Source organism: Bradyrhizobium sp. AUGA SZCCT0283, from assembly GCF_018130385.1.
GTDB lineage: Bacteria > Pseudomonadota > Alphaproteobacteria > Rhizobiales > Xanthobacteraceae > Bradyrhizobium.
This window is the reverse complement of sequence record NZ_JAFCLU010000017.1, coordinates 1-57671: the sequence shown is the minus strand read 5'-3', so window position 1 is coordinate 57671 and position 57671 is coordinate 1. Positions and strand designations below refer to the sequence as shown.

The window sequence follows — 57671 nt, the reverse complement described above, 5'->3', positions numbered from 1 at the left end:
TGTCCTCCCGATCGCACTCGTTGGACTGGCTGTGGTCGGGACTGCGTGGGCCAGCGGGGTCCCATGGTCCGACCGGCTGCACGCGCTTGAAAAAGTGCTGAAACTGCTTTGGCTGTTGCCGTTTTTTTTGCATTTTCAGCGGACGTCTCACGCAACATCAGTGTTCGTCGCTTTTGTGGCTTCCAATTTGGTGCTTCTTGCGTTTTCGTATCTGGTGTTTTTGTGGCCAGAGGTCGGCGCCGCAATCGGAGCGAAGGAGTCCGGCGTGCCGCTCAAGAACTACATCGACCAAAGTCAGGCCTTTGCCTTCATCGCCGTGGTCTTCCTAGGATTGGCAGCTGAACCTCTCCGCACCCGGCAACGAGGCAAAGCGATCGCCCTCGTTGCCGTCTCGGCCGCCTTCTTCGCAAATCTTGCCTTCGTCAATATCGCGAGAACAGCATTGCTTTACATACCCGCCATGCTAGGCGTGCTTTTAGTGCGTAATGCACGAGGATGGCTGTCATTGTTCCTATTTGCAGGAATATGCATACTCACTGCTTGGCTATTGGCGATGTCCCCGAACCTTCAATCGAAGGTATCACGCCTTCTGAAGGAAACGGATGCCTTTCAAGCCAATGCCATAACCGTCGATGGATACCCGGCCGGAGGTGCAGAGCGGCTTGAGTTCTGGCGCAAGTCGATTGACTTTGTCCGCTCTGCGCCAATCTTTGGCCACGGCACAGGTTCGACCAAGGGATTGTTCTCCGCTGAAGCTGCCGGAAAGACCGGGATCATGGCGAAAGTGGTCGACAATCCGCATAACCAGACTCTGGCCGTAACAATCCAGTGGGGCGCGGTCGGATGCATTCTGCTCTACGCAATCTGGGGAGTACATTTGTGGCTCTTCCGAGATGGACTCGAAGTATCGAGCGTAAGTCCGTTTGCGTGGATCGGCCTTGTCGCTGTCGTGCAGAATATCGTGAGTTCTCTGGTTAACTCGCATCTATTTGATTTTTATCAAGGGTGGCTCTACCTTTTAGCAGTCGGCATTGCAGGTGGCCAGCTGCAGCGCGAGAAACTCGATACAGAACATCGAGAGCTTCAAACGCCAGATGCTCAATGAACTGCCCAACCGTGTTCTTCGGTCTCGAAGATGCGTGGCATCAAGATCCCAGCCCCGGGCGCTGACTACAATATCCGGGAGCCACGCTCCGGTCACGATACCTTACGCTGGCCGGTTATGCGGGCCACAGCCTTCCATGCGGACAGCGTCCCGTTCAACAATCGTCCTGCAGCTAATCGTTGAAAGCCTCGACGGAGGTTGTTCTACATGGGTTTGCCCGACCCGATGTAGCATCACACGACGCGGGCCCAAATCGGTGCATTTCATGAACGCGCTAATGGTGACTTCGTGCCGGAAATAACAATATGCTCTTGCCGTGCTGTACGATTGCGAGCCCGCCGGCTCGCAAGGGCATTTGTCCGTTTGGGACCGCCGGTTGGGGCCGACGGGTCTCAGCGCGCGGACGCGGTTCACAACAAAAAGGGAGGGCGAACTCGCGCTGATCCGTGTGACCTCGGCTTGTACTTCTCGGCAGAACTACGGATATGATCGATTCACGATCGTACCTATGGGGATCACAACCGCAACAAACCGGGATCCTTTGAAAACCAAACCTAGTCCAAAAAAGCTCACCGACCGGCTCAGCTGCGGTTCGGATTTTGTTCACCACCGAGATGTGGATTAGTACCCGCGATTCTATTGCCGACGGCTCCGATAGGGGTGCACGTTGCAGGTGGTGTTGTAGTTGTGGCCGCGCCGTTCGTGTTGATGCAACTAGCGCGATCATGTTGCCGGACAACCTACCTGTGCGGATTCGAAACTGTGTCAAGCGGTCCATGCTATTCGCGGCACGAGTCTAAACCGAAGCATGACGGTCAGGTATCGGGCGGAAAGTAGAACCGGAGAACCAACCGCAGTATGATGCACAGGGCGGCAAGGATAGCGAGACCCCAAAGCAAAGTGTCCATATTGGCCCGTTTGATAAAGATATGGCAATGCAACGTTTATGAAGCCGGCGTATGGTCAACCAATGATGTTCCGACATCCAGGTAAGTGGTCATGCGCATGCGTCATTATAACTGAACCGCCAGTACCCGAGCACGACGCGGACGTGAACCTTCCATGTGGACCAGCGTCTCTTTCAATAGCCCGTCCCCGGAGCCGACCGTCTCTCGACGAAGGCGTTCTGCAGGGGCTTGCCCGAAACGATGTAATTGTCATGCGACGCGGCTCTAAGGCTCTAATCGGTCTATGTCAGGAACTCCTTGCTGGTAACCTCATTGCCGTCATCGCTAACCACACAAAATACCAGCTCATCCATTTCCCGCCCCCCTGCTCGAGGCGCGGAGACTACAACTGGATTAAGGCTGTGGGGTTTACCCTCCAGGAGGCACCGGTGCGTGGACGCTACTGCACCATATCCAAGGCAAACAAATCATGGCAGTCGTGCAAGCTCGCTTCTGGAAAATGTTTCGCAGTCGGCACTGACATTGGCTTCCAGGGTTTGAGATGCCCTGCCTTGTTTGGCCTCGAGCCTAAACAGACACTCGTATTGCCGCTTCACGATCGCGCTTGTCGCCGTTTGCAAATACCTTTGACGGCCCGCCTTTCCGAACCTCGTGATCAGATCAGCCTCTTGGAGAAATCGCTTGATGGCTAATTTGAGATCTTCGACCGAGTCCGGCCGGACTACGAAACCTTCGATACCGTCTCGGATAAAGTCTTCGCATCCAGGCACACGCGCAACAATTGTGGGCCGACCGCAAGCCGCCGCCTCCAGCAAAGCACGCGGCAGCCCTTCGCCACCCCGACTTGGAAAGAGTCCGACATGATGCTCGTGCCAAACCGGCGCCACGTCTTTGACGTGCCCCCGATAATGCACTCCCGCCATTGAATTCCACTTAGCTATCGTCGCTTCGTCAACTGAGCGCGGATTTGCTGGGTCGGGGCCGCCGTAGATGTCTAGCGAAACGTTATAGCCCGCCTTCACCAGAGCCGACACTGCTTCGACGGCAAGGTCCACTCCTTTTGACCACACAAGACGGCTCACCGTCGCAAGTCGCAGAGGCGAGAGCAGCGGTTCCGGTTTTGGTTGAAATTCGGCGGGATCAACCCCAGCTCCCATAAGTATGATGTGTCGAGCTCTCCTCGTAGGAGGAATACCGATTCGGGTGGCGTCAGAGTGGTTTTCGAAAATGAACCAAGCTCTTGAAGATCGGTTGAGACATCTCATCAGGAAGTAAAAGATCGATCGACAGAACTTCCCTTTTTTATTTTCGAGGAGTTCGATGAGACCAAGTCCGGTCACCACAAACACGAGCCGCTTGGCGCGAAGCGCCGGAAACGCTATGGCGAGCGCGATTACTGAGCGTAAAGAATATCCGACAACGATATCTGGGTTGACGCTACGCAATGTTGAAGCAAGCCAAAGAACCTTGCTCGCTAAGGCCCAAGCAGAGTCGCCCCTCTGGACCAGAGGAGTGGTTATAACTTCGACGCCGCTAAAGCATTCGCGAGCATCCGCGTCAGGCGGCTCCGGAAGTAACGCCACTATCGTCGCTCGAATCTCTAGCGCCGCTTCTATTGCCGGAGCAAAATGCCGAAAAAAGAAGCCCGTGTCATTTGCTAGAAAAACGATTCGAGGCGACCGCGTTGACACGCAGTTACTTCCCCCCCTGCCCACCTGCCCACCTTCCGAGTACCTCAGCACCACTCTGAATGGGCATAGTTAGGCCCGTCGGCTCTGCGACGTCAACCCCTTAGTTGCAATTGTGGGTGTCCACTCGTGTCTGGATCGACACAGGGAAAGTGCTTGACTGCTGCAATTCTGATGCGCACACGTCCGCTCGCTTTATCGGATTTCGCGAGGCGGCAAGCTGACTTCGAGGATTGCGTTCAAGTTCTCTAGCAACGAGAGCGCTCGAGGTGGAAGCCGCGCAAGACGCGCGTAGGCTCCATAACGCCAACTAACCCAAGGGTTGGCTGCGAGGCGTCTTCTCTCGTCTCGATCGTATTCTTGGAATGCCGTGTTGACGAGCTCAGTTACCTCGAAGTGGTTACTTTTAGGAGCACTCTCCAAGGACGCAACCCAGCGCTCGAATTGAGCCGATGACTTGGCCCATGAAGGCCATCGAGCGGAGGTCGCTTTAGCTCCTTCCTTGAGTGAACGAAGCAGTCTCCCATCGCGGATTATAGAAGAAATTGCGTCGAGTGCTCCTGCCCGATCGCGCATGGGCACAACAATCGCATTTTCCATGTGTCGAATATATTCGTCATGGCCAGATACATCTAAAACAATTGCCGTGCCACCACAGTGGAACATCTCTAAAGGCGGCCCAAACATTCCTTCTACCGTACTCAGCTTCACCAACACGTCGCACGACCGGTAAACCCGCGCTGCTACATCGATGGGAACCTGTGAAAAAATGCGTCGAACGCCAGGCACCCAGTCTATTGGCGACCCGGTCAGCAGCCAGACATCTTTCGCGCCAGCTCTGCGTGCCAGAGAAATCGCAAGAGCAGTATTTTTGAATGAGACGCGAAAGTGCCCCTCAACTAAAATTCGAGGAGAGCCTTCCGTCCGCTCTTCGATCGGCGCAACATCTTGCGAATAGATATCTTTGCGAATGCCGTTTCGGACGAGGGATGCGCTCTGTCCGAAATCGCTTGCCAGGTGGTCCTTAATCCAACGCGCTTCAGTCACGAAGTTAATTGGCAAAAGATACGTTGCGTCTATCAAGCGACGTAACGGGCCCTCATCAATTGGGTAGAATCTCGATTCAATCGATTGAACAAAGTAGGCGTAGCGCGCCGCATTGAAACTTGGAAGTGCTAGGGCGGTTTTCCACCAAGTCGCAATAACCACGTCAAATTCGTGCCTGCGCGCCTGCTCAATGCCTATGCAATTCAATGACCGGGCAGCATCATGCCACGATATGGTATCAACAGAGAACGGCTCTTGCGCCGCAATGGTAACGTGATGTCCGCATGCCGCAAGATGCGCGGCGTGTTGAAAGATGACGTACGTGCCCCCGCTGATCGCTAACGATCCGGCCAAGAAACAAATTTTCATTTGATGAGCTTCAAATTTTCATTTGATTGGATGCGAATGGAACCACTATTTTCTGAAGCTCATCTGCTGAATCCTGTAGCAGCGATATAGGAAACTCATTCCTGGCAGCGCTTGTTGGCGAATGGCGAGCCAGGGCCAAAAGCCTGCTTCGCCAAGCTGGCGGCGACTTACCAATTGCCACGTATACTTGAACCTTTCGGCTAGGCCCATTTTTCTATCCCGGACAAATCTCGATTCTTGGAACACTCCAAAATTCTCGAAATGTGAAGTTGATTCCATCCACTCGATTTCTGCTGCTGTCGGGCGAAAGACAAGACGTTTATGGAAGTGAGCTGCGAGCTCAGCGATTTCCGTCAGCGATAGTCCTATGTTTTTCTGCAGACTGTGAATGAGGTTAAAGTTTGCCAATATGGCGCGGGAGATCGGCCAGATTATTCGGTGGATTATCTCACGTTCGCGAAAGCAGTCGTGCAGGATACGGCAGGTTCCGTCCGGTTCAATAATATATTGACGTGGCGAGCCGTGGTCGGCCGGTAAGACGATTTCGAAAAGGGAACGGTTCTCGTTAAAGGCGTAGAAGGCTGGTGTCGACCGATGCAGGTACGAAAACAATAACCCTTTCTTTTGATTGCGGTTATGAGTAGTTCCTCCCGCAATGAGTCCCAGATAGTGGCCCGCGATTTTTGCATCTTCGCCAAATTCGCGATCGAACCAAGCAAAGAGGTTGTCCTGAATCGTCCCTTTCCAGCCTACGTCGACTACATGCAGCTGCTTCGGAATCGAGCCTGAAAATGTATCGAAGAGATATTTTGAAAAGGCCTTGCTTCTCTCTACCCTGCCATCCGAGTATGCCTGTCGAAACCTTCCCGATCTCATTAGCGCCTTGAATCGAGGATCAGTAGGTAGGTCATCCGAAACCTCTTCGAGAGCGGCACCTGGTAAACGAAGATCGTCGGCCAACTCTTCGAGGTGCTCTTCCAGGGAAAGGCTCTTCAGAAAATCCGCAAGCGAGATCTTGCGGTATTGGCGAAAAAGATTGGAAAAGTTCTCGGCTTCCAATGGTCTGCATGAGAGCAGAAACGTCGAGCGTCGAGACACTTCGAAGTAATGGGTTCGCGCCCGAGAGCGAGAGGGCAATGCAGATCCCTGGTAGACATCGAACATCTCCTTGAGCAGCTTCCCTTCCCGAGAAAAGAAAAGAACGTGCTCAGCACTGGAGTCTACGAGTTCCGCATCAAGACGTGAGATAAACAGATAGAAACTCCAGGCAAGTTCCTGGAACGGAACGTCGGCCTGTATCAATCTAAAGTATTCGTCCGCTACCCTACGAAGTCTGGGCGTCAACATCAAACCGTTCGTCCTTATTTGTAATTGACGCAGATACCAATCGGCTTGCTCGAAAAACCCCTTGCGTTCCTATAGGGTTTCAATTCATTGCTCAAGCGGAAGCTGCACTCACGCGCAGACTCTGCTGGGGTTCAATCTCGCTCGAGCGAGGATCGGACGAAGAGGAAGGCGGCCACGTTTGGCTTCGAAGCCGCTTAGGCAATGCGGAATCTCCGAAAATGATATTATTAACAGGCGGCGCTGGCTACATCGGGTCCCATATCTGTATGGCGCTACTTGATGCTGGATTCGATATCGTTGCAGTCGACAATCTTTCGAACAGTAACAGAGCTTCTCTTGAGAGGATACAGCCTATCTGCGGGCGAAGGGTAGCTTTTTGGCACGCCGATATCCGGAACGAAGAGGCGATTTACGAGATCCTTCGTTCTTGCGAGGTAACAGCGGTTATTCACCTCGCAGGACTGAAGGCGGTAGCCGAATCTAATGTTCAGCCCATGACTTACTATGAGAATAACGTCTTGGGAACGGTGCGGCTCGTGTCAGCCATGAAGCGAGCAAACGTGAAGACGCTTGTCTTTAGTTCGTCGGCAACTGTTTACGGAACGCCCACGTATTTGCCGCTCGACGAGAAACATCCCCTCAGACCGACAAATCCGTACGGCCGCACAAAGCTCTTTGTCGAGGAAATGTTGAAGGATCTTCATCAATCCGAAAACGATTGGCGGATTGCGATCCTGCGCTATTTCAATCCGGTCGGCGCGCACGAAAGTGGATTAATCGGAGAAGACCCGATGGGCATCCCGAACAACCTGTTACCGTTTGTGGCGCAAGTGGCAATTGGAAAGCGAGAGAAGCTGGTGATTTGGGGCAATGACTATGAAACCCCAGATGGCACTGGAATTCGCGACTTTATTCATGTTGTCGATCTTGCATCCGGCCATCTAAGTGCTTTGAGCCACCTGAAAGTGCCGGGCGTGCTGACCGCTAATCTTGGAACAGGCAGTGGCGCCAGCGTTCTGGAGGTTATTCGAACATTTGAGGCCGTGAGCGGGAGGTCAATTCCGTATGTATTTGGTGAACGCAGGCCCGGTGATGTTGCCATCTGTTATGCCGATCCGATGCTGGCGGAAGCAACGTTCGGTTGGAAAGCGACGCGATCATTGACGCAGATGTGTGCCGACCATTGGCGTTGGCAACTGAAGAACCCAAATGGTTATCGCGGTACCTAGCTTCTAAGTGACAGCGGCCACAATCCAGTTACGGCAGAGGGTTAAATCGTCTGATGTATGAGCTCCGAAGCGTCGATATCTGGGATACGCTTCTAAGGCGCACGTGCCACCCGGAGGCAGTAAAGCTATCCCTCGCAAAGCATGTCTTTCTCCGGTTTAACGACAGGCTCACCAACCCGACGAGCGATCACTGGGAGCTTTACCAGGAGCGGCTCGCGGTCGAGCGTGAGATAGGGCGACGATCTACGCTTGCGGGCTACGACGACGAATACAACTTGCTCGACGTGTGCCGCGAATGGGTAGAGTCTACACTGGCCATTTCGGATTCCGGGGAAGCAGCAGAGCTTGCGGAAGAGCTGGCCGAATTCGAACTATCACTCGAGCTTGAGTGCTCGTACGTCGATCGGGAAATTTCTGAATTCTTAAGGGGCCATCCTGCTAAGAGAACGATTTATCTTTCGGATTTCTACATGCCTTCTTCGATGGTCGCTCGACTCCTCCAATCGAAGGGAATCCATGAGCTAGTTCCAGATGGATTTGTTTCTTGCGACGTCCAACAGAACAAGAGATCTGGAGGTCTATTTTTACATGCCCAGAAGAGCTTGGGGATAAGGCCGGAGCACCATCTGCACATCGGAGACAACATGTACTCTGATGTGGAAGTTGCTCGGAGTCTCGGTGTCGCTGCCGTGCACTTTTCTCCCGCGTCAGCTGGCGAGCGTCGCTGCCGTCACGAAATCGCGTTTGGTTCACGCGAAGCTTTGTTTGAGCACCTTGCAGCTGAAACTGAAAACTTGGCTATTCGGGAAACGTCAACCGACCAGCCGAGTCGCTCGGCAGCGTTTCGCGCGGGCGTAAGAGCAGCACCTTTGTTTCTAGGTTTCTGCTTGTTTGTGGCCGAACGCGCAATTCTTGATAAAGTTGACCGACTCTTTTTCCTCTCGCAGGAAGGAGAGTTCTTCCATCGTGTTTTCGCGACGGTGTTTCCTCAGAATGTTCTCTCCGGCTTGCGGCTGCCCGAATCCGGTGCGTTAGCGGTCAGTCGCTTGTCGACATTTTCGGCTTCCCTCGCTGAGAAGATTGGCATCGACGAGCTTATGTTGGTCTGGACACTTCAGTGGCAGCAGCGAGCTTCGACGCTGTTCCAAATTCTCGGTCTGGATGCAAGGGATTTTAATGAACTGCTATCGTCGCTCAAAATATCGGCTAACGAACTCTTAGTTCATCCTGAAGACGACCCCCGGGTTCGACAACTTCTTGATAGCGAGATCTTTCGTGAGGCGGCACTCCGGGAGTGCGGAAAACGGCGCACACTGCTGGGCCTCTACTTGCAAGAGCAAGGTTTCACAGGACAACGGAAAATCGGGGTGGTCGATATCGGATGGAGAGGTACTATCCAAGACAATCTCGCGCGGATATACCCAAGCACGCATTTTGCAGGCTACTATCTGGGCCTTCGGAGCTTTCTGAACGCTCAACAGTCGAACGTTGAAAAGGTTGCGTACGGACCGGACGAGCAGAACGGTTCTTTTACGGAATTGTTCGACTCGTTTGAGCCGCTCGAGATAATTTGCAGCTCAGCAACTGGGAGTACCGAGGGCTACGACCTCATCTATGGAATGCCCGTTCCGCTAAAGTCCATTCACGCCACCGCTGAGAAACCCGGCTTTCCGCAGCATTTTCAAGACGGGGTGGTCTTTGCTGCCCAACAATGGGGCCCAGCGCTATTGCAGTACGCTGTAATGTCGAGCGAGATGCGAGTGATTGGCATGAGAATTTGGGAGCACCTCACGCGATCGCCGCCGCAAGGTTTGGTGCAGACCTTTCTAGAAGTGCCTCAGCACGATGTCTTTGGGTTCGGGGGATATTTTGACCGTGGACAACCGCCGTCAATAAAAGAAATGTTCTTTGGCGTGTTCAACCGTAAGATCCGAAATGATGTCATTCTGTACATACGAAAAACTCAATGGGTTCCGGCCATCGAGCGCCAACCAGGGGTTTCGAACATACACAAATTGATCCTGAGGTTGCTGTTCTTTTTGGCTCATAAATACAAGCTTCGGAAGATCAGATATCAGAAACAGAAGTGAGCTCCTTGGCGAGTGTTGTCCTCGGAGCTCGATGCAGCAAGCTGGAAAACTGACCTTTTGTGGTCGAAAAACAATGAAGCGGTTGGCTGGCCAAAAAGCTTTTCATTCTGCAAGCATGGAATTTCGACTTGCAAGTATCTGCGTGGAGCCTCTAATCAGCCGGAAACGTGCTGCGATTTGGGCGAACTACTACCGAGGTGCGGCTCGTCGTAACTTTGTTTCTCCTCCAACATCGCATAAATGTCCGTGGTCCCGGCGCTACCTTAGGGTTGAATTGACGAGCAAAGGCAGTCTGCAGCCGTTCCCGTTTTATACTAACCATTGATTGACATTCGATGCCACGCAACATAGGGCTGTCACGCGGTCACCTTCCTTCCGGTAAGAATGGGAAGGATCTTAGCTGCGCGATAGAACAATGGAACTCCTTGAGAGTCATTGAGCATTTCGGTCGAGGAAAAACGGCTCCGCTTGAAGGGGAGGCCACCCCGTAGCGCGATGGCGGGCACAAGCGTTGAGAGCACCCGCGGACAGGCATGACTTGGCGAATTAATAATGTTCTATGACTTCTTATTCGATCGGTACGCGCGTGCGACCGTAAGATTGCTTGCCACCCGCGAGATCCGTACACGCATCGTGGGCACCTACCTCGGGCTGGGCCACTACGTAGTCGTGCCTATCCTGATGCTACTCATCTACTCGGTCGTCTTTAGCCACATCTTCGTTGTGAGCTGGCCAGGCACGAGTGGGCGGTATTCCGATTTCGCCCTCCGCGTTTTCGTGGGGCTTATCGTCTTCCAATTCGTCGCAGAGTTGTTCAACCGCGCGCCAGGTCTGATCCTTGAAAACCCGGCCTACGTAAAAAAGGTGATTTTCCCGCTAGAGACGCTGGTGCCGATTGCGATCGCCGTAGCGCTGTTCGCCGCTATGGTTTCGTTCGGCGTCTTCCTGCTCGGCCTGCTGCTCGCTGCAGGACTGCCCTATGCCACGATCTTCTGGGTGCCCGCGATCTTGCCCCCTCTCGTTATGCTAACGGCCGGGGTGGGATGGGGCCTCGCCTCTCTCGGGGTGTTTCTGCGCGACCTGCGCCAGATCGTGGGGGTTGTTGTCTCGTTGCTCACGTTTTTATCCCCAGTATTTTATCCGCTTTCGGCCGTTCCTGAACCCTTCCGTGTCGTTATCGCGCTCAATCCGCTGACGCTTATTATCGAGATGATGCGTTCCGCGATCTTCGATGGCCGCCCCCCCTCAGCTCTCATGCTTCTCATGCTCTATGTGGTGACGGCAAGCGTGGCCCAGCTGGGATATTGGGGCTTCATGCGCACGAAAAAGGCGTTTGCCGATGTCGTCTGAGACAAAGGCGAGCCCGCTCGATGGGACGGACATCGCCATCCGCGTTCGGAACGTCACGAAGCGTTATCTGCTGTTTGCTCGGCCCGTCGATCGCCTCAAGCAGATGATTTGGCGGAAGCGGCGCTTCTACCAAGAGATCACCGTGCTCCAGGATGTGAGCTTCGAAGTGAGCGAGGGCGAGACCGTCGGCATCATCGGCCGGAACGGTGCTGGCAAGTCGACGCTGTTGCAGATCTTAGCCGGAACGCTGAGCCCCTCTGAGGGCAGCGTGCAGGTCAAGGGGCGCGTCGCACCACTAATCGAGCTCGGCGCCGGCTTCAATCCGGAATTCAGCGGTCATGACAACATCATGGTATACGGCCAATTGCTCGGCATGAGCCATGCCGAGATCGAGCGCAAATACGATGAAATCGTGAGTTTCGCCGACATTGGAGCCTATATCGAGCGACCGGTTAAGACCTATTCAAGCGGCATGTACGCAAGACTCGCCTTTGCGGTCGCGATCCATGTCGATCCTAAGATCCTCATCGTCGACGAGATTCTCGCTGTCGGCGATGCGCCTTTCCAGCAGAAATGTCTCAACCGCTTCTACGAGATCAAGGAGGGAGGTTGCACCATTCTGGTTGTCGCGCACGATCAATATCTCGTCCGCTCCATGTGCGACAAAGCCGCCTATCTCAAGAACGGGCAGCTCGTAACCTATGGCACCGCCTCCGAGGTGACGGGCCTGTATCTCGAGGACATACAACCGCCAGCCGAGCAAATTAGTCACGTGAGCCCGGAGCCCCCCTCTCAGCCAAGCGCGGCGCCCTCTACTACGTCGGACCCGGAAGATCCCGCCGGCGGGGCCGCCGCTGATCCACCTTCCACCGAGTTTGCCGCGCCAGTTGAACACCCTCCTGGCAAATTGTTCGAGATCACCGAAGTCGCATTTCTGGCCGAGGATGGAACCCCCATCGAGACGATGCGTTCGCATGATTCAGTCAAGCTTAGGATGCGGTTCCGCGCCTTGACCGATACCCATGTCGATGGCATCAGTTTCGTGTTCAATCTCTACAAGCACGATGGTCTGTATGTTTGCGGTGCCACGACGCTGATGGAGGGTATCGCCCCTCACAGAAGCGGCAGGCAAGGCGAGGTCACGGTCACATTTCCGAATTTGCCGCTGCTCGCCGGCAAATACATGTGGCGTGTTGCAGTCAATGATCATGGCGGAGTGCTTGTGCATGCCGATGCCAAGGGTGTTTGCCCGTTCCGTGTCGTTGATACCTTCCGCTCGGTGGGCCTAGTCGACTTGGATCGCATATGGAACGTGACGATTGACGGTGAACCTGGCCAAGAGATTGTGCGGGTCCGGCATGAGACAGGCAGGGAGAATGCTGGCCGATGATGGAAAGGCTGAGCCTCGCGGATCACGTACCATACAGCGCAACTGAAGCGGCGATTCATATCGCCCGCTATCTGCTTGCCAAGCCTCATGTCGAAGGAAAACGTGTACTCGATATCGCATGCGGCGAGGGCTACGGCTCGCACTTCCTTAAATCCTGGGGCGCCTTCAGCGTGTGCGGGATCGATGTGTCGGCAGATGCCATCTCGGCCGCGCGGTTACGGTTCGAGGCGCCCGACGTCAGCTTTGAGCATTTTGATGCGTCTGATATTCAGGAGAAGTTCCCCGCGGCGACATTCGACGTCATCGTCTCGCTGGAAACCATTGAGCACATCGATGATCCCAAGAAGTTTCTTATGGCGCTCAAAAACGTAGCGAAGCCAGACGCTACTTTCATCATCTCCTGCCCGAATGATCATTGGTATTACCCTGATCCGTCGTGCGGCAATCCTTTCCACAAGCGAAAATACAGTATTGGCGAGTTTCAAGCACTGACCAGCAAGATCCTTGGCAGTGACGCCCAATGGCTGATTGGCAGTGCGATGCTGGGCTTCGGCGCTGTAGGGCTCCCCGCGGCTGGGTATCCTCGAGTTGGTCAATCCGCCATGATAGACGGAGCTAAGGCTGGTGACGCCGTGATCGTACCTCCGAGAGACGACGGCGGATTCGGCGCTGAGACGTGTAGCTATTTCATCGGGATCTGGGGCGCGCATCGACTGCAGCCTTATTCGACAGCGGCCTTCCCAATCTCCATGACCAACTATGCGACGATGATGGGAGTTGACGACCAGCTGGCGAGTGTCAAGTCGGAGCTTGCCGCCTTGCGCGCCGATTCGGCTTTGGAGCTCGCCGCCCTACGTGCGGAATCGGCAGCGGCGATAAAGCAGTTGCGGGATGTTAGGCAGTTGGAGGAGCAGCTCGCGTACGTCCAGTCGGAGCGAGATCGCTACCGCATAAAAAGCGTCGCGCTGCAACGCGAGCTCGAGATCGTCAGCGAACGACTACAAAAAGGCGCTTCGGAGCTTGCCGCCTTGCGCGCCGAGTCGGCTTCGGAGCTCGCCGCCCTGCGTGCGGAATCGGCAGCGGCGATAAAGCAGTTGCGGGAGGTTAGGCAGTTGGAGGAGCAGCTCGCGGACGTCCAGTCGGAGCGAGATCGCTACCGCATAAAAAGCGTCGCGCTGCAACGCGAGCTCGAGATCGTCAGCGAACGACTACAACAAGGCGCTTCGGAGCTCGCCGGCCTGCGCGCCGAGTCGGCTTCGGAGCTCGCCGCCCTGCGCGCGGAATCGGCAGCGGCCATTAACGAGTTGGAGCAGCGGCTCGCAAGGCTCGGACTTAAGGGAAGGGCGAGGCGCTTGGCGCGCAGCGCGAAGCCCATCATTCCAAAGGCCGCACTGCCTCTCCTGTTCGCGGTAGCGAAGCGTCTCAAATTTTGACCGATATGTATAAGCGGATGGCAGTCTAATGACGATTTTCTCTCCCGGTCTTCAGTCGACTCGCTACTTCTTCGACGAGCGGCACTTCGTTTTGAGCGATGCTACTGCGTCAACCTACGGCCCCAACATTGGGATCGATGGCCGCAACCTGACGATATCCTTTTTGTCCCTCAACCGCGCAAGTCTTTCGATCAAACTGCTGAATTCGATTGCGGCGCATCTGGTGAATTTCACCGGCGAGGTTCTGATCGGCGACAACGGCTCAAATCCAGAAGAGCTGTCCCAGCTCAATGCTTACCTTGCAGAATTTCCCCTCCGCCACCGTCTGCTTGAGTTCGGCAACAATTATGGTGTGGCCGGCGGGCGCAACCGGATCATGGCAGCAGCGCAAACGGACTGGGTTATCAGCATCGATAACGACATCTTCCTTATCTCGAATCCGATACAGCAGATCCAGCGAGAATTGGCGGTTCTCGGTTGCCATTTCATGAGCTTTCCACTGCTCAATCCGGACATGAGGACGCTGTTCTCGCACGGCGCCTGCTTGCAGTCCGTGATTCAGAATGGCCATCCGCGGCTGACCATCAATCCCATCGTTGTGCCGGGCTGCTCGGCCGAGAGTGATGGCGGTGCCAGCGCGACCGACACGGCTTTCCTCAGCACTTTTCTATTTGGGGGAGCCTCGATTATCAACCGCGCCTCGTTCCAACGGCTCGGCGGCTTTGACGAAAGGATGCTGATCGGCTTCGAGGATATTGATTTCTCGCTGCGCGTATTCCGCGAGGGTATGAAGATCGGCACGAGCGCCCTGCGATTCCTGGTGCATGATCACCCGAAGGCCGAGACGTCCAGCGACGCGGACTATGAGCGCACGCGATTCTCCCGCAAAACCCTCTATGAATCGGCACGTTACCTCGAGGCAAAGACCGGCTTCCGGATCTGGGGTGATGAGGTCGAAAGCTGGATGCGCTCGAACGAGGAAAAGCAGGGCTGGGGGAGCCTTGGTGAAGCTTTGGCCGTAGCCGACTTGAAAACGGAGACTCCAGCTGCGCCCGCTCGCCGCCCGCGCGTCGCTCTTGTGACCGATACCGACTCTTGGGCATTTGCCAATATCTCTCGGCAACTAGTACGTAACCTGTCCCACCGTTACGAGTTCGAGATATTTCCACTCGTGACATTGGGCGAGATCGAGCACAGCCGCTGGCTGGCCGGCAATTCGAAAGGGTTCTATGCCGAAGGGGGCACGAGTGCGCTCGGTCTAGCGCTGGTCGCAGCCGAGGACTTCGATATCATCCACATCTTTTGGCGCGAGTTCTTGACGATTATCGATACACCGCTGCTGGAGGATTACGCGCGCCGCATTGGATTTAGCTATCCCGAGTTCCGCCGGCGGTTTATCGACGGGAAAATCATCTCCATCAGTGTCTACGACCACCTCTTTCTCGAGCAAGAGGACATGGCAGCTCGCGAGACTATGTTCAACGTGATTGCCTCTGGCTACTACGTCTCGTCGGAGCGTCTGCGGCGGATATACGAGCGCGTGGGCAGCGTTCCTCGTCCAGATGCTGTTCTGCCCGACGGAGTGGATCTGTCAGTCTTTACTCCGAGGAACCTCGAGCGATTCCGCGATATGGGCGACCGCCCGATCAGGCTCGGTTGGGTCGGACATAGCGGCTGGGCATCCTCACTTGAGGACTTCAAGGGCGTCAATACGATCCTAAAGCCCGCTATTGAGGAGCTGCAGCGCGAGGGGCTCCCTGTCACAATGCAGTTTGCCGATCGCAAAGAGCGGTTCATTCCGCACACCCAGATGCCGGACTACTACGCTGGGATCGATGTACTTGTGTGCACCTCGAAGATCGAGGGCACGCCAAATCCCGTGCTGGAGGCAATGGCCTGCGGCGTTCCGGTTGTGACCACGGACGTGGGGATCGTACCGGAGGCACTTGGCCCGCTTCAGAAGGCCTTCATCCTGCCCGAGCGTTCGATCGCGGCATTGAAGGCATTGCTTCGCCGACTTGCCGAGAACCGCGCTGAGTTCGCTCGGCTTTCTGAGGAGAACCTCCAGTACATCAGGGCCTGGGACTGGGCCGAGCGCACCAAGCCGTTTGCGGATTATTTCGATCGTTTGCTCGCGAAGCGTCGGCTCGCCAGCGGCGAGCTGCGCACCAAGATGTGCATGCTGCCATTCTCAAGTCCCAGCATGGAGCCCGACGGCAGCATCCGGCTCTGCTCAGCTTCGAGCATCTTCGCCTATTACGACGAGACGAACATGGGCAACTGCCAGACAGATGGCCTCGGTTCAGTCTGGCAGGCGGAGCGCTATCGGGCAGTGCGCCGCGGACTCATTACTGGATCCGAACTAAAGCCTTATTGCGAGACGTGCGAGTACCGTCACGACGGACCGACCTGGTTGATGCAGCTCCATCTGGCTCTGCACGCCTATCACGGCGGCACGCGCACGCCGCCGATTCTAGCGCTCATCGGGCGGCGCATCGGCCGTTACGACGAATACCGACAGAAGGCGCCAATGGTTGGTCTCAATCCGCTTTCTATCGACGACGATCTTCGCGCCGCCGCGGAGCAGGCGTTCAAAGAGCAGGAAACGACCTCGGCGCTGTCTGTCGAGGCGCAGCTCTCTCCGGATCCGTTGGTGAGCGGCGTAGGCATGCCGATCTATATGGATTTCAACACGCTGAACCGCTGCAATGTCTCGTGCACAATGTGCCCGCCCGCGCTGCGGTTTGACGTACAGGGCAAGAAGCGTGATCCCTACTACCGTCTGACGCTTGCCGAGTACAAGAAGATCACCGATGGTGTGCGGATAGAGACCGCACACTTTGTCGGCGCGTACGCCGAGCCGCTGCTCAACAAAGAGATATTCGATCTGGTCGCCTATGCTAAGTCGAAGGGGGCCTTCACCGCCATCACATCCAACGGCATGGCCTTGAGCGAGGCGTTCAGCAATCGGTTATTAGATGCCGGTCTCGACATGATAACAATCTCGCTACACGGTGCCACTAAGGATGTCGCCGAGAGCATTATGCATAAGAGCAGCTTCGGCCGGGTTGTCGCCAATATCCGCAATCTGCAATCGCTGAAGAAGCAACGCGGGCTGATCAAGCCCGAGGTCTATTTCAATTACGTCGGACAACGCAGCAACGTCGGAGATATGCCGGCCTTCATCGACTTGGCGGCTGATCTCGGCGTACTTTTTGTCAATTTCATCCACCTCATCGACGGCGACAACGCGGTCGATAAGACCGAAAATCTGGTCCACTATCCAGACGTGCTGGCACCAAATGTCATCGCGGCCAAAAAGAGGGCGCAAGAACTCGGCATCCATCTATCAGTGAGCCCTGCTTACGACGAAGTCGTTGCGAGCTACTTGGAACGGTCGACCTCGATAGTGGCTGCTTAAGCAGTTAAGCGTGGCAGTTCTGCTCGTATTTTTTGAACGGAGACTGGGTCTGCCCGTTCTTGGATCCAGCCTCGAAGCTGCCGGTCTCCCGACAGCGCTTTGCCCAGCGGTTCGCCCTACCGCGCATCGTCATTGCACGGCCTAGGTCCCAGCGTGCCGTTCCGCACGACCGAAGCTTTGGAATCGGCCCGGCCGGTCCAGCACTTCCCGCTGACCTTGCCGGCGGCCGTGCCACCTACCTATGCGTCTTGAAGCGATCCAGTGCAAGTTTCACGTCAAAGGAGCCGCGCGATTGAAGCGCGGCCCCTTTGATTGATTGTCACCGGCTCACAGCAGGAAATCGCTTTGCGTGAGCTGTCCCGCCATATTGGCGACAGCAATGAGGTTGCCAGCGAAGCTAACGTAACAGTGGCCGTCGGGAGTGTTGGTGAGCGTAATGTCGGAGAAGCTATTTACGCCGGTCACCGCGCTCAGGTCGAGCTTGTCGGTGCCGTGCTCAAAGTCGAACACGAAGTCGGTGCCCCAATTGTCGGCGAATACGAAGGTGTCCGCCGCTCCGTCGCCGCCATTGCCGGCATTGCCATAGAGGTTGTCGGTGCCTGCCCCGCCAGTCAATCGGTCGGCCCCCGCCTCGCCGACGAGCGTATCGTTGCCGCCGTTGCCGCTGACCGTGTCGTTGCCGGCGCCGCCCCACAGAAAGTCAGCACCTGAACCACCGGTGACCGTGTCGGTGCCGCCAGCTGCGTAGACCGTCAGGTTGGCACTCGCCCCTGAGCCGTCGAGCGTGTCGTTGCCGCCGCCCGGAACGAAGTCCGCCACGAACTCGAGCTGCGTGGTGGCCAGATTGAGCGTCATGCCGGCACCTGACGTGATGTAGGCCGCATCGAAGCCGACCCCTCCGTCAATGAAGGTATCGCTGGCATCAACATAGAGACTGTCGTTGCCGTTCCCGCCCGAGATGCTGTCGGCGCCGATGTCCGCGACGACCACGTCATCGCCGTCGCCGGCAACGACAGTGTCATTGCCCGATCCCGACCAGATGATGTCATTGAAGGCACTGCCGGTGATCGTGTCGTTGCCCCCGTCCGAATAGACCTCGACCCCAACCGTCTGAGTCGAGCCGTTGATCACGTCATTGCCGAAGTCCGACTGGATCCACTCAATGCCGGTCGTGCCCAGATTGATGGTGATCGCGTTCGAGTTCACGAGATAGACGAAGTCTTGGCCTGCCCCGCCCTGGATAGTGTCGCTCGCTTCAACGTAGAGAGTGTCGCTCCCGTTGCCGCCGTTGAAACTGTCCGACTCGCTCGCGAACACGTCGGCATTGCCAACCAGCACATCATTCCCGTCTCCACCGTTGAGCGTGTCAAGCCCGGCCCCGGCGAAGATTGTGTCGTTCCCCGAGCCGCCTGTGATCAGGTTGTTGAGTCCATTGCCGTTCCCCGTGTGCGTGCCACTATCGGTGAACGTAAAGTTCTCGAGGTTTGATCCCAGCGCATAGTTCGCCAAATTCGTCTGCACCGTGTCCGTGCCTTCGTTGGCGTTCTCAATCACCACATCGCCTACGTTGTCGACTACATAAATGTCATTGCCCTTGCCGCCCCACATCTGGTCGGCCCCGGTACCGCCATCAAGCGTGTCATTGCCGCTATCGTAGGCCTGTCCTCCGGTGCCGAAGGCGTTGGCATAAAGGTCCACCCCGTCGTCGCCGACGAGAAAATCATTACCTCCGCCACCGAACAGCTGGTCATCGCCATTCTGGCCGATCAGCCGGTTGTCGTTACCGTCACCGGTGATCACGTCATTGAACTCGGTGCCGACCACCCCTTCGATGTTTGTAAGAATATCGGTGTTGCCATAGCCATCGGTCGCCGAGTTCGTTATGAGATTGACTGTCACGCCGGCCGGCTCGCCACGAAAGACCACCCGATCGAGAGCGCCACCGCCACCATCGATGTTATCGTTGCCTTTGTCGCCGTAGAACTGCTCCGCCTGCGCGCCGTTGCTACCGATAAGTGTATCGTCGAATTGCGAGCCTAGTACGCCATTCACGCCGCCCGTGATGGTGTCGACGCCAACGCCGGCTGCATCGCCGCCGGCGGTAGACTGCCCGACGCCGGTTTGGAGATTGACCGTCACAGCAGCGAGCGCGTTACTGTACTGCGCCCACGTGTGGCCATTGCCTGTAATACTGTCGTTGCCCCCACCGCCTTCGAAGAAATTCGAGTTTCCGTACGGCCCATTAAATCCGGCGTTTGCTGTGAAGCTGTCAGCTTGACTGGTTCCTCGCACTCGTTCGATATTGATCAGGGTATCGGTGCCATAGGCGGTGCCTCCCGCCTTGTCTGTTACGGTGGATATCGTGTCGAGCACTACAACAACGCCAGCATCCACACCGGTCCCAAAAAAATCATAGCGAGCTACGTTGTGGTCGAAATTGTTGATGGCTTCCGTAGAGCCCGTCAGGGTATCATTGCCGCCATATCCGATGAACTGAAAGAAGCCACGGCCGCCGGCGGCTGTGATGGTGTCGGCAAAGTTGGAGCCGCGCGCTCCGTTCACGGCGTTGATATTGTCAGGCCCGACTAACCCTGCGAACGAGTCGATACCAATACCCGCAGCATCCCCGCCAGCGATGGAATGCGCATTTCCTGCCACAAGATCGATGGCCACACCGCTCGCCGCCAAGCTGTAGCCGACCCGGGTAACGCCGTTGCCGGTTATGATGTCATTACCCCCCAACCCTTCAAATTCGGCATAAAGAGGAGAGGCGCCGTTGCCGGCAAAGCTCGACGTCACGGTAAAGTTGTCGGCAAAGGCGCTGCCTCTGATCTGTTCGACGCTGATTAGGGTATCGGTGCCGACTGAAGAATCGCCCGTAACACTCGAAGTCGTCGACAACACCGCGGTGATGCCGGCCGTTGCGTTGGCATAATTAGCTGTATCAATCCCTAATCCGCCATCAATGGTGTCGTTGCCGCCACCGCCCCCCATGAAATCGTTGCCCTTACCGCCGGTCAATACGTTGGCGGAGCTATTCCCGAACAGAAGATCGTTGAAGTCCGAACCGATCAGATTCTGTATGCCGCTATAAGTATCCCCAGCAGCATCTCCAGTATTCGTCGCGGGAGTGCCAAGGTCGGCGCGAACTTGGGCTGACGCATTATCGTAAGATACCGTGTTCGTGCCCCCGCCGCCGACAAAGCTGTCGGCACCGGCACCGCCCACGAAATAATCGTTGCCAGCAAATCCGTTGAAGGTGTCGGCATTTTGAAAGATCAATGCGAACATGGATCTGTTGCCGTCAGCAGGCGCGCTGGTCAGCGCGACGAGGGACAGACTGAGGCCGGTGACCGTTTCATAGATCGTCCCGCCGCCGCTGCTGGTGCGGTCGATTTCCGAGATCGTCCCGCCGGTTGGAGTGTTTCCAGAATACGTGAATCCCGTGCCGATGATCCGCGTTTCGGTTCCATCAGAGTTGGGTAGAACCAGCAGGGTGCTGCTTGGGCTGCCTACAGGAGCATTTTTATCAATCGTGACGTTGTACCAGGCGATTGCGGATGGAACGGCAGTTGCGGTGTGTGTGTAGGTGGCCATCTTTGGCGCTCCCAGATCGTGATTGCTTCGATTTCGGTGAGTGATCAGTTATCGGAGAGTCGATTATGGCGGCGCACGCACCCGCGAGGACCGCTCCGGCCGAAGCGCTGTCACGCGCCGCGTGATCGATATCGATGGCGTCATCCCCCTCCGGCTCCCCCATATGGTCAGCGCCAATCCCGCCGTTCAGCGTCTCGGTACCGCTCCAACCATTGAAGGTGTCATTCCATCGACGGTGTCGTTGCCAACGTAGTCCTAAGACTATCCGAGCCCAAAATCGTGTGAGAGGGTCGTCGCAGGCCAGTATGAATTGAATGCACCGATAAAGTTGAGGCGTTGAATAGGTTTATTTGAAAGACCGTAGTCGAATAACTTATGCCCGAGATTGAACCATATAAACCCGAGCCCATTTGCAGGATGCAGATTATAATTCTGAGTGTCAATCATGTTCGCAGCTGCACTGTCGCCACCATCACCGGCAAAAGTCGCAAAATCCAAGCCGCGTTGGCGAGCTTTACTACTTATACCTGCTTCAGGTGCATTCTGTTTCGCCGCCGGGTGATGAGCCGGAGACGAGCTTTGGTGGATCTGCCGGACTGGTTGCGGCGCGAAAACCCATGGAGTCACCCGTTTGGGTGATGACGGTTCTCTCGGTCCTAACTGCTGACATATTGGTTCAAGGCGGGCATCTGAGATGAGAACGCGTTTGTCTGGAGGAGTAATAAGACTTCTGTCGTTGACATAACCTTCGACAACTAAAAGTTGTCGCGCGTACTGAGTGCATAATTGACGGCGGCTCAGGAAAAGACGGGCTACTACCCTATTTGGGATCAAGCCTCTTTTCAAGAAGTGCAGAAGACAACGCCGTACGGAGTGGCATTCGATCTTACTTACACCCCTAATAGGAGCCGGCAGAAGCTGTCGGCACGCTTTATCGCTTCGAAGAGATTCGTATGCGCTTGTCGAGCGCGGCGCCCCCGTCCCCGGTGGCTGCATAACCGGTCAGGCGGAAATTCTCGACACTGCCGCTAATCGTGCCGCTGCCGCTGCGCTCGACGAGGTCGTTGGACGGCTTCCGGTGGCCGCCCACTTCAAGGGCAAGATATAGAACACCGCAGGCCTTCTCGAGCTTGTTCCGCGATTGTGACCCTCATCAATTCCGAATTTATTGCGCTAAGGGAACTGCAAGCAGTCAAATATGGCCGGTAAGACCCCGATCGTGCCGGCTACGCGGCTAAGCTTCTCACGGCAGAACTGGCGAGGGAACACAGCAAGCGTTACTTCGTGGCGATCAGCTTCGACCAATCTGCTAGAGTAGAGATGAGCTACGTCATCACCTTCGCTCCAACCACGGGTTACGATAGGCCCGTGATCGCCATGGAGAATTACTATTGCTGTTGGGTCAACTGTTTGGATCTGTGAAAGGAGTCCGTCAATCGGCTGCTGAAGCTCCATTAACGCTCGCATATAGTGTTGTCTGTATCTGCCTTTGCGGCTTTGATCCGAATAGATGAAATCGGCGGCGGTATGTGACGGCGAGAGCACATGTGCGAAAGTAAACCAGGGCTCTTCAGAGGCGGCGACGTACGATACGCGTTCCGTAATAGCGTTAAGCTGGAATAATGGATCGCTGTATTTCATGCTCTCAGGAAGTGGCACCGAGCACAGGCCATAGAAAAAGAATAAAGGGCTTGGCACTGACCAACAGTAATCGAGCACTGGTCGCCGTGCGGGAATAGCGAAATCCCAAAAAGCTCCAAGGAGACCAAAGTAAGAGCTACCTTGGATCGATTGAATCTTGTAGCCAGCAGTACGGAGACGGTCCAGTATTACGCTCTCGTCTAATCCCTTGAAAAAATCGAAAGTAAAGTTGTTACCGTCGGCGCGAAGTGTGAACAGCTTATAGAAGGTCTCCAAAGTAGCGCTGCCCGGCGCGCGCGAAGCGCCTACATAAAACCCGTGCCTGGCGAGTGATTTGAACAACTGGGCACCATCTATCTGCAGGAGCTCCTGAAGGGATCGCTCTGAGCCGAGCGCATCCAGTGATAGATAGTAAATGTTGGGTCTTCGAGGCGCCCGTTGTGTCAAATGGGAACTGCTCAGTTTGGAGGTCCGATATGCGAAATCCACAGCCGGGACACTTCGAAATGCTTGCAAGAACATCGAAGAAGCACCCAACAGGCAAAACGCGAGCATTGCCTTTTGTCCGATTGACGAACCTAAACTTGCGAGCGCGGCTACAAAGATGATCGCAAATACCGAGAGTATTATCGCCGGTGACGATGAGACGGTGTCCAACTGGAGGAGCGTGACGTAGACATTGCAGAGAAAGATCAACAGTGTAACGCCGTCGACCAGTACGACTCTTATATTAACGTGCCTCTTTATTTTGTTCGATACAAGGCTTGGCCTGTTCAAAGCAAAGCGCCGCAACATTTGGATAACGATAAGTTGAGAGCCCACTATGATTAGATACCAAGCCGAGGTGGCGGCGACCCCGGGCCAACCCATTTCCTGTGAATTGGTAAGAATGACATGAGCCCCCAGCATAGAGCTAAGGAATACAAACAGCGCAGCCTTTGGATCACCATCGGTTTCGATGCGCAGATTCCTGAGAGCGGCACGAGGACCAGCGAAGATTAGAACCAATAGTGAAATAGTAGCGAGCGCCAACAAGAATACAATCGTTGGACGAAGAGAGCTGTTGTGACCAGAGGCCTGAATAATCAGCGCTGGGATTGAAATCGTTAGGGGATTCTCCCCGAACAGATCGTATTCGAACGACCGCCCCTCAATGCCAACCGCAGCGACCCCCGAGAATGGATGGCGATGAAACGTAAGGGGCTTCGTTGAATCGACTGGAATGCTAATCCTTAGGGCCGTGGGCTGATCTTGGTACGAGACAAAGATTCCATTTCCTCGTGCTTCCCAACCCGTCATTGGACCAACCATCTGGACATTGTCGCCCAGGATTGTCCAAACCTCAGTTCCCAAGGAACTCGGATTTCTCTTTCCCGTCGCAATCACGCTGACTTCCACTCGATCCGGAATGGGGATTGTGAGCCGCGCAGCAAGCGACAACGTGAAACTGAACATCAACACAACCGCCACAAAGAGAGCGGTTCCTCCATTGAGCCCAAGACGGGGAAAGCCCCTCAATAGAAATTGGGCGGTCGAGCCAATGGTGGATTTCATGTCTTTTCGTAACAGATCAGAACTCGCTGGCTGTCCGGGAGCGGTACCTCCCTTACGATTTTTGCGCGCAGCTCAATTGCCCGGCGAAATTTTTGAAAATTGTACTCCGGAAAGACATCGTCACGGTGGAACAACATCTTTTGAATTAGTGGATCTGTCTTTGGAATGAACTCGATAAGGCCCTTCGGCGCGAGTTGAATTAAGGCATCCACGGCTTCATCAAGGGGGACGTTTTGGCCAATGACTAAGTGATGGAGGATGGCTAACGCGATTAGACCGTCGGCTTGAATTCGGTCAAATATCCGGGGGCGCTCTTCGCCCATCCATCCCTGGGCCGGCGTGGGGTTTGCAATATCCACGTACAATGGCTGAAAAGAGAGATGGTCCCTTTCTGCCGACGAGTAACCACGATCGAGAGCAGCCGAATCCGTATCGATGCCAACTGCCGACACAGCTCCGTTCCTGAGCGCAACGAGAGCATACGCTCCGTCGTTGCAGCCAACGTCAAGAAGAGCACGTGGTCGGACAACGTTGGCGAATCGAGCAACCTCTTCTGCTTTCGTAGCAGCCGCCACTGAGGAATAAGAACTCGTCGTCGTATATCTGGACCATGATGTTTCTTTACGGCGCGGTTCTAGATTTGCCACCAGTTTTCGCAGCGAAATGAGCAAGAATTTCAGAGTTGATTTGGGAAGAGGCTTGCGAGACAACAGCGGCGCGTCGGCGAATTTATCGGTTGCTTCAAACTTCGCTGGAAAAAGTACATTCATGACCAGCGAGGGCTGCTTAAGCCACGCATGCCACGGGATCATTGGAGTCACGTGGTCGAGCGGCACGCCATGCAGCAAGGCACGGTAGAGCGGCTGAAATGGAACTCGTCCAAATGTTTCCAAGAGCAGAGGGGCTACGAATTGCCTGAGGAACTGGTTGTGCCCCAGCCAGTACTCACCGTCTTCGTACTCTCGAATTGAGAGCAGATCGATAAATATCGGTTTCGCACCTCGGAATTGAATGTTGAACGCTGACGCATCCTTTAGAGTTAAGCCACTTGAGAGCAACTCAAGGTGAAGCTCTATATGGGCAAGGGCTGCTCGTTTTAAGGCCTGAAAAGGCCACTCGTAGGGATATGAGACGATGTCGAGCTTCGGATGCTCAAGTACATGAGCCAGTTCCAGTTCGCTTTTTGGAGTTATTGCCGGCCAACATGATCGCGGCAGTTCTTCAAAAGGAATCAGCGATCCTTCTTTGACAAGAGAAGCGATACAAGGATTTTGACGTAGCAGTGACAGCTGTTCCGCCGCTGACCGACGGACCGCCCGATAGATGCGCTTGTCGTGGCAGAATACCCAGCCGGCTGGGTCCCGATATGAACCTGGAGCTCGCGCCATCCTTCAGCGGTTCATATGCTCGTCTGACTTAGGTGGGACGAAATGAGATACCACGCTCTTGTCTGCGAACAGTCTTAGATAGATTTCTTTCAGTCGCTGCTTTATGGACCATAGAGCGGTTAAGATGGCCCCTACGGTGCCGATCAGGACTTGAAAAACAAGACTGCCGGTACCAGCATCGAGATAGGCAAACGCTTGTGAGCACGAAGCGCAGAGAAAAATCAGGCCCAATGCTGCAGAAAAGGATCTAGTTTCCATAATTTACAACTTGTAGGTAAGCAGGGAACGATCTGTGCTGCCCGATACCGGTTACGGTCCATTGACTGGCAAAAGTGATTCGTAGCCTAGCTTTGTTATGGTGTTCGTGGCCGTCTGATGAAAATCGTCGCTGCGGGCGGGCAAGCATCTGTTGTCCCTCGCGAAACAGCGCAAGAGAGATCAGCATCGTTCGCCAGAGAATAGTTTGTTTGCAGCCGCCGCCCCAATCGATTCTTACCCCGCCACCGCTATGTTAACCCAATACAAGCTGGAGTTCTATGGGTCAAGTAATCGGCTGCAGGTGCGCCGGCGCGGCGGATCGAGTGCCACCAGATCGCGCCAGGCAATCAGCGTTTATCGAGAGCTTCAAGGGAAGGCTGCGCGACGGCTCCTCAACGAGACGCTATTCAGCTCACTTTGCCGAGCCGGAGCTGACCCTTAAGGACGATTAGGATCATCAGATCGCACAGCGCACTCGGCAATGTGGTGCCACTGAATACCCTTCGCGGGGCTGAAGGCGGCGGCCTGCGCTACCCACTGGCTCCGCTCCGCGCCCCGCCCCTTGCTCCATCGAGGCCGGTCGGTTCCATGTCATTGGCCACCCATTGATCGATGAAGCGAGGGGCTGGCAACTGCTCTAAGCTTGAGACAAACAAGTCGGCCCAGCTTTCCTTTCCTGACGCCTGCTCCGAGAGCATTGTCAGATGCACCGGTGTGAACGTTACATTCTGAGTCAGGCCGTGACGAATCGAGACGTTTTGGCATATCGTTTTAACTCGGTTTGTTTCTGCGGTGATTGCATTCTCAAGCGCGAATGAGAACTCTCCCATCCGAACAGTATCACAGGCTACAATTGTCGTCGGACAGTACCTAGTCAGGCAGTATTCTGAAGCGCGGGTCGCCGCGCTGCTATCGCGGCGCACGTTCGAAGCGCGGAGGACTCTTTTCGCGGCCGCGCGCGCGGGGATGCCACCCCAGAAGCTCTCTTGGTGTTCGTCGCTCCTTCAGCACTGTATTGCTCACAGCCAGATAGATGGGCCGCTCCTGACGCAAATTTCGGTGATGTCGCGCCCATCGCATGCTCGAACGACGCTCCGCGCACGTAGCCGCTCGGCTGATATGCCATTGCCGTGCATCAACGACGACCTGCTGAAACAGTTCGATCTGTCTCGTGTGTTTCCGGATCCGCCTCGAACGCTTGCTTCCCCTTTGCGGCCCATAGCTTGCGCGCCTGTTCGCCCTGATCGCTTCGGAGTTTGTCGGCCATCCAAAGCAGTGCGCCAAGGATGATCGCGCGATCATCGCCGGTCAGGTCCACCACACGAGCCTTGACGACGAGGCCGCCCAATTCGATCAGATGCCGCGTGCGCTTGCGGCGCTCGACCTGCCAGGTACGCATATCATGCCGCGCCCTTGCTGCCTGTTGACGGTTGCGCGCCGCCCGGTTGCGCCCGAGCGCCGCCAGTGTGGCGCTCAGCTGCCGGTGCAGTTCGCCGCGCCCGGCTCTGAAAGAACGCGGCCCCGCGCTTGGCCCATGCCTCGCTCTTTCCAGCATCTTTGGTCTCAGTCAGCACGATCAGCGCGCTTGCCAGTTCATCGACGCTAAGGCTATCTGCCCCGGTAGCGATGACCAATTCGCCGAGCTGCTGCACCTTGCGGGTTTTCAGTTCTCGCGCCTTGTCCTGAAGCGCTTTCAGTTCCCCGTCGAAATCCCGTGGCTTGCGCATCATGTCCTCCGTAATGTTGATGGAGTGATGATAGTTGAGCCCTGGGTACAATGCTGTAAGGTTACCGGGATGGCTTGAGACGGGGTAATCCCGCCCGAGAATTTTTCGAGGGAGGGCGCGCTTATACGTCGTTCCGACGTTCGCTTTGCCGTGTAGATGATCCGGTCGCGATGGCGATCTATCATCTTCACGTCAAGGTCATTGGCCGCAAGTCCGGCTCAAGCGCGGTGGCATCGGCCGCCTACCGCTCAGGCTCGCGTCTGCGCGACGAGCGCCTTGACCGTGCCCAAGACTTTTCCGCCAAGCGCGGCGTCGTCCATTCCGAGGTGATGCTGCCGGAGAACGCGCCGGAGGCTTGGAGCGACCGCGAGCGGCTCTGGAACGATGTCGAAGCGTTCGAAGTCCGCAAGGACGCGCAGCTTGCCCGCGAGCTCGAATTCGCCATCCCGCGCGAGATGACCCAGGCTCAGGGGATCGAACTGGCCCGCGACTTTGCGCAGGCTGAGTTCGTGGATCGGGGCATGATCGCCGATCTCAATGTGCATTGGGACATGGCTGAGGACGGCATGCCCAAACCCCATGCCCATGTCATGCTCACCATGCGCGCGGTGGACGAGAACGGTTTTGGCCCGAAGGTGCGGGCCTGGAACCGCACGGAGATGGTCGGGCGCTGGCGTGAGCGCTGGGCCGAGATTGCCAATAAGCGGCTGGCCGAACTCGACATCGACGCACGCATCGACCATCGGAGCCTCGAGGCGCAGGGCATCGCACTGGAGCCGCAAAGCCAGGTCGGTGCGCCCGCGAAGCGTATTGAGGAACGGGGCATCGAGGGTGAAAGCAACGAGGCCGATCGCGCCGAGATGCACCGGGAAATCGCGCGTGGCAATGGTGCGCGGATCATTGCCGATCCGTCCCTTGGACTGGACGCGATCACGCATCAGCAATCGACCTTCACGCAGCGCGACATGGCGAAGTTTGCGCATCGGCACAGCGACAGGATCGACCAGTTCAATGAGGTCATGGGCGCGATGCGGGCAGCGCCCAATCTGGTCGAACTCGGCAAGGACGCGCGCGGCGAGGATCGCTTCACCACCCGCGAGATGATCGAGGCGGAACAGCGACTGCACCGCGCCGCCGAACTGATGGCCGAGCGTGAGCGCCATCAGGTGCGTGACGCCGACCGCGAAGTCGCTTTGTCGCGTTCCGAAGCGCGCGGCCTTGTCCTTTCGGTCGAGCAAGCCGACGCGCTGGCGCATGTCACAGAGGGGCGCGATCTCTCGCTTGTCGTCGGCCATGCCGGGACGGGAAAGAGCGCGATGCTGGGCGTGGCAAGAGCGGCATGGGAAACAGCGGGCTACGAGGTCCGGGGCGTAACGCTGTCCGGCATCGCGGCGGAAAACCTCGAAAGCGGATCGGGCATTGCGTCACGCACCATCGCCAGCATGGAGCATGGCTGGCACCAGGGCCGCGACCTGCTCACGACCCGCGATGTGCTGGTGATCGACGAGGCCGGCATGGTCGGTACACGGCAGTTGGAACGCGTACTGTCCCATGCAGCAGAGGCCGGCGCCAAGGTCGTTCTGGTCGGCGACATCAAGCAGTTGCAAGCAATAGAGGCCGGCGCGGCCTTCCGCTCGATCCATGAGCGCCATGGTGGTGCGGAAATCGGCGAGGTGCGCCGCCAGCGTGAAGACTGGCAGCGCGACGCCACGCGCGATCTGGCGACGGGCAGAACCGGCCATGCGCTGGAAGCCTATCTCTCCCACGGCATGACGCATGAGGCGCAAACACGCGAGCAGGCACGGGGCGATCTGATCGAGCGCTGGGACCGCGACCGGCAGTCAGCTCCGGGGCACAGCCGGATCATCCTCACACACACCAACGACGAGGTGCGCGCACTTAACGAGGCCGCGCGCGAGCGGATGCGGGCAGCAGGTGATCTGGGCGATGAGGTACACCTGACGGTCGAGCGCGGAGATCGCCACTTCGCCAGCGGAGACCGCATCATGTTCCTGCAAAACGAACGCAGCCTTGGCGTGAAGAACGGCACGCTGGGAACCATCGAACAGGTCAGCGCGCAATCCATGACCGTGGAGATCGACGACGGCCGATCCGTTCACTTCGACCTCAGGGATTATAACCGGATCGACCATGGCTATGCCGCGACCATCCACAAGGCTCAGGGCATGACGGTGGACCGCGCCCATGTGCTGGCGACGCCAGGCATGGACGTCCATGGCAGCTATGTCGCCTTGTCGCGGCACCGCGACGGCGTGGACCTGCATTATGGCCGTGACGATTTTGCCAGTCGGGACCGGCTTGTCCGCACCCTGTCGCGCGACCGGGCCAAAGACATGGCTTCGGATTACGAACGCGCCGATCCTGCCCAAAACTATGCTGAGCGGCGTGGAATCACCTTCCGCGAGCGCGTGGCCGAGATTGTGCGCAAGGTCGTGCCCGAGAGGGTGCGCAACATGTTCGATGGGCTGCGCCCGTCTGCCGAAGCTATGCCTGGCACAGGCAGCGCGCGGAGGCCGCAACCGGAAACGCCGGAAAGGAAGGTGACGGAAGATCCGGAAGCGGCGTTGCGCAAGGCCCGCACGGAGGCTCTCAGCCGTCATGCCCGGGCCGTGGCTGCGATCTTCGACATGCAGGGCGACAAGGCGAGCCCTGAACACGTGAAGGAATTGCAGGAGGCCCGCAAGGTCTTCGAGGAGGTGCGGCCCTATGGCTCGTACGATGCCGAAACTGCCTACAAGAAGAACCCGGAACTTGCCCAAGATGCCGCTTCGGGCAATTCCGCCCGCGCCGTCCGCGCGCTTCAGCTCGAAACCGAACTGCGCACCGATCCGAGCCGCCGCGCCGACCGTTTCGTGCAGCGCTGGCAGAAGCTCGACCACACCAGCCAGCGCCAGTATCAGGGCGGCGACATCGCCGGCTACAAGGCGACGCGCTCGGCAATGGGTGACATGGCGAAAAGCCTCGAACGCGATCCGCAACTGGAATCCATCCTCGCCAACCGCAAGCAGGAACTCGGCATCGCGTTTGAATCAAGCCGCCGGCTCGGCCAGGAATTGGCCTTCACTCACGGCATCGACATCGGCAGAGGCCGGGGCATCGGAATTTGATCCATCCATCTGCCGCCGTCTCTACGCCACGCTATGACGAGTCCAACAACTCTCTTGCCTACTGCAACTGCTTGTCCTGTCTGGTCTCCGAAGCTGTCAGAGACAGCCAGCAGGAGGCAGCGCGGTTATGCGCGAACCAGACCGTATCATCCGCTTGAGAACCGTGCTTTCCCGGACCGGGCTGTCCCGGTCCACCATCTACCGCAAGATCGCCGAGGGAACATTCCCGCCGCAGATCAAGATCAGCGTCAACGGGAGCGGCTGGCATGAGTCCGAGATCGACCGATGGATCGCCGATCCCGTCGCATGGCGCCCGAAACGCGCGTTAGATGAAGTCCAATAAGAGCGGCGGCAGCGCTCCCTTTGCTGGTGGCGAGCCATGGGACCAGACCGGCGTCAGCCCCTCCGCTGCGCGGCGGCGCTGACGCGCCGGCCTTGACTGCCTCACGCCGCCCCGGTTTGAGCTCTCCAAGCAGACAAAGGCAGATTGGTAGCGGTCGCACTTCCAATCCGGAACAGAAAGGCAACGGGCGGAGCTCGGCGGCAAGAAAATTCCCCAGACTAAACCCCAGACTAAACGCAAATTTTAGTCTGGGCGCATTTTAGGCCGTTCTGAAAATCGAAGACGTGTGAAGAAGATAGATGGCGCGCCCGAAGAGATTCGAACTCCTGACCCCCAGATTCGTAGTCTCAAGTGGCGCGTTGATAGTCCTCAACATTTTTGCAAACCGGGCCCGAAACCCTACACGGCACATCAAAGGGTTGCGCCAGCTGTTGCAAACCAAAAGCATGCACCAGACAAGCCAGAAATGCGAAGGGCCGCCTCGGCAAAAGGCAGCCCCAATCGCATCGAAGAACATCACACCTCCGACAATAACGATTTGCTCCTGTATCAGCAAGCTGATCGTTTGGCGAAATTGCACGCCCTCTCCTACGCGGTGGCCGTAACGGTTGCGCAGCTAGCGTTCGGAGTCGTGCGATGACAGACCTGTTCGCTCACCAAATCGTCACGCGCGCGATCGGCGGCACCGTCTCGATCACCATCCTCCGCGAGCCGGCGGACGGTTCCGCCCGCTATGCTGTGACATACGAAAACCGAGGGGGCGCGCAGCGGTGGCTTTCGAAACACCGCTTCCCAGACGTCGCCCAGGCGGATGCCGGCGCACTGACACTCGCTGATTTTCTCGGCGCGGAGGTTCGGTGATGCCGGACCAGACCCCCCGCGGCTATATCGCGATGCCAAGGTCGATCTTCGGCGATCCTAGCTTCGCCCAGGAGCCTTACACCGAGCGGGAGGCCTTCCTCAGCCTTGTCGCCAATGCCGCATGGAAGCCCCGCCGGCTGCGTTTAAGGCGTGGCGCAGTCGACCTGTCGCGCGGCCAATTGCTGGTGTCGAGCAGGTTCCTGGCAGAGGGATGGCAGTGGCCAGAACCACGGGTCCGCCGCTTCATGGATCGTATTTCCGGCCGACGCGCAATCGACGCGCAAACCGACGCACCCAACGACGCGCAATCTGACGCGCTCATTGACGCGCAACCGACACCGCACGGAACAATCATAACGATAAGAAACTACGATAGTTTTCAGGGTGAGGCGAAAAGCGCCGCCGGGCAGGATGACGCTCAATCTGACGCACAATCTGACGCACCAAGCGACGCACCCCTTGATGCAAAATCGACGCAAAGAGAAGAAGAAATAAATAATAATACTCTCCTGAAGGAGAGTGAGAGCGCGCGCGCGACGCGGATCCCAGATGATTTCGATCTCGATGACGAAACCTACAACTGGGCTCTCGATCGCCTGGGTAGCGCTGAAGCAATCGCTGCCTCCATGGACCGCTTTCGGAATCACAATCGACAGGTGGCGGGGAATCACGGCCTGAGCCGCGATTGGCAAGCCAAGGCCCGCCTCTGGATCGATGACGATGTTCGGCGACGTGGGGCAACTGCGGCACCTATGCCCGCCCGCAACGATGCACCGAGCGAAGCAAACTGGGATCAGGTGCTAGCGTTCTACGCCAAGACAGGCATTTGGACGCGCCACGTCGATACCTACGGGTTCGAACCCGGTTCGCCTGCATGTCGTGCGCCACGGGAATTGCTGAAGAAGCACGGCCTAGCCGCATCGGCAGGAGCCGCAGCATGATCACGCGGATCACGCGGTCTTCATCGATGAGAGGGGGGTGGTCAAGTCTTGGTCCGTTTTTGGGGGCCTCCCACCGCATGGGGGGTCACCCAGAGAATTTTTCCCGTCAGGGAGATTTCAAAAGAAATCAAAGAATCAAATCAGTCAACAAAACCAAAGCTTAACATTCAAAAGAGAGGCCCAACCCATGACTAAACACACTGCAAATTCAAAGAAATCAATCCGCGGCGGCCGTCGTCCTGGGGCTGGCCGGCCGCCGAAGACTGACGCGAACGAAATACCGGTCGCTGATGCCCTCGAACGATTGGATTTGGCCCTGAAGGCGCGCGATCGAGACAATTTCTACAGCACTCAGCAACGTCGCTGGCACGTTGCGATGGTGTTGTGGGGCATCCCACCGGAGATCATCGCGGCGGCGTTCTTTAGGCCGGGAGTCTCGGAGTCCTTTAGGGCGTCCATCGAAAACGCAATCAAGACGGTGGAAATCTGCCAGGGCGCCGCGCGGTCCTGAGGGATATGCCGAAAACCTCCGCCGATCGCCAGCGCGAACATATCGCCCGCAAGCGGCGCGGCCAGCGGGTCGCGCGCGTTTTGGTCGACGAGGTCGCAGCGGCCGAGACGCTGGTGGCTTTCGGTTTGCTGGCGCGTTGCGACGCGGAGGATCCCGACAAAGTCGACGAAGCGCTTTCTAGGGCGTTTGCGGTGTGGTGCGCGTGATGCTGACGCGTCAGTACCCGACTTATCGGTTTGTGCGATGATTCGTCATCAACTGCTTCGCACAAGAGGACCAATTTAAAATGCGCTACGAAAATCCCATTGCTGCCGCGGGACGTCTCGAACTGGCTGGAAAAGCGCTGTGTTTTACGAATCATCTTCGATGTCTGGCGCTGAGCAAGGGCGATCGTGTCGAGGCCGCCGGCCTATATAGAAGTTTGTATCCCAATGCGGTGGCGCTCGATGCTGTGATGAAGAGCGCGGTCCCCGCCGCGACGACAGCAGACGCCACATGGGGCAGTCCACTATCGCCAATGGACACCTATGCGGAGGCTTTCATCAAGTATCTGCGGCCGAGGACCATTTTTGGGAAAATGACGGGCTTCAGGTTCATGCCGATGAACACGAAAGCACCCCGGGGTGTAGCCGGCGCCAGCGCCGCCTGGGTTGGTGCGGGCCGTCCTGTCCCTCTTTCCAAGGGTGCATTCGACGCCGTCACGATGAAGCCGGCGAAAATATCAGCTTTGATCGTCGCGAACGACGAGCTCTTAAGGAGCTCGAATCCCGTTGCGGCCGAACTGTTTCGCGAAGACACCGCGGACGCGGTCTCAGACTTTCAGACTCGCGCCTTTCTGGATCCATCGGCGGCCGAAATCGATGATGTTTCGCCGGCATCGATCACGAACGGCGAAACTGAAATCGCATCCAGCGGAACGACGGCCCCTGCGTTCGCAGAAGATTTCAAAGACTTGTGCGCGGCGATTCAGACGAACTTCCTCAGCCCCTATTTGATCATGACGCCGCGCACTGCGGTTGGCCTGGCATCGCTCGATTGCCAACTGACGCGCGATGTCACGGTTAACGGGGGATTCGTCGGCGGCATCCCGGTGGCCGTGACTGGAAACGCGCCTAGCGATGGCAATTCGCCGGGCGACGGCACCATCACATTGGTCGACACGTCCGAAGTCTTGCTGTCCGAAGGGCCGATTGAATTCAGCGCGTCGACCAATGCGATCATCGAAATGACGTCGACGCCGGATTCTCCAGCCACAGCAGCGACTGTTTTTACTTCCATGTGGCAAAACCACCAGACGGCTGTGATGGCAACTCGGTATATCCGCTGGGAAAAGCGGCGCGCCGGATGCGCCGCTATTCTTACCGGTGTGAACTTCTAGGGCCGCGCAGATGGATCGAAAACTGATTGAAGGGCTGATGGAGGCGATCGCGCCTCTGATCAAAACCTATGTCGAGGAAAAGACCGCGCCTCTGATCGCTCGCATTGCGGAGATCGAGAAGAGCGGCGGTGGCCTGAGATACTGCGGCGTGTACCAAGCCGCGCTCGATTACAAGCGTGGCAGCCTGGCGACGTTGGACGGCGCTCTCTGGCACGCGAACCGGGATACTCGAGAGCGCCCAGGATCCCCGGGAGGAGCTTGGACTCTGGCCGTGAAAGCGGGTCAGAAATGACAACAGCCAGCGAAGCAAAACTTCAAATCGTCGCGCGTCTCGCGGCGATAGGAATGACTCTGCGCTATGTAGTCGAATGGAATTTGTTTGCCGACGACGAAGACAGTCCATCTACTGCGTTTGTTTATTTTTCATGGCACGGCGGGAGCGATTTGGTTTGCTTCGATTGGCCCTGGGGCCCGGAGACGTTCGACGCTGAGGCCTACGAGAGATTTTTTTCCAACAAAGCAACGGTACATCACTGAAAGCACGCGATCATGTACACCGGCACAATTAAAGTTTGGAATGAACCTCGCGGTTTTGGCTTCATAAAGCGCCGCCCCCATCTCCGCTTGAGCATTTGCCTGAATGGCAAAGGGGGGCGCGCAGACCACGCAACCACCTGGCGAATTATCCTATGGACTCTTCGAGGTTAATCGGTCTGAAATACCCCGGACGATATCGGGGGAGCGTTGAGGTGAAAAAAGTTGACCTATTGAAGCAGCTAACCTTCGGCATTCAAGTGGCCGAAGATGAGATTGGTGAACTCGAACGGTATTTCGTGGAAACCCATCAATGGACTCGGATGGAAAAGGGCCAGATCGACATCGTTAGGGGTGAGAAAGGTTCCGGGAAGAGTGCGATCTATTCTTTGCTTTTAAGCAGGACGGGTCAGTTTTTCGACAATGGGATACTTCTAATTCCGGCCGAAAATCCTAGAGGGGGAACGGTTTTCAAGGATCTATCGACCGAACCGCCGACCACCGAACAGGAATTTGTAGCACTATGGAAATTGTACATTCTCACGGTTATCGCCCAGCAAATTAGGGATTTTGGGATTTCTGGAAATGGCGCGGATCGCATCTATGACATTTTGGAAACTGCGGGCCTGCTTGAGACCAAACTGAATTTAAGGAGCATCCTGCGGGCAGCGCACGATTATGCCCGTAGAATTATTGCTGCTGAATCATTGGAGGGCGGCCTCAAAATCGATCCGAACACTTTGTTGCCCACTGGAGTAACGGGCAAGATCGTGTTGCGCGAGCCAAGCCAAGATTTGCGAAAGGTGGGCATCGTGTCAATCGATAGCCTATTTTCGGACCTTGACGATGTTTTGGAGTCCAACAATCTCTCTGTTTGGGTGTTGTTAGACCGACTCGATGTCGCATTTGTGGACAACCACGACCTTGAAGCGAACGCATTACGCGCGTTGATGCGTGCGTACTCAGACCTTAAAAATACTGGCCGTTTAGCACTCAAGATTTTTCTGCGGGAAGACATTTGGAAGCGCATCATGGATGGTGGCATGCGGGAGGCCAGCCATCTAATCCGATATGTGATGCTTGAGTGGGCGGAGCCCACCTTGCTCAATTTGATTATGAAGCGGCTGCTTATGAACGAAGCGCTAGTCGAGGATTTCGGGCTAGATGTGAATGCGATACTTGGAAGTGCAAAGGCGCAAGAAGATACCTTCTACCGGTTCTTCCCAAAGCAGGTTGATCAGGGGCCACAGAAGGCGTCAACCTTCAAATGGCTGGTTACTCGATGTGCCGATGGTACGAAAAAGACCGCGCCGCGCGAATTGATCCACTTACTGAACGTAATATTGGAGCAAGAGATTCGAAGGCTGGAAAACGGCGGTGAGGCCCCTTTGGACGATTTGCTTTTCGACAGGTCGGTGTTCAAATTGGCCTTGCCGGCCGTATCGAATGCGCGCCTCAATCAATATCTCTATGCGGAGTACCCCACTGAAAAACCTTTCATCTCCAAGCTGGAGGGGCAAAAGACAGCGCAGACTCCGCAAAGCCTTGCTGATTTGTGGGGCATCTCCCAAGACGAGGCTCTCATCAAAGCGCGGAGGCTTGTTGATCTCGGCTTTTTTGAAGAGCGAGGTGCACGCGAGGATCCAACATTCTGGACACCGTTCCTTTATCGGAACGCACTAAATCTAATCCAGGGTCGAGCCGAAACGGACGATGACGATGGCTAAGGCGAAACCACAAGCCGCTTCGAGCTTGGCGGATCGGGATATTTTCGGCTTCCACGCCATGAAAACGATGCCCCTGCTCCAATATGGATTCCGCAACTAGAACGCGCGCGCAAGGGGCCTGATCGCGCGGCCGCGATCCGACGGCGACTAGCCGAGTCCTGAGGAAATTTTCGGGTTTGTTCCCGGCTCGGTCTCGCTATGTCCTATCGTAAATTGCCAGGGCCTCCGTAATTCTACTTGGACTGTTTGTCTCGCTCCGCCCTCTCAAGGGCCTTCGCCACTTCTAAGGCGCGCGTGCTGTCCGTGAATTCCGGGTTAAGCCTGCGACCTGACAGGTCGTCTCAATAGAAATACACGCTCGGTCGTCCGTCAGAATATCGGCGGCGCGCGTCAGAAGCTCAGCCAGTAACGATCCATTAACCCCTAGGGCAGGTAGCCGTCTCGAAGATCGTCATAGCGGCGGTTTTTTGCCACCGATCCGCCACCAGCTTGGCTGACGAATCGGGCGTGCTTGGAATCCCAACTTTTCATTGGCTGGAGGAGTGAAGTGCTCAGAGAGATGACGAAGGCACACGAAGTCGAATGCGTCGCGCTTACGCGAGACATCAGTGCGCTCTTGGCTGAAAGACAGGTTTCGCCGCCGATGGCCCGGGTCGTCTTGATCAACACGCTAGTCGCAATGATTAAGCATCTGGGAAGAAAAGACACGATGGAAGAGGCTGCGGAGGATTTGGTTCGCACGCTGCAACGGGCGATCTCGAAATCTCACTAAGCCTCAACCGGCTCGATGTAATCGCGGTGTGGGGTGTTCGTCGTCCTGTTGCCGTCAAAGCGAACCATGACGCGTGCGGCTATGGCGCTTAAGACGGACAACGGTACCCACCTTACTGCCGAGCAGTGGGCTACGTTCCCATCAAGGCCTGGCGCCTACAGGCGCGCCAAAGCGCCCCACAAGAAGAATTGTTTTTCAAGCAAAATCAGGTGCAGCATGTCCGTGGGTGTTAAACGCGCGACCTTCGCCAACCTGCGGCTCGCGCGCTCGCTTCCGAACAGAACCACCGCTCTCCTCGAAGCAGGTTGATACGGGTCTCCCAGTAATATCGCTGGCCGGGCACATGGTAAATGCGCTCGCCAGTGCCGACTGCAACGTTGCCCTTAATGCCGCAGCCGATTGCCCACGGTCCCAGCTCCCAAGCAATCACAAGCAACGCCGCACCGAATAACGCCGATGCCATCGCCACTCCAGCGTTTTGAGTAACGGCCCCGGCCATCCGCGATTTCATGCGCCTAAGGCGAAACCACAAGCTGCTTGGCGGATCGGGATATTTCGGCTTCCACGCCATCAAACGACGCCCCTGATGCAACTAGTATTCCGCAACCTGAACGGGCGAGCAAGCGATAAGACGCGCGAGACCTTGCATATCAGGCCCCGTGTAGCCCGAAGGTCGGATTTGGCTAGTCAGCTTTTGGCGGTGGCGCGCCAGTTTCGGGGGCTGGGCAAGCAAGAAAGGCACGTTGTTTGTTCCTGCAGGCCCAATCATGGTACGCAGCCCAGCCTTGAGCCGCGGCACCTATGCCGCCCACCACGGTGAACAGCGCCACAACGACGGCGAGGAAAATCTGAAAATTTGTAAGGTCAAGGCGGCGCCCGATGATCTCGACCGGCCTTCCGTCCCAGTACAGCCGTCCATCGCGGTCGATGCCGATGCCATCGGATTCTCCCGTCGAGATGGGCCTAACAGTTTTGGGCCATCGGCTTTTGTTAATTCTCTGAAAAGGGACGCGCTCTAGCTCTTCTGCGCGCTCGGCATTCAGCCGCTCGGCCCGCTCTGCTTCGGTTTCCACTTTATTTTCCTTTGGACTTCAGCCCGAGCTCTACAAGCCTGCGGATGGCCTCGGAGCGGGATTCCGCGCCGTGTTTACTTGCCCATTCGTCGATCTCGTCAGTTAGGTTGGCAGGCAGGCGAACAGCGGACACGGGATCTTGCCCGGTCGCTGGTCTGCCGCGCCTCTTTACGTTTACGGGAATTGACTTCTTCATCATTTACGTTTACGCAAAAAGCAAGCCGAGGGGAAGCGCGAACTTCCGCCCCGGCTCTAACCCGAGTCAAAAAGGACGGAATCCAAATGACCCAGGCTGACAGCGTGCATAGCACGCCACACACAAGCACGCCCATATCCCAAACCCACCCTGTGGATGCCCCGACGCGGCGCCGCTTCCTTTCACAGGCCGCTGGTGGGGCGGTCCTGTCCCTGGCGGCTGTTTCAGCCACGGAGGCCGGCGCCGCACCAGCGGGCTCGCTGGACCCGGTATTCGGCCTAATCGAAGCACACCGCCGCGCCAGCGAGAGCTTCATGGCAGCAAACGCCGAAATGTACCGCCTCGATAAGCTCGCCGACGACACTGTCGGTCCCGTCGGCTGCAGTGTCTTTGATTTTCGCCACAGACCCGGATTTTGTCCCGTTGTCTGGGCGACGACGTTGGGAGACATTGGCCTTTACGCGCCGCCCGATCGATTTCCGGAGATGCACAAGTTTTACATCGGGCAGCTTCGCGAACGTGATGCCGATCGAATGAAGGTAACCGGTAATCACGACGCGCTTCTCAAGGGGCCGCTGGATGCCGAAATTCATGCGTTGGAAGCGCTGATCAATGTCGTGCCAACCAGCCTTGCTGGTATCACCGCGTGGGTTAGCTACCTCAACAATGCCGTCGATGAGTTAGGCGAGCGCCGGCTTGACCTAGAATATGTTCTGGCGCTGCTCGCCAGCCTCGAGAAGGCGCTGAACGGCATAACTACAGCTTAGAACTTACCCACGCTTGTGATGCAGCCCGCCGGTTCACGCCGGCGGGCTCGTATCCCCGCCAGCCACCCAAAAAATATGCCGTTTCGTCAATAGGTCGGCCTATGGATGGCCTCTATGTAAGTCCTTGAAATCGTTTCACCTGAAACGGCGTGAAACAAAATCTTGTGGGCGTTTTCTGTGAATAAGCGCTGGATAGCGCACTTTTCAATGGCCTGCCGTTCGATACTTCTCCAAATGGCCAATAGGAGCTTTTTTCATCTTTAAGGGAGGCGGCCAATGTCCCGCGGCGCTCAGGCGTTCAAGCAAACAGACGTTTCGAAGGCCATCCGCGCCGCTAGCAAAGCGGAAATGGATATCGACCGTATTGAGATCGACCGCGACGGTCGAATCGCGATCTTCCCGAGACACAAAGTTAAATCGGGCGCTGAGAAGCCGACGGCCTAAAGGCGCGCAACTGATGCCGCAGCAATCAGCGCTTCCGTCAACCTTTAAGGTGAGGCCCTAACATTGTCGCGCCGCGCAGCAATCACCCAGGCTGAACTTGTCCGAACGCTTAAGGCGTTTCAACTCGCTGGAATTGGCACGCGCACTGTTGAGATTGATCACGCAACCGGGAAGATTCTTGTGACCGCCGGCTGTCCTGCCGATACCGAGCCCGAAAAGACTGCATTGGAAACCTGGAGGTCGAGCCGTGGTCAGGGCTAATATCAAGGGCGTTTTTCGAACTTACAAATACCGCGGGACACCCCGCGAACGGGAATATTGGTTTCATCGCGCTACCGGTTTGCGTCTCGCCGGCAAGCCTGGATCTCCTGAATTTATTTCAGACTTAGCTGCCGCTGAAAACCTAACCCGCAGCAGACTGGTCGGCACGTTCAACGGCCTAACACGAGACTTCACGACATCGGTCGAGTTCACCGACAAGCTCGCGCCTTCAACGCAGCGCGAGTATATCCGGCTGTTGACGAAGGCCGAGGCGCAGTTCGGCGACTTACCTTTGGCTGCCCTAGAAGATCCTCGCGTGCGGAGAGATTTTCTAGATTGGCGCCAAACCGTTTCCAAAACATCCGGCGAGCGCGAAGCTGACAATCGACTCTCGGTGATTTCCGCCATGCTGACGTGGGGCGTCGATCGCGGTCGCCTGCACGCAAATCACCTGAAAGGCTTTAAGCGGCTTTATCACTCTGACCGCGCCGAGATCATCTGGTTGCCCGAACACATATCAGCCTTCATGAAGGTGGCGTCGATCGAGATGCAGCGTGCACTGATCATTGCGCTCCATACCGGTCAGCGACAGGGAGACATTTTGCGCCTTCCATGGTCGGCATACGATGGCACCGCACTTACGCTGCGACAGGGCAAGGCTGCGAGGAAGGGCCACCGGGCGCCGGAGACTACCGTCCGCTGCACAGCCGCACTACGGCGCCTCCTAGACACTCTACCGCGCATCTCGCCCCTGATCATGACGACAAAGACGGGGAGAGCGTTCAAGAAGCGATACTTTGGCCGGCTATGGGAGGAGGCCACCAAGGCTGCGGGACTCACCGAATTGCACTTTCACGATCTCCGCGGCACCGCGATAACGATGCTCAGCGAGGCTGAAAATACACCGCAGCAAATCGCGGTGGTGACAGGTCACAGCATCAAAACCGTGCACTCGATAATCGAGAAATACTTAGCACGCACGCGGCATCTCTCCGATGCGGCGATCTTCAATTTCGAGAACTCACCACGAACAAAGTTTGCAAACCAATTGCAAACCAGCACTCTCCCACCCAGCGCCAAAAAAGGAAAAGATCATGCGTAGCAATGATTTGAATGGCGCGCCCGAAGAGATTCGAACTCCTGACCCCCAGATTCGTAGTCTGGTGCTCTATCCAGCTGAGCTACGGGCGCGTTTTTCGCTTCTGCATTTGGGCCTTAAGGGGCCCGGATGCGTCCGAACAAGGTCCGGACGGTCGCGAAAGAGCGCTTTAGCTACCCGCTCCGGCCCGGCTTTGCAAGGTCTCGGAAAGCAGGTTCTGACCGACGAATCCGAGGCAGTTAATCCGATGCCATTCCGCGCCGTACGGCGGCGGGAAGGTGGAATCTCCCTGTAATCACATCGAGATTCCGGGTTCTATGGCTCGCATCGTCCCGGAATGACGTGGAAATGGCCGCGCCTTACGCCCGCGCCCGCTCGTTGCGGACGCTTTGCAGTTCCACCGGCCGATCCGGGATCGAGACCCGGAAGGTGGCGCCGATGGTGCCTTCGACCAAATGGATATCGCCGCCATGGGCGCGCACCAGTTCGGCGGCGATCGCGAGCCCAAGTCCGCTGCCGCCGGGGCGGCTGGAGGTCTGGAACGCCTCGAACAAATGCTCGCGCGCCTTTGCTGGCACACCGGGGCCGGTGTCGGAAACCTCGATGATGGCGACCGAACCTTCGCGGCGGCCGGTGATGCGGATCTGCAGGGTCGCGGCATCGCCCTTGGCGCTTTCCAGCGCCTGGGCCGCGTTGCGCACCAGGTTAAGCAGCACGCGAAACAGCTGGTCGGGATCGGCATCGATCGAGAGCGAGCGCTCGATCGCGCTGATCCAGGTGATCGAGGCGTCGGCGGCAAGGCCGGCGGATTCGCGCACCTCTGATACCACGGGCTCGACCAGGATCATCCGGCGGTCGGGCTCGGCTTCCTGCGCGCGGCCATATGAGAGGGTCGACTGGCAGAAGTCGATGGCGCGCTCCAGCGAGCGCATCAGTTTCGGTGCAAAGCGCTGCACCCTGGGATCGGGCACGCTGGCGAGCTGGTCCGACAGCAATTGCGAGGACGCGAGAAGGTTGCGCAGATCGTGGTTGATCTTCGACACCGCAAGGCCGAGCGCGGCGAGCCGGCTCTTCTGCGAGAGCATCGAGACGAGATCGCGCTGCATGTCGGACAATTCGCGTTCCGCCACGCCGATCTCGTCGCCGCGCTGGCTCGGCACGATGATGCGCGCAGCACTTTCCGGATTTTCGTGGAAGCCGACCAGATTTGCCGTCAGCCGCCGCATCGGGCGGACGAACAGATAATGCAGCGCGAGGTAGACCAGCCCCGCGGCAAGCATCGCGATCCCCAGCGAGACCAGCAGCAGATTGCGGGAAAAGCGGTACATCGCCAGCCGCAGCGGCTTTTCATCGACCACCACCTCGATGAATTGCGCAGCCCCCGGCGCGGGCCCCACCACGCGAATGGTCTGGTTGCCGGTCTCCAGCATGGTCGCAAAGGACTCGACGATCGCAGACCACACCGTCAGGGTCCGCAGGTCGATATCGCGGTCGATCGCCGCCGGCAGGTCGGCGCTGGCGAGCAGCCGACGCTGCTGTCCCATCTTGATGGCGACTGCGCGCGCCCCGACGCTGGTTAGGATCTGCCGCGCCAGCGAATCCGGCACCATGCCGAGCGGCGCGGCATCCAGCACCAGGGCGGCCGTGTTGGCTGCCGCGAGGCGGTCGTTCAGCCGGTTGGTCCAGAAATTCGCGATCGAAGGCACGTAGATCATCAGGAGGGCGATCATCACGAGCGGGATCGTCAGCAGCAGCAGCTTGCCGGACAGGCCGAGCCGACGCGGGCCCGAGGGCCGCGGCGCTGAAGGGGTCGGCTGGTCGTCGGTCGCTGACACGAATATCCGCCTTGATATCTCTGTGCTTGGAGCCCCGCCGGACACAAGACCGGCGTTGGTCCTCACCCGTACACTGATTCCGAGGATGCGTTTCGGCCCCCGACCGGTCAAATTACCGATCGCTAATGTCCTGACGTTCCCATGGCCCGGGCACGCCGCCTTCTCGCCCCTAAAAACCCCGGGAAAACAGATATATTCGCCCCAATTGCGACGTTTCAAAGAACGGCGGCCGCGGCAACCCCCGACATTGACGAAAACAGGTCGCTCCCGTATAAGCCGCGCCAACTGTCCGCGATGGCCCGGTTCCACCGGGGGCGGCTCGTTTGGGCCGTAACTGGCCTTTTTTCGGGCCGGCCCGCATCACCGGACGCATCTCAATTCAACAGGCAAATTGCCCGGTCAGCGGAGAACTACCCGTGAAGCGGACTTATCAACCCAGCAAACTGGTGCGCAAGCGCCGTCACGGCTTCCGCGCCCGTCTCGCCACCGCCGGCGGCCGCAAGGTTCTCGCCGCCCGCCGTGCGCGTGGCCGCAAGCGTCTGAGCGCCTGAACCGGATCTTCCGGAGATTTCATTCATGGATCGGCTGAGGCAGCGGGCGGACTTTCTCGCCGTTGCCAATGGCACGCGGGCGAACAGCGCTGCCTTCGTGGTGCAGGGCCGCCTCCGCGACGATGATGGCCCGATCCGGATCGGTTTCACCGTTACCAAAAAGAACGGTACCGCCACCGAGCGCAATCGCATCCGGCGCCGGCTTCGCGAACTCGTGAAGCGGCTGGACGTCATATCCATGCGACCACACCATGATTATGTGCTGGTAGGCCGCCGGGCCGCGCTCACCCGCGACTTCGCAACCATGCTCGATGATCTCCGTTCGGCGCTGCATCGCCTCGACCGGCAGCCGAAACCGCAGAGCGGCAACAAGGCGTTTTCGAGCGAAGTGGATACCGGTTCGCATAGCAATCTAGTTTACGCAGATTGCGTAGACTTATCTGCGATAGAAAACGCGTCCAAACGAAAAGTGAGGGCCTCGGGTCCGACGTCAGTCGGAACCGAAAGGACCCGCAGTCCGAATTGAATGGCGAGACCCCAGAACGATGACCGACAACCGCAACACCATCCTCGCCGTCATTCTGTCCGGCCTTGTGCTGATCGCGTGGCAGTATTTCTACAACATGCCGCAGATGGAGCGGCAGCGCGCGCAAACCCAGACCCAGGCCGAACTTGCCAAGCCATCGCCGCAGACGACGCCGGGATCGACCACGCCGCAACCGGGCACGGCGCAACCGGGCACGGCGCCATCCGCCACCACGCCCGCCGGTCAGCCGGGCGCGCCGGCGCCCGTCGTCAGCCGCGACGCCGCCATTGCCGCAACGCCCCGCATCAAGATCGAGACGCCGCGGCTTTCCGGCAGCATCGCGCTGAAGGGCGCGCGCATCGACGACCTGTCGCTGGAGAAATTCCGCGACACCGTCGATCCGAAGTCGCCTGCGATCGTGCTGTTCTCGCCTTCGAACACGGCTCATCCCTATTATGCCGAGTTCGGCTGGGTCGCAGCCTCAGGCTCGACGGCGCGGCTTCCCGACCGCGATACGGTGTGGCAGCAGGAGGGCTCCGGCAGCCTGTCGCCGAGCAGCCCGGTGACGCTGAAATACGATAATGGCGAAGGCCTCACCTTCCGCCGCACCATTGCGATCGACGACCGCTATCTCTTCACCGTCAAGGACGACGTCACCAACGTCGGCGCTGCGCCGGTCACGCTCTATCCGTTCGCCCTTATCTCTCGCCACGGCACGCCGGAAGTCTCGGGCTACTACATCCTGCATGAGGGCCTGATCGGCTATCTCGGCGACAAGGGCCTGCAGGAGCACGGCTACAAGGCCGTCGCCGAGGCGCCCGTTCTGGGCAATGGCGGGCGGGGTTTTGAGTTCAATGTGACGAATGGCTGGCTCGGCATCACCGACAAATATTGGGCTGCCGCGCTGTTGCCCGAGACGACGGCCCGCCTCAAGGCCCGCTTCCTCGCCGAACCCGGCGCCAAGGTTCGTTATCAGGCCGATTATTTGCAGGATCCGCAGACCATCGCGATCGGCGGCACCGGCAGCACCAATGCACGGCTGTTTGCGGGGGCCAAGGAAGCCGGCGTCGTGGGCATCAATTTCCCGCTGGCCGGCCACGGCGGCTACAACAAGCAGCTCGAGCTGAACCATTTCGACCTCCTGATCGACTGGGGCTGGTTCTACTTCATCACCAAGCCGATGTTTTTGGCGCTCGACTATTTCTTCCACCTGTTCGGCAATTTCGGCATCGCCATCCTGCTGGTGACGGTGCTGGTGAAGCTGCTGTTCTTCCCGCTCGCCAACAAGTCCTACGCCTCGATGGCGAAGATGAAGTCGGTGCAGCCGCAGCTGGCCGCGCTGAAGGAGCGCTATCCGGACGACCGCCAGAAGCAGCAGCAGGAGATGATGGAGATCTACCGCAAGGAGAAGATCAACCCGATCGCCGGTTGCCTTCCCGTCGCGCTGCAGATCCCGGTGTTCTTCTCGCTCTACAAGGTGCTGTTCGTCACCATCGAAATGCGCCACGCGCCGTTCTACGGCTGGATCAAGGATCTCTCGGCGCCCGACCCGACCAATTTGTTCAACCTGTTCGGCCTGCTGTCTTTCGATCCGACGCAACTGCCGCTATTCGGACATTACCTCGCGCTCGGCGTCTGGCCGATCATCATGGGCATCACGATGTGGTTCCAGATGAAGCTGAACCCGACGCCGCCGGATCCGACCCAGAAGATGATCTTCGACTGGATGCCGCTGATCTTCACTTTCATGCTCGCGGGCTTCCCGGCGGGTCTGGTGATCTACTGGGCCTGGAATAACCTGCTCTCGGTCCTGCAGCAGAGCTACATCATGCGCAGGAACGGCGTGAAGGTGGAGTTGTTCGACAATCTCAAGGCGACGTTTGCCTCGAAGAAGGCCGTCGAGAAGACGTGATGCCGTCATTCCGGGATGGTGCGTTAGCACCAGACCCGGAATCTCGAGATTCCAGGTTCGATGCTACGCATCGCCCCGGAATGACCGAACAGGAAGCGCCGCGTCGCTCCGCAACGACTGCTGGAAAAGAACACTTCGCATGACCGCCAACGCAGATGCGAAGCTGATCGAGGAGGGACGAAAGCTCTTCGCCGGCCAATGGAAGTTCGTCTGGGCGTCGCCCTCGATCGAGACGCTGCCGCCGATGGCGGGCGTGGAGGTGGCGTTCGCCGGCCGCTCCAATGTCGGCAAGTCGAGCCTGATCAACGCACTCACCGGCCGCAGCGCGCTGGCGCGCACCTCGCATACGCCGGGCCGAACCCAGGAATTGATCTTCTTCGACGGCCCGGACAATACAGGACTGCGGCTGGTCGACATGCCCGGCTATGGCTACGCCTCGGCGCCCAAGACCAAGGTCGCCTCCTGGACCAAGCTGATCCATCAATTCCTTTTAGGACGCGCCACGCTGGCGCGGGTCTATGTGCTGATCGACGCGCGCCACGGCATCAAGGATGTCGACCGGGACGTGCTGAAGACGCTGGACAAGTCCGCCGTGAGCTATCAGGTGGTGCTGACCAAGGCGGACCAGGTGAAGGCCGCTGAGCTGGAAAAGTGCATCGGCGAGACCACGGCGGCGCTCGCCAAGCATCCGGCGGCGTTTCCGGACGTGCTGGTGACGTCCTCGCGCTCCGGCGCCGGCATGCCGGAATTGCGCGCCGCGATGGTGCGCCTGTTGCACGAGCGCGCCTGATGAGCCGCACGGGCCGCATCCTGATCGTGCTGGCCGCCATCTTGGGCGCCGACGGCGTCATGCTGGCGGCTGCTTCCGCCCATAGCGCGGACGCATCGCGGCTGGCATCCGCCTCGTCGATGCTGCTGTTTCACGCCAGCGCGGTATTGGGTGCCGTCGCGTTGGCTGAGCGCGGAACTGTGCACGCGAGAATCGGCATCGCGACGGCTTTCGGCTTCGTGATTGCGGCAAGCCTGTTTGCCGGCGACCTGACGCTGCGACACTATGCCGGCCACGGGCTGTTTCCTTTTGCCGCGCCGACCGGCGGGACGCTGCTGATCGCGAGCTGGCTGGCGCTGGCGGTCGCGGCGGCCTGGCCGAAGCGGGGGTAAAATTCCGTAGCCTGGATGGAGCGCAGCGCAATCCGGGCTACAAACTCCGCAATTCCCCCACTTTGCGCCCTGCCCTCCAATCGGATAGAACCCGGCCCGACATCTGGAATGGCGAGACCCGCTTCATGACATCAGCGCAGAATATCAGCCCGCTCGATCAGGCCCGCATCCTGTCGGAAGCGCTGCCGCATATGCAGCAATATGACGAGGAAACCATCGTCATCAAATATGGCGGCCATGCCATGGGCGCGGAGGAAACCGCCAAGGCGTTCGCGCGCGACATCGTGCTGCTGGAGCAGACCGCAATCAATCCCGTGGTCGTGCATGGCGGCGGGCCGCAGATCGCGACCATGCTCAAGCGGCTCGGCATCCAGTCGGAATTCGCCGCCGGGCTTCGCATTACCGACGCCGCCACCATCGAGATCGTCGAGATGGTGCTGGCCGGCTCCGTCAACAAGCAACTGGTCGGCTACATCAACGAAGCCGGCGGCAAGGCCGTCGGCCTCTCCGGCAAGGACGGCAACATGGTGAAGGCGTCGAAGACGACGCGCACCATGGTCGATCCGGATTCCAACATCGAAAAGGCGATCGACCTCGGCTTCGTCGGCGATCCCGACAAGGTCGATCTGACACTACTGAACCAGTTGATCGGCCATGAGCTGATCCCGGTGCTGGCGCCGCTGGCGACCTCGCATGACGGCCACACGCTCAACGTCAACGCCGACACTTTTGCCGGCGCGGTGGCCGGCGCGCTCAAGGCCAAGCGGCTGTTGCTGTTGACCGACGTTCCCGGCGTGCTCGACAAGTCGAAGAAGCTGATTCCGGAATTGTCGGTAAAGGATGCGCGAAAACTGATCGCCGACGGCACGATTTCCGGCGGCATGATCCCGAAGGTCGAGACCTGCATCTATGCGCTGGAACAGGGCGTCCAGGGCGTCGTCATCATCGATGGCAAGATGCAGCACGCGGTCCTGCTCGAACTGTTCACCAACCAGGGCACCGGCACGCTGATCCACAAGTGATGCACGAGCGGCAAAAGAAAGTCGTCATGGCCGGGCATAGCCGTCCAAAGGACGGCGTCGCTTCCGCTCGCCTATGCCCGGCCATGACAGCCTTTGTCGACAGCGAGAAGAAAGACGTGGATGCCCGGGTCAAGCCCGGGCATGACGAGTTGAGAACGAGGCGCCCACGTCGCTCAGCATTGACGCGTTTCTTGATGTCGCTGCCGGCCGCGGCGATCTCGCTGTTCGTTTCCTCCCTGCCCGCCTTCGCCGACCTGAAACTCTGCAACCGCATGAGCTATGTGGTCGAGGCCGCGATCGGCATCGACGACAAAGCGGCAACCGCGACGCGGGGCTGGTTCCGGATCGATCCCGCGGCCTGCCGCGTGGTGATGCAGGGCGCGCTGACCGCCGACCGCATCTTGCTGAATGCACGCGCGCTTGGCGTCTACGGCGCCTCGCCGATCCCGCAGAACGGCAGCGACATGCTGTGCATCGCGCCGGATAATTTCGTCATCGCCGCCGCCCGCCAGTGCCGCGGCGGACAGACGCCCGCGCCGTTCACGCAGATCACGCCGACGCGGACCGACGACGGCAACCTGGTCGCCTATCTCGCCGAGGATTCCGAATATGACGACGAGCAGGCGCGGCTCGCCGGCATCCAGCGGCTGCTAGTCATCGCCGGCTATGACGCCGCGCCGATCGACGGCGTCGACGGGCCGAAGACGCAAGGCGCCCTCGCAGCGTTCCTGAGAAGCCGCGGGCTCGCCGCTGATATCGTGCAGTCGCAAAATTTCTTCACCACCATGATCGAGGCGGTGCAAAAGCCCTCCTCTTCGGGGCTGACCTGGTGCAACGACACGCCGCACAAGATCATGGCGGCGGTCGCCACCGACGACGGCAAGGCCGTGACCAGCCGCGGCTGGTACCGCATCGATCCCGGCAAGTGCCTGCATCCCGATGTGACCGGCCAGCCCAAGCAGGTCTACAGCTTTGCCGAAGCGGTCGACGGTGAAAACCGCGCTGTCAAATACAGGGACAAGCCGCTGAACTGGGGCGGCCCGAAAGAGCTCTGCACGCGCGAAAGCAAGTTCGAAGTCTCCGAACAGGGCGATTGCGGTACCCGCGGGCTTGCCGCGACCGGTTTTGCGCCGGTCGACATGAGTAGCGGCGGCAAGACGCTGCGATTTGCGATGCCGTGATGGGACGTTGGCCCCGCTCTATCGTCGTCCCTGCGAAAGCAGGGACCCATAGCCACAGGGCTGAACTATGGCCACCGGCGTCAACCACGATTGAAGGCAACACGCACAGTGCTTACCAACAACCTACACGGCGTATGGGTCCCTGCTTTCGCAGGGACGACAGGCTGAGAGAGTCATGACATCCCCCCGCCCCTTCACGCATATCGACACCTGGGTGTTCGATCTCGACAACACCCTCTACCCGCATCACGTCAATCTGTGGCAGCAGGTCGACGCCCGGATCGGCGAGTTCATCAGCGCGTTCTTGAACATCTCCGCGGAAGAAGCCCGCGTGATCCAGAAGGATTATTACCGCCGCTACGGCACCAGCATGCGCGGCATGATGACCGTGCATGGCGTGCATGCCGACGACTATCTGGCCTACGTCCACAGGATCGATCACTCGCCGCTGGAGCCGAACCCGGCGATGGGGGCTGCGATCGCAAAACTTCCCGGCCGCAAGCTGATCCTGACCAACGGCTCGACCGATCATGCCGGCGCGGTGCTGGCACGGCTCGGCATAACAGAACATTTCGAGGCGGTGTTCGACATCATCGCCGCCGAACTGGAACCGAAGCCGGCGCCGCAGACCTACGACAGATTCCTGCGCGTCCATGGCGTCGACCCTGCGAAATCGGCGATGTTCGAGGATCTCGCCCGCAACCTCGTGGTGCCGCACCAGCTCGGCATGACCACGGTGCTGGTGGTGCCCGACGGCGCCAAGGAAGTGGTGCGCGAGGACTGGGAGCTGGAAGGCCGGGATGCGGCTTACGTCGATCATGTGACGGATGATCTGACGGGGTTTTTGCAGAGGTTGAGCGGCGGCGGATAGCGCTCTTGGTCGTCCCTGCGAACGCAGGGACCCATACGCCGCGGCCGCCGGTAAGGGCACCGTGGCAAACACCCATCACATCAATCCACACCTGTGGTTATGGGTCCCTGCGTTCGCAGGGACGACAGCGGAAGCTTGACTCTCCCCTCCCAAATCCCGAAAAAGCCCGTCGACTTCGCCCGAAAGCCCAAGGAAATCCCGATGTCCCTGTCCGCACTCGAATCCACCGTCAACGCCGCCTTCGATGCCCGCGACGGCATTTCGACGTCGACCAAGGGCGAGGTTCGCGAGGCCGTGGATCACGCGCTCGAACTGCTCGACAAGGGCGAGACGCGCGTCGCCGAACGCGGGGCCGATGGCAAGTGGAAGGTCAATCAGTGGCTGAAGAAGGCGGTGCTGTTGTCGTTCCGCCTCAATGACATGAGTGCTATTCCCGGTGGCCCGGGCAAGGCGTCGTGGTGGGACAAGGTGCCTTCGAAGTTCGAGGGCTGGGGCGAGAATCGTTTTCGTGATGCCGGATTCCGCGCCGTCCCCGGCGCGATCGTACGCCGCTCGGCCTTCATCGCCCGCAACGTCGTGCTGATGCCGTCCTTCGTCAATCTCGGCGCCTATGTCGATGAAGCGACCATGATCGACACCTGGTCCACCGTTGGAAGCTGCGCGCAGATCGGCAAGCGCGTGCATATTTCCGGCGGCGTCGGCATCGGCGGCGTGCTGGAGCCGCTGCAGGCCGAGCCCGTGATCGTCGAGGACGACTGCTTCATCGGCGCGCGCAGCGAGGTGGCGGAGGGCGTGATCGTGCGCAAGGGCGCGGTGCTGGCGATGGGCGTGTTCCTCGGCGCCTCCACCAAGATCGTCGACCGCGAGACCGGCGAAATCTTCATCGGCGAGGTTCCGGAATATTCGGTGGTGGTTCCCGGCGCGCTGCCCGGCAAGCCCCTGAAGAACGGCCAGCCCGGCCCGTCCACTGCCTGCGCCGTGATCATGAAGCGCGTCGACGAGCGCACCCGCTCCAAGACCAGCATCAACGAGCTGCTGCGGGACTAGAGCCTTTTCCGTTTCGATCGGATCGAAACGGGGCTCTAGATTCTTGATCTGACGCGTTTTCTTAACGCGAACCGGTCTCCACTTCGCTTGAAAGCGCTCCAATCGAACCGGGGACTTTCCCGCGCGACTAACGTACCGGACCGCGGGCTTCCGCCCCCCGGAGCATTGCGCATGGACTGGACCTGGTACCTGTTCCGTTTCGACGGCCGCATCAACCGCGCCAAATTGTGGCTCGCGATGCCGGTCATTTTGGGGGGGCTGAGTGTTCTGGGCGCTGCGATCGTGGCGATCCAGAGCCTGTTCGGCGGGCCGACACCGTTCAGTTTGGGCACCAAGGATATCTTCAAGCTGGTGGATCCCGATGTCTACCGGACGCTGAAACTTGCCGATCTTCCCAGACTCCTCGTCAAGTTGCTCGGCATCTCGTTGCTGCTGTGGACCTACTTCGCCACCTCGATCAAGCGGCTGCACGACCGCGACAAGAGAGGCTGGTGGATGGTGCCGTTTTTCGTCATCCCCGGCCTCTACAACCAGTTCGCCGACCGGCTGCCCGATTCCTACTTCATGATGCTGCCGGCCCTGATCGTGTTCGTCTTGTCCGTGTGGGGCTTCGTCGAAATGTACTGCCTGAAGGGCTCGCGAAAGACCAACCGGTTCGGCGCCGACCCGCTGACGCCGCCTCCGCCGCGCGATACGCGGCCGCGATGGGACCAGCAGAGCGAGATCGAAATGGTGCCGCGGAAAGCTAGCCCGCCGCCGGTTTGGCGTGTTAAGCCGGGCTATGAATGACGCCGTTTCCATTACCCGCGACCTCGTCCGCTGCCCCTCTGTCACTCCCGCCGATGCCGGCGCGCTCGGCGTCCTCGAGCGCCTGCTGAAAGACGCCGGCTTCGAGGTGCATCGCATCACCTTCGGCGAACCCGGCACCGCCGACATCGACAACCTCTACGCCCGCATCGGCCACAGCGCGCCGCATATCACCTTTGCCGGACATACCGACGTGGTGCCGGCGGGCGACGAGACCGCATGGACGCTCGGCGCGTTCTCCGGCGATATCAAGGACGGCTTCCTCTATGGCCGCGGCGCGGTCGATATGAAGGGCGGCATCGCCTGCAGCGTCGCCGCGGTGCTGCAGTATCTCGCCGACAACGGCGGCAGGCCGCAAAAGGACGGCAAAGGCTCGATTTCGTTTTTGATCACCGGCGACGAGGAAGACATTTCCGTCAACGGCACCATCAAGCTCTTGAAGTGGTGCGCGGAACGCGGCGAGAAATTCGACCATTGCGTGCTCGGCGAACCCTCGAATGTCGAGACACTAGGCGACTGCATCAAGATCGGCCGCCGCGGCTCGCAATCCGGCACGCTCTATGTCGACGGCGTGCAGGGCCATGTCGCCTATCCGCACCGGGCATCGAACCCCGTGCCGGATATTTCGCGGCTGATCGTGGCGCTGTCCGACGAGCCGCTCGATCACGGCAGCGCGCAGTTCCAGGCCTCGAACCTGGAATTCACTTCCGTCGATGTCGGCAACACTGCCAGCAATGTGATCCCGGGACAGGCGCGCGCAAAATTCAACATCCGCTTCAACGACAACCACACCCAGGAAACGTTGCGCGCACTGGTCGAGGAACGACTGGCAAAGGCCTGCGGTAACCGCATCCGGGCCCGCATCGTGTGGGAATATTCCAACTCCAACGTGTTCGTGACCAAGCCCGGCGCCTTCACCGACCTCGCCGTCAGCGCGATCGAGGAAGTGACGGGGCGCAAGCCGGAACTCTCCACCTCCGGCGGCACCTCGGATGCGCGCTTCATCTCGGGCTATTGCCCGGTGATCGAGTTCGGCCTGGTCGGCCAGACCATGCACCAGATCGACGAGCGCACGCCGGTGGCCGATCTGGAGAAGCTGACGCGGATCTATCGCGGGGTGCTGGATAGGTATTTTGTCTGATGCACCACCGCCATCGTCCGCCTTGTGCGCAATTGCGCACTGGGGCGGACGATCCAGTACGCCGTGACGTGTCGATCAATCACTGCAGCCGCGGCGTACTGGATACCCGCCTTCGCGGAGTATGACGATGGGTGTGCGAGACGGCACCGCCGCCTAATACTCCACCCGCACCAGATACAATCCCTCCGGTGGCGCCACCGGACCGCAGGCGGCGCGGTTGCGGGCGGCGAGCGCGGCGGCGAGGTCGTCGGCGCTCCAGCGGCCTTCGCCGACCCAGACCAGCGAGCCCACCATCGAGCGCACCTGGCTGTGCAGGAACGAGCGTGCGGAAGTGAGGATCGAAACCGCGTCGCCTTCCCTGGTCACGTCGAGCTGGTCGAGCGTCTTCTCCGGCGATTTCGCCTGGCATTCGGTGTCGCGAAAGGTCGTGAAATCGTGCTTGCCGAGCAGGCGTTGGGCGGCGATGTGCATCGCGTCGGTGTCGAGATGGCGCGGTATCCGCCAGCTGCGCTTGATATCGAGTGCGAGGTTGGCTCTGGTGTTGGTGATGCGGTAGCGGTAGTGGCGCTTTTTGGCGGAGAAACGCGCTTCGAAATCATCGGCGACGATTTCCGCCGAGAGCACGCCGATCGGGTGCGGGCGCAAATGCGCGTTCAGCCCGTCGCGCAAGCGCCCCGGCGGAAACGGCTTTTGGATATTGCAATGCGCGACCTGCGCCAGCGCGTGCACCCCGGCGTCGGTACGACCCGAGCCATGGACGCGCACGTCCTCGCCGCAGATCGCCTTCACCGCCGTTTCCAGCGCGCCCTGCACGGTCGGCGCGTTGTCCTGGATCTGCCAGCCCGAGAACGGCGTGCCGTCATATTCGATGATGAGCTTGTAGCGGGGCATCAGCCGAGCCGCGCCGGCGGTTTGAGCGGCGTGCCTCGCAAAAAATCCGCCGACTTCATCGGCGCCTTGCCTGCGCGCTGCAGTTCAAGGATGCGGATCGCGCCGTCACCGCAGGCAATGGTCAGGCGGTCGTCGAGCACCTCGCCCGGCGTGCCGGATCCCTCAGCCGGTTCGCAGCGCAGGATCTTGATACGCGCCGGTTCGCCATCGCTCGCGATTTCGCACCAGGCGCCGGGGAACGGCGACAAGCCATGGATATGCCGCAGCACCTCGCGCGCCGGCCGCTGCCAGTCGATCCGCGCCTCGGCCTTCTCGATCTTGGCGGCGTAGGTGACGCCGTCTTCGCTCTGCTTGCTGAGCCTCAACCCGCCGCGCTCAAGCCCGCCCATCGCGCGCACCATCAGGTCGGCGCCGAGCGGCGCCAGCGCGTCATGCAGGTCGGCGGCGGTCATGGTGTCCGTGATCTGCAGCCGCTCGGCCATCGCGACATCGCCGGTGTCGAGGCCGACATCCATCTTCATCACCATCACGCCGCTCTCGGCATCGCCGGCCATGATGGCGCGGTTGATCGGGGCTGCGCCGCGCCAGCGCGGCAAAAGTGAAGCGTGCAGGTTGAAGCAGCCGAGCGGCGGTGCATCGAGGATCGCCTGCGGCAGGATCATGCCGTAGGCAACGACGACGGCCGCATCGGCATTGTGCGCGCGAAATTCCTCGAGCGCCTCCGGCGTCTTCAGCGTACTTGGCGTCAGCACGGGAATACCGAGCCGCCGCGCTTCCTGCTCCACGGGCGTCGGCTGCAGCTTCATGCCCCGCCCGGCCGGCTTCGGCGCGCGGGTATAGACAGCCACGACCTCATGACCATGGGCCACGAGTTCCAGCAGCGTCGGCACCGCGAAATCGGGCGTGCCCATGAAGATCAAACGGAGAGGCATGAGGCGGAAATCCCTGGACGATTCAGTTTATTCCGTCATGGCCGGGCATAGTAGTCTGCTTTGCGCAGACTACGTACACTCGTCTGCGCTCCCGGCCATCCACGTCTTTGGTGCAGCAAGACAGAAAGACGCGGATGCCCGAGACAAGGCCAGGCATGACGGTCGATAGAGTGGGCCTACTCCGCCGCGCGCTTGGCGGCTTTGGTAAACTTCTTCAACACGCGGTCGCGCTTCAGCTTCGACAGGTAGTCCACGAACAGCACGCCGTTGAGGTGGTCGATCTCGTGCTGGATGCAGGTGGCGAACAGCCCGTCGGCGTCCTCCTCGTGCATCTTGCCGTCGAGATCGGTGAAGCGGATGCGGACCTGGGCCGGGCGCTCGACCTCCTCGTAATATTCGGGGATCGAGAGGCAGCCCTCCTCGTAGACCGACAATTCCTCCGACGAGGAGATGATTTCCGGATTGATGAACACCCGTGGCCTCGGCTTGGTCTCGCCGTTCTCGTCCTTCTTGGCGAGGTCCATGGTGATCAGCCGCAAGGGTTGCGCGACCTGGATCGCCGCCAGCCCAATGCCGGGCGCGTCGTACATGGTCTCGAACATGTCGTCGGCAAGCTTGCGGATCTCCGTCGTCACCTTCTCGACGGGTTTGGAGACCAGCCGGAGCTGTTTGTCCGGCAGGATGATGATTTCTCTCAGGGCCATAGCGCGCGATTTAAGCTGCTGATTTGCCGGGGTCAATGCGCTGGGGAAGCCGTTAAGGCGACCTTAACCATGATTTTTAGCGGTGCGTTAACCACGAAAATTAACCCGCCATTTACCATAAATGTTCCCTCTTCGTTCGCGAAAGCCGGCGAATCGGGCTACAAGTCGCGGATGAACGAAATTCTCTTCTCCGTCGGCGACCTGCCGATCCGCGTCGGCGAGGCGCTGGCAGGCTTCGGCGCGCTCGCATTGGTGCTGCTGCTGGCGATTGCCATCGTCATCGCCCGCTCGGGCCGCCGGGGCGCGGAACTGGCGATGGCCCAAGTGATCCGTGCCGACGAGTTGGAGGAGCGCCTGAGCGAGATGCTGCGGGCACAGAGCGAGTCCACCGGCCGGGTCGACGCGATGGCGCAGGCGCTGGTGGGCCGCCAGTCCGAGATGACCCGGGCGGTCAACGAACGGCTGGATTCGGTGACCCACCGCGTCGGGCAATCGATGGAAGCGACCACGCGCCATACCATGGATTCGCTCCGCGTGCTGCACGAGCGGCTCGGCATCATCGACAACGCGCACAAGAATCTCACCGACCTGACCTCGCAGGTCACGACACTGCGCGACGTGCTTGCCAACAAGCAGTCGCGCGGCGCGTTCGGCCAGGCGCGGATGGAAGCGATCGTGCAGGACGGCATGCCGCAGGGCGCCTACGAGTTCCAGTACACGCTCTCGACCGGGAAGCGGCCGGATTGCGTGGTGTTTCTGCCCGACCAGCGCCCGCTGTGCATCGACGCGAAATTTCCGCTGGAAGCGATGACCGCGCTGCACGACGCGCGCAGCGACGAGGAAAAGAAATTCGCCACGCAACGCCTGCGCAACGACGTGATGAAGCACGTCAACGACATCGCCGAGAAGTATCTGATATCAGGCGAGACCCAGGACACCGCGCTGATGTTCGTGCCGTCGGAATCGGTCTATGCCGAAATCCACGACGGTTTTGACGACGTGATCCAGAAAGCCTACCGCGCCCGCGTGGTGCTGGTGTCGCCCTCGCTGTTGATGCTGGCGATCCAGGTGATGCAGCAGATCCTCAAAGACGCGCGGATGCGCGATGCCGCCGACCAGATCCGCACCGAGGTGCTCAATCTGGGCGACGACCTCGGCCGCCTGCGCGAGCGCGTGCTGAAGCTGCAAAAGCACTTTGGCGACGTCAACGAGGATGTCCGCCAGATCCTGATCTCCGCCGACAAGATCGAAAAACGCGCCGGGCGGATCGAGGAACTCGATTTCAGCAAGACCGACGCGCCGGTGGAAGTGCCCCGTTTCGTCAAGAGCGAAACGCCCGAGCTGTTCCCCGTGCCGCGCAAGCTGCAGGCGGGGGAGTAGCGAGGGCGGGCGGCCCACATATTAAACTCGTCGTCGCCCGGCTTGACCGGGCGATCCTGGGCGGATTCAACCGGTCGTCGCAACACTTCATGTATGGCTCACTCGGAGAAATTCGTCGAGAGTTTCCGCTGGT

49 protein-coding genes and 1 tRNA gene (1 of these 50 running past the window's edge) are annotated in these 57671 nt (G+C 58.6%); 34 read left to right on the top strand and 16 right to left on the bottom strand.

Annotated features, from left to right (window positions below):
- Positions 1 to 1105, top strand: the 3' portion of a protein-coding gene (locus JQ624_RS39345; protein WP_212421125.1) for an O-antigen ligase family protein. It extends 290 nt beyond the left edge of the window; only the last 1105 of its 1395 coding nucleotides appear in the window; its start codon lies off the left edge, out of view; it ends in the stop codon at positions 1103 to 1105.
- 1375 nt (positions 1106 to 2480) lie between these two features.
- Here the strand turns inward: JQ624_RS39345 and JQ624_RS39535 are convergent.
- From JQ624_RS39535 to JQ624_RS22670, 3 genes are all read right to left on the bottom strand, one after another.
- The gene (locus JQ624_RS39535; protein WP_212421124.1) at positions 2481 to 3704 is read right to left on the bottom strand and encodes a glycosyltransferase; all 1224 of its coding nucleotides are present in this window, start codon (positions 3702 to 3704) and stop codon (positions 2481 to 2483) included.
- A gap of 192 nt (positions 3705 to 3896) precedes the next feature.
- Entirely contained in the window at positions 3897 to 5117 is a 1221-nt protein-coding gene (locus tag JQ624_RS22675; protein ID WP_212421123.1) for a glycosyltransferase family 4 protein, read from the bottom strand.
- Between the two features lie 45 nt (positions 5118 to 5162).
- Positions 5163 to 6419: a hypothetical protein gene (locus tag JQ624_RS22670; RefSeq protein ID WP_212421122.1), complete on the bottom strand. Its 1257-nt coding sequence runs from the start codon at positions 6417 to 6419 to the stop codon at positions 5163 to 5165.
- 263 nt (positions 6420 to 6682) lie between these two features.
- Between JQ624_RS22670 and galE the strand changes: the two genes are divergently transcribed.
- From galE to JQ624_RS22640, 6 genes are all read left to right on the top strand, one after another.
- Positions 6683 to 7693 (top strand): UDP-glucose 4-epimerase GalE, encoded by a 1011-nt coding sequence (gene galE, locus JQ624_RS22665; RefSeq protein WP_212421121.1) that lies wholly within the window; start codon positions 6683 to 6685, stop codon positions 7691 to 7693.
- Between the two features lie 53 nt (positions 7694 to 7746).
- Positions 7747 to 9783 (top strand): HAD family hydrolase, encoded by a 2037-nt coding sequence (locus tag JQ624_RS22660; protein WP_212421120.1) that lies wholly within the window; start codon positions 7747 to 7749, stop codon positions 9781 to 9783.
- Between the two features lie 552 nt (positions 9784 to 10335).
- Positions 10336 to 11133, top strand: coding sequence for an ABC transporter permease (locus JQ624_RS22655; RefSeq protein WP_212421119.1), 798 nt, complete (start codon positions 10336 to 10338; stop codon positions 11131 to 11133).
- Positions 11123 to 12523, top strand: a complete 1401-nt coding sequence (locus tag JQ624_RS22650; RefSeq protein ID WP_212421118.1) for an ABC transporter ATP-binding protein — start codon at positions 11123 to 11125, stop codon at positions 12521 to 12523. Before JQ624_RS22655 ends, JQ624_RS22650 begins: the two co-directional genes overlap by 11 nt.
- On the top strand, positions 12520 to 13956 hold the full coding sequence (locus JQ624_RS22645; RefSeq protein WP_212421117.1) for a bifunctional 2-polyprenyl-6-hydroxyphenol methylase/3-demethylubiquinol 3-O-methyltransferase UbiG: 1437 nt from the start codon (positions 12520 to 12522) through the stop codon (positions 13954 to 13956). The genes JQ624_RS22650 and JQ624_RS22645 overlap by 4 nt, the downstream gene beginning before the upstream one ends.
- A 28-nt stretch (positions 13957 to 13984) precedes the next feature.
- Positions 13985 to 17377, top strand: coding sequence for a glycosyltransferase (locus JQ624_RS22640; protein ID WP_212421116.1), 3393 nt, complete (start codon positions 13985 to 13987; stop codon positions 17375 to 17377).
- Positions 17378 to 17704: 327 nt separating this feature from the next.
- Here the strand turns inward: JQ624_RS22640 and JQ624_RS22635 are convergent, their stop codons facing one another.
- From JQ624_RS22635 to JQ624_RS22615, 5 genes are all read right to left on the bottom strand, one after another.
- Positions 17705 to 20974: a hypothetical protein gene (locus tag JQ624_RS22635; protein ID WP_212421115.1), complete on the bottom strand. Its 3270-nt coding sequence runs from the start codon at positions 20972 to 20974 to the stop codon at positions 17705 to 17707.
- A 1173-nt stretch (positions 20975 to 22147) separates the two neighbouring features.
- Entirely contained in the window at positions 22148 to 24169 is a 2022-nt protein-coding gene (locus JQ624_RS22630; protein ID WP_212421114.1) for a hypothetical protein, read from the bottom strand.
- Positions 24166 to 25557, bottom strand: a complete 1392-nt coding sequence (locus JQ624_RS22625; protein ID WP_212421113.1) for a class I SAM-dependent methyltransferase — start codon at positions 25555 to 25557, stop codon at positions 24166 to 24168. The genes JQ624_RS22630 and JQ624_RS22625 overlap by 4 nt, the downstream gene beginning before the upstream one ends.
- A 1393-nt stretch (positions 25558 to 26950) precedes the next feature.
- Positions 26951 to 27214: a conjugal transfer protein TraD gene (locus JQ624_RS22620; protein ID WP_212421112.1), complete on the bottom strand. Its 264-nt coding sequence runs from the start codon at positions 27212 to 27214 to the stop codon at positions 26951 to 26953.
- Between the two features lies 1 nt (position 27215).
- Entirely contained in the window at positions 27216 to 27542 is a 327-nt protein-coding gene (locus tag JQ624_RS22615; protein WP_212421229.1) for a conjugal transfer protein TraD, read from the bottom strand.
- A gap of 170 nt (positions 27543 to 27712) precedes the next feature.
- Here JQ624_RS22615 and traA point away from each other — a divergent pair, with 170 nt between their 5' ends.
- From traA to JQ624_RS22555, 12 genes are all read left to right on the top strand, one after another.
- Positions 27713 to 30670, top strand: a complete 2958-nt coding sequence (gene traA / locus JQ624_RS22610) for a Ti-type conjugative transfer relaxase TraA (protein WP_212421111.1) — start codon at positions 27713 to 27715, stop codon at positions 30668 to 30670.
- Between the two features lie 127 nt (positions 30671 to 30797).
- Positions 30798 to 31013 carry an AlpA family transcriptional regulator gene (locus tag JQ624_RS22605; protein WP_212421110.1) on the top strand — a complete coding sequence of 72 codons (216 nt, stop codon included), beginning with the start codon at positions 30798 to 30800 and terminating at the stop codon, positions 31011 to 31013.
- A gap of 286 nt (positions 31014 to 31299) precedes the next feature.
- Positions 31300 to 31653, top strand: coding sequence for a hypothetical protein (locus tag JQ624_RS22600; protein ID WP_212421109.1), 354 nt, complete (start codon positions 31300 to 31302; stop codon positions 31651 to 31653).
- Entirely contained in the window at positions 31650 to 31874 is a 225-nt protein-coding gene (locus JQ624_RS22595) for a hypothetical protein (protein WP_212421108.1), read from the top strand. Before JQ624_RS22600 ends, JQ624_RS22595 begins: the two co-directional genes overlap by 4 nt.
- Complete coding sequence (locus tag JQ624_RS22590; RefSeq protein WP_212421107.1) at positions 31874 to 32815, top strand: hypothetical protein; 942 nt, start codon at positions 31874 to 31876, stop codon at positions 32813 to 32815. The genes JQ624_RS22595 and JQ624_RS22590 overlap by 1 nt, the downstream gene beginning before the upstream one ends.
- A gap of 187 nt (positions 32816 to 33002) precedes the next feature.
- Positions 33003 to 33326 carry a hypothetical protein gene (locus JQ624_RS22585; protein WP_212421106.1) on the top strand — a complete coding sequence of 108 codons (324 nt, stop codon included), beginning with the start codon at positions 33003 to 33005 and terminating at the stop codon, positions 33324 to 33326.
- A 5-nt stretch (positions 33327 to 33331) separates the two neighbouring features.
- Positions 33332 to 33532: a hypothetical protein gene (locus JQ624_RS22580; RefSeq protein ID WP_212421105.1), complete on the top strand. Its 201-nt coding sequence runs from the start codon at positions 33332 to 33334 to the stop codon at positions 33530 to 33532.
- Between the two features lie 80 nt (positions 33533 to 33612).
- Positions 33613 to 34704 carry a phage major capsid protein gene (locus tag JQ624_RS22575; protein WP_212421104.1) on the top strand — a complete coding sequence of 364 codons (1092 nt, stop codon included), beginning with the start codon at positions 33613 to 33615 and terminating at the stop codon, positions 34702 to 34704.
- A 10-nt stretch (positions 34705 to 34714) separates the two neighbouring features.
- On the top strand, positions 34715 to 34996 hold the full coding sequence (locus tag JQ624_RS22570; RefSeq protein WP_212421103.1) for a hypothetical protein: 282 nt from the start codon (positions 34715 to 34717) through the stop codon (positions 34994 to 34996).
- The gene (locus JQ624_RS22565) at positions 34993 to 35241 is read left to right on the top strand and encodes a hypothetical protein (protein WP_212421102.1); all 249 of its coding nucleotides are present in this window, start codon (positions 34993 to 34995) and stop codon (positions 35239 to 35241) included. The genes JQ624_RS22570 and JQ624_RS22565 overlap by 4 nt, the downstream gene beginning before the upstream one ends.
- A gap of 212 nt (positions 35242 to 35453) precedes the next feature.
- On the top strand, positions 35454 to 36965 hold the full coding sequence (locus JQ624_RS22560; RefSeq protein ID WP_212421101.1) for a P-loop ATPase, Sll1717 family: 1512 nt from the start codon (positions 35454 to 35456) through the stop codon (positions 36963 to 36965).
- Between the two features lie 547 nt (positions 36966 to 37512).
- The gene (locus JQ624_RS22555) at positions 37513 to 37737 is read left to right on the top strand and encodes a hypothetical protein (protein ID WP_212421100.1); all 225 of its coding nucleotides are present in this window, start codon (positions 37513 to 37515) and stop codon (positions 37735 to 37737) included.
- Positions 37738 to 37966: 229 nt separating this feature from the next.
- On the opposite strand, the gene JQ624_RS38660 is transcribed toward JQ624_RS22555, so the two are convergent.
- From JQ624_RS38660 to JQ624_RS22545, 3 genes are all read right to left on the bottom strand, one after another.
- The gene (locus tag JQ624_RS38660) at positions 37967 to 38248 is read right to left on the bottom strand and encodes a hypothetical protein (protein ID WP_409334362.1); all 282 of its coding nucleotides are present in this window, start codon (positions 38246 to 38248) and stop codon (positions 37967 to 37969) included.
- A gap of 172 nt (positions 38249 to 38420) precedes the next feature.
- Complete coding sequence (locus JQ624_RS22550; protein ID WP_212421099.1) at positions 38421 to 38810, bottom strand: hypothetical protein; 390 nt, start codon at positions 38808 to 38810, stop codon at positions 38421 to 38423.
- A gap of 1 nt (position 38811) precedes the next feature.
- Positions 38812 to 39006, bottom strand: coding sequence for a CopG family ribbon-helix-helix protein (locus tag JQ624_RS22545; protein ID WP_212421228.1), 195 nt, complete (start codon positions 39004 to 39006; stop codon positions 38812 to 38814).
- Between the two features lie 86 nt (positions 39007 to 39092).
- Between JQ624_RS22545 and JQ624_RS22540 the strand changes: the two genes are divergently transcribed.
- From JQ624_RS22540 to JQ624_RS22530, 3 genes are all read left to right on the top strand, one after another.
- Positions 39093 to 39773, top strand: a complete 681-nt coding sequence (locus JQ624_RS22540) for a hypothetical protein (RefSeq protein WP_212421098.1) — start codon at positions 39093 to 39095, stop codon at positions 39771 to 39773.
- A 276-nt stretch (positions 39774 to 40049) separates the two neighbouring features.
- Entirely contained in the window at positions 40050 to 40217 is a 168-nt protein-coding gene (locus JQ624_RS22535) for a hypothetical protein (protein WP_212421097.1), read from the top strand.
- Between the two features lie 247 nt (positions 40218 to 40464).
- Positions 40465 to 41580, top strand: coding sequence for a tyrosine-type recombinase/integrase (locus JQ624_RS22530; protein WP_212421096.1), 1116 nt, complete (start codon positions 40465 to 40467; stop codon positions 41578 to 41580).
- A gap of 12 nt (positions 41581 to 41592) precedes the next feature.
- Here JQ624_RS22530 and JQ624_RS22525 read toward each other — a convergent pair.
- Together JQ624_RS22525 and JQ624_RS22520 are read right to left on the bottom strand one after the other, a co-directional pair.
- Positions 41593 to 41669: transfer RNA gene (locus JQ624_RS22525), tRNA-Arg, on the bottom strand.
- Between the two features lie 267 nt (positions 41670 to 41936).
- Positions 41937 to 43412: a HAMP domain-containing sensor histidine kinase gene (locus JQ624_RS22520; protein ID WP_312014474.1), complete on the bottom strand. Its 1476-nt coding sequence runs from the start codon at positions 43410 to 43412 to the stop codon at positions 41937 to 41939.
- Positions 43413 to 43828: 416 nt separating this feature from the next.
- On the opposite strand from JQ624_RS22520, the gene rpmH reads away from it, so the two are divergent.
- The 11 genes from rpmH to dapE all read left to right on the top strand — a co-directional run bounded on the left by rpmH (position 43829) and on the right by dapE (position 53631).
- Positions 43829 to 43963, top strand: coding sequence for a 50S ribosomal protein L34 (gene rpmH, locus JQ624_RS22515; protein WP_008542748.1), 135 nt, complete (start codon positions 43829 to 43831; stop codon positions 43961 to 43963).
- Between the two features lie 25 nt (positions 43964 to 43988).
- Positions 43989 to 44489, top strand: a complete 501-nt coding sequence (rnpA, locus tag JQ624_RS22510; RefSeq protein ID WP_212421095.1) for a ribonuclease P protein component — start codon at positions 43989 to 43991, stop codon at positions 44487 to 44489.
- A gap of 19 nt (positions 44490 to 44508) precedes the next feature.
- Complete coding sequence (gene yidC / locus JQ624_RS22505) at positions 44509 to 46401, top strand: membrane protein insertase YidC (RefSeq protein WP_212421094.1); 1893 nt, start codon at positions 44509 to 44511, stop codon at positions 46399 to 46401.
- 139 nt (positions 46402 to 46540) lie between these two features.
- Complete coding sequence (gene yihA / locus JQ624_RS22500) at positions 46541 to 47191, top strand: ribosome biogenesis GTP-binding protein YihA/YsxC (protein WP_212421093.1); 651 nt, start codon at positions 46541 to 46543, stop codon at positions 47189 to 47191.
- Positions 47191 to 47562 carry a DUF423 domain-containing protein gene (locus tag JQ624_RS22495; RefSeq protein WP_212421092.1) on the top strand — a complete coding sequence of 124 codons (372 nt, stop codon included), beginning with the start codon at positions 47191 to 47193 and terminating at the stop codon, positions 47560 to 47562. The genes yihA and JQ624_RS22495 overlap by 1 nt, the downstream gene beginning before the upstream one ends.
- Before the next feature lie 125 nt (positions 47563 to 47687).
- On the top strand, positions 47688 to 48584 hold the full coding sequence (gene argB, locus JQ624_RS22490; protein ID WP_212421091.1) for an acetylglutamate kinase: 897 nt from the start codon (positions 47688 to 47690) through the stop codon (positions 48582 to 48584).
- A 194-nt stretch (positions 48585 to 48778) separates the two neighbouring features.
- The gene (locus tag JQ624_RS22485) at positions 48779 to 49765 is read left to right on the top strand and encodes a DUF1036 domain-containing protein (RefSeq protein WP_212421090.1); all 987 of its coding nucleotides are present in this window, start codon (positions 48779 to 48781) and stop codon (positions 49763 to 49765) included.
- Positions 49766 to 49940: 175 nt separating this feature from the next.
- Positions 49941 to 50636 (top strand): pyrimidine 5'-nucleotidase, encoded by a 696-nt coding sequence (locus tag JQ624_RS22480; RefSeq protein WP_212421089.1) that lies wholly within the window; start codon positions 49941 to 49943, stop codon positions 50634 to 50636.
- 201 nt (positions 50637 to 50837) lie between these two features.
- A complete protein-coding gene (gene dapD, locus JQ624_RS22475; protein ID WP_212421088.1) occupies positions 50838 to 51683 on the top strand; it encodes a 2,3,4,5-tetrahydropyridine-2,6-dicarboxylate N-succinyltransferase in 846 nt (281 codons plus the stop codon).
- 171 nt (positions 51684 to 51854) lie between these two features.
- A complete protein-coding gene (locus tag JQ624_RS22470; protein WP_212421087.1) occupies positions 51855 to 52472 on the top strand; it encodes a DUF805 domain-containing protein in 618 nt (205 codons plus the stop codon).
- Entirely contained in the window at positions 52465 to 53631 is a 1167-nt protein-coding gene (gene dapE, locus JQ624_RS22465) for a succinyl-diaminopimelate desuccinylase (RefSeq protein WP_212421086.1), read from the top strand. Before JQ624_RS22470 ends, dapE begins: the two co-directional genes overlap by 8 nt.
- A 153-nt stretch (positions 53632 to 53784) precedes the next feature.
- Here the strand turns inward: dapE and truA are convergent, their stop codons facing one another.
- The 3 genes from truA to def form a co-directional block, all read right to left on the bottom strand.
- Positions 53785 to 54522 carry a tRNA pseudouridine(38-40) synthase TruA gene (gene truA / locus JQ624_RS22460; protein ID WP_212421085.1) on the bottom strand — a complete coding sequence of 246 codons (738 nt, stop codon included), beginning with the start codon at positions 54520 to 54522 and terminating at the stop codon, positions 53785 to 53787.
- Entirely contained in the window at positions 54522 to 55454 is a 933-nt protein-coding gene (gene fmt, locus JQ624_RS22455; protein WP_212421084.1) for a methionyl-tRNA formyltransferase, read from the bottom strand. The genes truA and fmt overlap by 1 nt, the downstream gene beginning before the upstream one ends.
- A 176-nt stretch (positions 55455 to 55630) precedes the next feature.
- Complete coding sequence (gene def / locus JQ624_RS22450; protein WP_212421083.1) at positions 55631 to 56158, bottom strand: peptide deformylase; 528 nt, start codon at positions 56156 to 56158, stop codon at positions 55631 to 55633.
- A gap of 171 nt (positions 56159 to 56329) precedes the next feature.
- Between def and JQ624_RS22445 the strand changes: the two genes are divergently transcribed.
- Positions 56330 to 57538 carry a DNA recombination protein RmuC gene (locus JQ624_RS22445; protein WP_212421082.1) on the top strand — a complete coding sequence of 403 codons (1209 nt, stop codon included), beginning with the start codon at positions 56330 to 56332 and terminating at the stop codon, positions 57536 to 57538.
- The last annotated feature ends 133 nt before the right edge of the window (positions 57539 to 57671 follow it).

Bases quoted from the DNA above. Each gene is read 5' to 3' on its own strand.
- JQ624_RS22575 (WP_212421104.1), top strand. From the start codon at position 33,613: ATGCGCTACGAAAATCCCATTGCTGCCGCGGGACGTCTCGAACTGGCT.
- yihA (WP_212421093.1), top strand. From the start codon at position 46,541: ATGACCGCCAACGCAGATGCGAAGCTGATCGAGGAGGGACGAAAGCTC.
- fmt (WP_212421084.1), bottom strand. From the start codon at position 55,454: ATGCCTCTCCGTTTGATCTTCATGGGCACGCCCGATTTCGCGGTGCCG.
- JQ624_RS22645 (WP_212421117.1), top strand. From the start codon at position 12,520: ATGATGGAAAGGCTGAGCCTCGCGGATCACGTACCATACAGCGCAACT.
- yidC (WP_212421094.1), top strand. From the start codon at position 44,509: ATGACCGACAACCGCAACACCATCCTCGCCGTCATTCTGTCCGGCCTT.
- JQ624_RS22495 (WP_212421092.1), top strand. From the start codon at position 47,191: ATGAGCCGCACGGGCCGCATCCTGATCGTGCTGGCCGCCATCTTGGGC.
- JQ624_RS22570 (WP_212421103.1), top strand. From the start codon at position 34,715: ATGGATCGAAAACTGATTGAAGGGCTGATGGAGGCGATCGCGCCTCTG.
- JQ624_RS22620 (WP_212421112.1), bottom strand. From the start codon at position 27,214: ATGCGTACCTGGCAGGTCGAGCGCCGCAAGCGCACGCGGCATCTGATC.
- JQ624_RS22540 (WP_212421098.1), top strand. From the start codon at position 39,093: ATGACCCAGGCTGACAGCGTGCATAGCACGCCACACACAAGCACGCCC.
- JQ624_RS22655 (WP_212421119.1), top strand. From the start codon at position 10,336: ATGTTCTATGACTTCTTATTCGATCGGTACGCGCGTGCGACCGTAAGA.
- JQ624_RS22635 (WP_212421115.1), bottom strand. From the start codon at position 20,974: ATGGCCACCTACACACACACCGCAACTGCCGTTCCATCCGCAATCGCC.
- JQ624_RS22470 (WP_212421087.1), top strand. From the start codon at position 51,855: ATGGACTGGACCTGGTACCTGTTCCGTTTCGACGGCCGCATCAACCGC.
- JQ624_RS22545 (WP_212421228.1), bottom strand. From the start codon at position 39,006: ATGAAGAAGTCAATTCCCGTAAACGTAAAGAGGCGCGGCAGACCAGCG.
- JQ624_RS22630 (WP_212421114.1), bottom strand. From the start codon at position 24,169: ATGAAATCCACCATTGGCTCGACCGCCCAATTTCTATTGAGGGGCTTT.
- galE (WP_212421121.1), top strand. From the start codon at position 6,683: ATGATATTATTAACAGGCGGCGCTGGCTACATCGGGTCCCATATCTGT.
- argB (WP_212421091.1), top strand. From the start codon at position 47,688: ATGACATCAGCGCAGAATATCAGCCCGCTCGATCAGGCCCGCATCCTG.
- rnpA (WP_212421095.1), top strand. From the start codon at position 43,989: ATGGATCGGCTGAGGCAGCGGGCGGACTTTCTCGCCGTTGCCAATGGC.
- truA (WP_212421085.1), bottom strand. From the start codon at position 54,522: ATGCCCCGCTACAAGCTCATCATCGAATATGACGGCACGCCGTTCTCG.
- JQ624_RS22485 (WP_212421090.1), top strand. From the start codon at position 48,779: ATGTCGCTGCCGGCCGCGGCGATCTCGCTGTTCGTTTCCTCCCTGCCC.
- dapE (WP_212421086.1), top strand. From the start codon at position 52,465: ATGAATGACGCCGTTTCCATTACCCGCGACCTCGTCCGCTGCCCCTCT.
- def (WP_212421083.1), bottom strand. From the start codon at position 56,158: ATGGCCCTGAGAGAAATCATCATCCTGCCGGACAAACAGCTCCGGCTG.
- dapD (WP_212421088.1), top strand. From the start codon at position 50,838: ATGTCCCTGTCCGCACTCGAATCCACCGTCAACGCCGCCTTCGATGCC.
- JQ624_RS22580 (WP_212421105.1), top strand. From the start codon at position 33,332: ATGCCGAAAACCTCCGCCGATCGCCAGCGCGAACATATCGCCCGCAAG.
- JQ624_RS22480 (WP_212421089.1), top strand. From the start codon at position 49,941: ATGACATCCCCCCGCCCCTTCACGCATATCGACACCTGGGTGTTCGAT.
- JQ624_RS22650 (WP_212421118.1), top strand. From the start codon at position 11,123: ATGTCGTCTGAGACAAAGGCGAGCCCGCTCGATGGGACGGACATCGCC.
- traA (WP_212421111.1), top strand. From the start codon at position 27,713: ATGGCGATCTATCATCTTCACGTCAAGGTCATTGGCCGCAAGTCCGGC.
- JQ624_RS38660 (WP_409334362.1), bottom strand. From the start codon at position 38,248: ATGAAATCGCGGATGGCCGGGGCCGTTACTCAAAACGCTGGAGTGGCG.
- JQ624_RS22535 (WP_212421097.1), top strand. From the start codon at position 40,050: ATGTCCCGCGGCGCTCAGGCGTTCAAGCAAACAGACGTTTCGAAGGCC.
- JQ624_RS22675 (WP_212421123.1), bottom strand. From the start codon at position 5,117: ATGAAAATTTGTTTCTTGGCCGGATCGTTAGCGATCAGCGGGGGCACG.
- JQ624_RS22585 (WP_212421106.1), top strand. From the start codon at position 33,003: ATGACTAAACACACTGCAAATTCAAAGAAATCAATCCGCGGCGGCCGT.
- JQ624_RS22625 (WP_212421113.1), bottom strand. From the start codon at position 25,557: ATGGCGCGAGCTCCAGGTTCATATCGGGACCCAGCCGGCTGGGTATTC.
- JQ624_RS22565 (WP_212421102.1), top strand. From the start codon at position 34,993: ATGACAACAGCCAGCGAAGCAAAACTTCAAATCGTCGCGCGTCTCGCG.
- JQ624_RS22660 (WP_212421120.1), top strand. From the start codon at position 7,747: ATGTATGAGCTCCGAAGCGTCGATATCTGGGATACGCTTCTAAGGCGC.
- JQ624_RS22605 (WP_212421110.1), top strand. From the start codon at position 30,798: ATGCGCGAACCAGACCGTATCATCCGCTTGAGAACCGTGCTTTCCCGG.
- JQ624_RS22445 (WP_212421082.1), top strand. From the start codon at position 56,330: ATGAACGAAATTCTCTTCTCCGTCGGCGACCTGCCGATCCGCGTCGGC.
- JQ624_RS22595 (WP_212421108.1), top strand. From the start codon at position 31,650: ATGACAGACCTGTTCGCTCACCAAATCGTCACGCGCGCGATCGGCGGC.
- JQ624_RS22615 (WP_212421229.1), bottom strand. From the start codon at position 27,542: ATGCGCAAGCCACGGGATTTCGACGGGGAACTGAAAGCGCTTCAGGAC.
- JQ624_RS22640 (WP_212421116.1), top strand. From the start codon at position 13,985: ATGACGATTTTCTCTCCCGGTCTTCAGTCGACTCGCTACTTCTTCGAC.
- JQ624_RS22590 (WP_212421107.1), top strand. From the start codon at position 31,874: ATGCCGGACCAGACCCCCCGCGGCTATATCGCGATGCCAAGGTCGATC.